Raw genomic sequence first — 57,671 nt, forward strand, 5'->3', positions numbered from 1 at the left:
AGCTATAAAACAATAACTTACACAAAATCGAGTTGAAATGAAAAAATAACGATCATTTTTGAAAGTAAAAATATAGCAGAATAGATATAGAATATTTTTAAAAACCAATTAATAGAGGTCCCCATAACATAATGATTAAGTTCCTGATAACGAAATTAAGGGAATTTTTTGTATGTTTACATGGTAAACACGTCCGTTTTCCCTTCCCCACAATTTATAGTAAGAATAAAGAAACAGTTATCATATTTTATGATATTGTTTTTTTGATAGTCTGTGCTATAACTTTTGTTTTTTTAGAATATAAATCATTTTAAATACATTCATTATGAAAAAAGTAATTTTTAGTGTAGCTATCTTATTTTGTGTAGCTACTGTGACAGCACAATCAAATACAAGTACTATAACTCAAAAGTCATTTACGAGTAGTATAGATGTTACCCAAATTGGTTCAGAGAATAATGCTGATATTGTTCAAAGTGGAATGTATGACAATCAGGCAGTTGTTGTTCAGGGAGGTGATGTAAATACATCTATAAATGGAAATATTACTCAAAATCAGTTTGGGAGTTATAGTGAAGTTTTTGCTCAGCAAGAACAAGAAGAAAATACTATATCCCAAAAACAGACAGGAGCTTTTGCAGTAGGGTTTGCGACTCAGAACTTACATAGCTCTGGAGGGAATAACGTTGCTATTCAAGTACAACATAGTGATATTGAATCTGGTGGCGCTTTAGCAGAATCGGTACAAAATGGATCAGACAATATAAGCCGTATCTTTCAATTTTCTACACGTCGTAGTACAGCAACTATAGAACAAACAGGAGAACGTAATTTATCAGAACAATTACAAAGAGCAGCAAATCTTGCAAATACCTCGCGAGGAGTGCAGTTTGGATCTGATAATGTATTGATGCAGACGCAGAATGATATATATAGCAGTTTATACGCTATACAAGGAAATTCACTTATAGGATCTAATGGTAATATGATTGTACAGGAACAAACAGGAACAAGTCATTCTGCAAGCGCAGAGCAACAAGGCGATGGCACTTCTAGTGTTCATGGGAACCTTACTATGCAAAAACAACAGGGAGATAGTAATCGAGCAGTTTCATACCAAACCGGAGTAGCAAACGTGATTGATATTTTTCAGGACGGATTTGATAATATAGCAGAAGTTACCCAGACAGCTACAAATAACTCTATTACAATACATCAAACAGGTTATTTTCATTCTACTGTAATTTCTCAGGGAAATGAATATAATATTGGTGGCAGTACAATTACGGTATATCAATCAGGAAGTTTATAATAATTTACCTGACATATAAATATTTATAAAATAAAATGCTATGAAAATCGTCTATTTCAGACCAGACACTGATTAGACGTTATACAATACATAAGAATAGCCATATTGTAAAAAATCAGTATGGCTTTTTTTGAACGCATTTTATAAATAAAATAGAAATGCTGCCAGAGGTTCCGTGGTTTATTTTTTGTTAATCAACTTAAAAAATACATTTGGATTAATTAGTAAGGTTTTTTATCAAGAGTAAAGATTTTGGTGAATAAATATATCTTATCAGAAATTTTGTACGTTTATAAAGTGGAAATATCCACTTTATTGATTCGCGTTTTGTAAGAAAAGAAAAAATTATTTAGAATGGTTAGTTTTTACAAAATGGGGTTTGATCGATTTTAACTCTTAAAATACATTAATCATTTTAAATATATTCATTATGAAAAAAGTAATTTTTAGCCTGGCTACTTTATTAAATGCAACTTTTATTATAGCACAATCAAATTCAAGTACGGTAATCCAGGAATCATCAAGTAGTAGCATCAATATTACGCAAGTAGGTTCTGGTAATAGTTCTGATAGTTTTCAGGTAGGTAGGAGTAATCAGGCGATAATTATCCAGGGAAGTGATACCCATTCATCTATAAATGGGACTGTTACACAAAGACAAGTTGATGTTATGAATGATGTTTTTGCGCAGCAAGAACAGCAAGGAAATACGATATCTCAAATCCAGGAAGGGCGTAATAATGTAGCATCAGTAACTCAGAATCTGGATAGTTCTGGTGGAAGTAATATTGCCATTCAGGAACAAGAGAGTTCTGAGTTTGGAGGTGCTTCTGCGATATCTATCCAGAACGGATCAGATAATATAAGTCGCAGTATACAATCTGATTCTCGCAGAAGTAAAGTAACTATTGAACAAGCAGGAGTCCGTAATTTATCAGAGCAATTGCAGGCAGGTACTGTAAATCTTGGTAATCAAGCTAAGGGCATTCAGTTTGGATCTGATAATGTATTGTTACAAACACAAGACGGACAATTTAATGATGCAATTTCTAATCAGGGAAATTCACTTTTAGGTATTAATGGCAGCACAGTTAGGCAGGAACAAATAGGAGAGTTTAATTCTGCAAGTGCAGAACAACTGAGTGATAATACTTCTGATATGGATACTAATATAATCGTACAGAAACAAAATGGATATGGTAATATGGCAGTTTCTATTCAGAACGGAACTGAGAACTCAATCGATATTATACAAGACGGGATGGATAATTCTGCCGAAGTGACACAGTTTGGAAGTAAAAGTTCAGCTACAATAAATCAAAAGGGAGATAATCATTCTAGTGTAATTCATCAGGAATTCGGGTTTAAAAGTACTGTCATCATAAATCAATCGGGAGGTTTTTAGTAATGAAGCAGTTTAAGCTTTTTTCAATTCGTTATAAAAACCCTCTTTTCAACTCAATTTTTGGCTTTTTCTTACTTCGTAGCGCCGCTATGAAAGGCAAAAAAACATTTCAATTGACCAAAGAATAGCTATTTTTCATCAGGATCAAAAAAGTTTAAACTTCTTTAAAAGAAAAGTTTTCTGTTATACTAAAAGAGCTATGTTTAATTTTTTATACGATAGCTCTTTTATTAGTTTATAGATATCCTTTAACACAAGTATTTTGTCACATAATCAGACTAAAATCGTTATTTTGGCAGAACATTTGATTATTGATGGATATGCGATTTATTATATATATACTATGGTTTGTTTTTTCTATTAAAAGTTTTGCCCAACAGATACATGAAGTAGATTTTTTAAAAGGAGAAGTAAATGTGTTTGTGGATTCAAAGTTTAAGAAAATTGAAGGAAAAGTTATGTATACTTTTAAGATTTTGAAATCTACAAAATCTTTGATTATAGATGCACAGAAGATGCAAATTATGGGCGTTTTACTAGATGAAAAAAAAACTGATATTGTTTATAATAATAAGAGTATAGAGATAGTATCAGATTTTATAGCAGGGTCAGCGCACACGATAGAAATTCAATATATTGCAGTTCCTGAGAAAGCATTATATTTTGTAAATGATTACAAGGGAAATGATCAAGTCTGGACACAGGGTCAAGGTAAATATACATCGAATTGGTTACCCAGTTTTGATGATATGAATGAAAAAATAGAGTTTGACCTCACTATTAATTATGATAGAGGATACGAAGTTATAGCCAATGGTGAACTTATAAAGAAAGAATTAGTAAATGATTCTATTCTGCGTTGGCAATATGATATGAAACAGCCTATGAGCAGTTATTTATTGGCATTGGCAATTGGAAAATATAAAAAAGTAACAGAAATTTCAGAAAGTGGAGTTCCATTAGAAATGTATTTTTATCCAGGAGATGAGAGTAAAGTAGAACCTACATATAGAAATACTAAGAAAATATTTGATTTTTTAGAGAAAGAAATAGGGTATACCTTTCCCTGGCAAAATTATAAGCAGATTCCTGTAAAGGATTTTTTATATGCAGGTATGGAAAATACGGGAACTACTATTTTTTCTGATGTTTTTGTAGTAGATTCTATAGCATATAAAGATCGCAATTATATAAATGTAAACGCCCATGAGTTGGCACATCAGTGGTTTGGAGATCTGGTAACCGAAACAGAGGGAAAGCATCATTGGTTGCAAGAGGGTTTTGCTACGTACTACGCTTTATTGGCAGAAAAAGAAGTTTTTGGGGAGGAGTATTTTTTGTATAAGTTATATGAGAGTGCCGAACAATTAACAGAGCAATCAAAAGCAAAAAAAACAACGTCTTTATTAGATGCAAAAGCAAGTTCTCTTACGTTTTACCAAAGAGGAGCTTGGGCAATACATGCGCTAAGAAAATTAATAGGAGATACTAATTTTAAAATTACAATTCATAATTATTTAGAAAAACATAAATTTAAGAATGCAAAAACATCTGATTTTATGAATATTGCCGCAGAAGTGTCGGGGATGGATTTATCTAAGTATCAAAAAACCTGGTTAGAGGCAGTGCCATTTCCTTCGCAGCAAGCATTAGACATATTAACAGAGACCGAATTTATAAAAACATATTTAGGTTTGGCGCAGGAGCGCACACAACCGTTAGCAGGAAAATGGGGAACGCTTGCAAATGCGTTGGATTTTCCTGTAAATGATTATATAGGTCAGGAGGTAATATATCAATTAGAAGGAGATACCTCTAAAGAATCAATAGCCCTACTGGATAAAGCATTTGAGACAAATAATATTTTTGTTAGACAAACAATTGCCAATACCCTGAATAAAATTCCTCCAGAATTAAAAGAACAATATGAATCTCTCTTACTAGATTCGTCGTATGCTACTATTGAGCCTGCATTGTACCATTTGTGGATTAATTTTCCGTCTAATAGGAAGAAATATTTGGATCAAACTAAAGATATAGTAGGGTTCAATGATAAAAATATACGGATACTTTGGTTAGTATTAGCCGTTAATACACCAAGCTATCAAACAGAAAAGCATCAGGATTTTTTTAATGAATTATCGGAGTATACCTCTTATAAAAATCATTTTAGTACTAGAGAGAATGCCTTTGCATATTTGGAAAGTTTACAATCATTTTCCGACCAATCTCTTATAGATCTCATTCAGGGGTCGTTACATTACAATTGGAGATTTAGAAAATATTGCCGTAAATTATTGGATAATCTATTGAAGGATTCTAAATATCAAAAGAAATATGTAGATTTAAAGGATGATTTGTCAAAGAGGCAACGAGAATTTTTAGAAAAAAAATTAACCCCATAAATATCATATGCGCGCATTAGTTATTTCCGGTGGAGGCAGTAAAGGAGCATTTGCTGGCGGTGTTGCGCAATTTTTAATACAAGATTTAGGAAAGCAATACGATCTCTTTGTAGGGACATCTACCGGTAGTTTATTGGTATCACATTTGGCATTATCCAAAATTGAAGAAATTAAAAAACTATATACTTCTGTAAATCAATCTTCTATATTTAGAAACTGCCCTTTTATTATTAAAAAGAAAAGAGGATACAATACCATAAATATTAATCACTTTAATGTATTAAAAAACCTAATTAAAGGAAGAAAATCTTTTGGGGATAGTAGGAATCTGAGAGATCTTATTAAAAAATCGTTTTCCAAAGAGTATTTTAAAAGACTCCAAAATGGAAATATAGATGTGGTTGTTACAGTAACTAATTTATCTGCTAACGAAGTAGAATATAAATCGATAAAAGAATGTATGTACGAAGATTTTCTGGATTGGATCTGGATTTCTTGTAATTATCCTCCCTTTATGAGTCTGGTAAGAAAAAATAACTGCGATTATGTAGATGGAGGTCTTGGATCTATGGTGCCTATAGAAGAGGCTATAAAAAGAGGAGCGACAGAGATTGATGTGATCATTCTTGAGACAGAGGTAAATTATATAAATCGCATGCCAACAAAGAATCCATTTTCCTTGATCACTAATATGGTTAATTTTATGATGGATCAAATAGAGAAACAAAATATCAGAATAGGTAAATTTAAAGCTTCACAAAAAGAGGTCACAATGGATTTATATTATACACCTACTATATTAACAACCAATTCTTTAATTTTTGACAATGAAAAAATGACAAAATGGTGGTCAAAAGGATACGAATTTGCTGAACAAAAACACACATCTAATCGATTATAGTATGAAGGCATTAGTAATTTCTGGAGGAGGAAGCAAAGGAGCATATGCAGGTGGTGTAGCTCAATATTTAATGCAGGAAGAAGGAAGAAAATATGATCTTTTTTTAGGAACATCAACAGGGAGTCTTTTGATACCACAATTAGCATTAGGTAATATTGATAAGGTATATGATATTTATACAAATGTGAATCAACATACTATTTTTAGTATCAATCCTTTTATTACCAGAAAAAAAGGAAATCGAGAATTTGTATCAATTAATTTTTTTAGTACCGTATTACAATTTTTAAAACGTAAAAGAACTTTTGGCGAAAGCAAAAATCTGAGGAAAAATATTCGTAGAAATTTTTCTGAAGCAGATTTTAATTTGGCAAAAAAAAGTGTGAAAGATGTAGTAGTGACGGTTTCTAATCTAACAAAAAATAGAACAGAGTATAAATCTATTAACGATTTCTCCTATGAAGATTTTTGTGATTGGATCTGGATATCCTGTAATTATGTACCTTTTATGAGTTTGGTTACCAAGAATGGGTGTGAATATGCTGATGGCGGTTTTGGATGTATGGTGCCTATAAGAGAAGCTATACGAAGAGGTGCTACAGAGGTTGATGCTATTATTCTGGAATCTGAAAATATGGAATACCAAAAGGTGTTAGGTAAAAATCCTTTTTCTTTAATGGTAAACTTATTTAGCTTTATGCTGGATCAGGTAGAAGGTCATGATACGCTGGCAGGAAAACTAGCGGCAATCAATAAAGATGTTCCGTTAAACTTATATTATACACCATCAAAACTTACAGAAAACTCTTTAGTGTTTAATAAAAAACTAATGCGTAATTGGTGGCAACAAGGATTTGAATATGCTGCTAAAAAATCTAAACTGGCTGAAGAAAACAAAATTAAAAATATCGATATGACTGGATAGATATCGTTTTTCTATTTTCAGTTTGTTTATATTTAATTCTTCAAATACTTGAGTGCGATTATTTTTAAGCCTATTTTTCTAGTTCCTATGAAATATATCTGGTTTTCTTATATATGAAGCGAATATGGTCGCCATAAGAATTAAAATTACAATTTCAACTGGTTTTCCTTTGTATATATGAATTAATACAATAAAAGCCATATACAGGACCAATATTGATGTTCCAATTAACATTGTTTTGTTGTATAAGAAAAGAGCTGTACCTGTTAAAATAAAAGCTCCGGCAGTAATCATTACTGCAGTACTTTCTACGACTTTTCCAGTTTGAGCATGATTCACTAATTTGTCTAAAGCGTTCGGAATATAGAACAGAATTATTGCTATTGAAGGCAACCATATCAATATTTTACTTAATATTTTTTTTATCCCTGATTGTTGTTCGGTCATAATTTATTTATTCAATATGCAGTTTGTTCTTAATGGTTGCCAACTTTGATGTATTGCCTACCATTTCTGATTTAAAATTAGCTCTTTTTTATTAATACTTCAAAATAAAATGCAGCTATAGCACTGTTATCTATGCGTTTTTTTCTTACCTGAATTAAAAATAATTTGATTCGGTTCACGATGATTTCATCTAAGAACTTGTTTAAAAACCTTACTTCGTGAAAACAACTATTTTAAGAACCGTGAGCTTACTTCAAATAATTAAAATATCTCAATATTCTCATCATTTGAAGTGTCCTCAGAACCTCAAACTATTGATTTTCAATTTGTATTTTTTTAAAACAGAATCGAATAATAGTTGAAAGTTGATGTTTATATCTGGATAGACCTCAAATTATACGATTTACGGGTGAGAATTTCGTAAAAATAATGGCAAGGATTTTTCGCTAGATTGATGAATCAAATTAAAGAATAGCCATAGCTATTGTTTCATTTTATGAAGAAAATATAGTAGAAAAAGAATGTCATTAGATGCGAAATTTTTATTCGTAAATCGTATTATAATTTTTTTACACAAAAAACCTAAAAAAAATGTACATACAACTTTGAATAATATTGAGGCTGTATGTACACATTTTATGTTTGATCAGTACGTTAAATAGTATCAGATAGAAATGATTTAAACTGATGTATTACTCTTTAAAAATTTTAAATACTGAAGTTGTCTGATCATTATTCGAACTAAGATGAGACTTTATCGCTATCATATAAAGACCACTATTTAGATCAGAGATATCGATAGACTGATTTTCATTTAAATTTTTATCAATAGTTTTAACAATGTTTCCTAAAACACCATACACAACAATGGAGTAAACTTTATAATCTTTCTGAAGTGTATCTATATACAAAATTCCATTAGTGGGATTTGGATATATAGAGAATGCTGAGGACTCATCAAAATTTCTGGTAATACTAACAGGGATTAATTTAAACTTTTGATTATTATTGTCTGTGTTAAAATTCCAAAGCTTTACATTACCATCAATTCCTCTACTTTTGTCCATAGCAAAATCTTCGCAATGTGATGGTCGTAAATAATGATTATCTCCAATTTTGGTGATTAACCATTGTTGGTGATTTCCTCCATTTAAGGTAGGCCAGGAATTAAGATTTGTGTTTCTTCCACATCCTCTTGCAAAAGATTCTAGATATCTACCTGTTTTTACATTCTTAATAGTATGTTTTCTATTACCTATGTGTTCAAAAACCCATTGTTGATCTTTTGCAGACAATTTGCGATACATTCTAACATTAAAATCTTCCCAATTAGGGGAAATTACATGCTGTCCAGTGTTTGCACTCTCTATGGTATAAGTGCCATTTACTATAATAGTATTAGAAGCGTTTACAGGAACAAGCTTGAATTTCTGATTTTTATTATTCTTATTATATTTCCATATTTTAACGTTACCATTACTTCCTATACTTTTATCCATGGCACGATCTGTACAATGTAATGGTCGCAAATAATGATTTTCACCAATTTTTGTAATATACCATTTATGATGATCGACATTTGCTGTAGTCCAGGTGTTTATGTTAGCATCATTAGCACATCTACCTCCTCCGACTTCTAGATATCTTTCGGTATTAATATTTTTTATTTTATGAATTCCATTACCCAAATGTATGAATTCCCAAACCTGATCTTCTGATTTAGAAGTATTAAGCATTGTCGCATTATGATTGTCAGATTGAGATGCAGTCATATTCTGGGCGGTATCGATATTCTGGATATTATAGAATCCGTTGACTATAATATTATTTTCTGAATTTCCTGATTCTTTTGCAACTTCCAGAAGTAAAACCTGCTCTGGTATCATGTCAAAATTATTATTCAATTTAGTACCTGTGAGCATATTTGTAATTGATACATTGGTATTGGTACCTAGTGATAATTCTATTTTGGTCTTATCTTTTCCAACATTTACTAATGAGATGATATTTTTGCCATTTTTTGTTCTCACTGATCTAGGAAACACTCCTTTAAATCCGGCAACAGAGTTTGTTTCCATAACTTTTACAGCAGGTTTGTAACCTCTTTGATCTAATAATGCCAGAACTTGAGCTTTTATATTTTTATTGCTAATATTTAGTAAAGTTCCTGATCCGGATGTCAATCTTGCACTACGATTTTTTCCATATTCATTTTTTCTTAAGCTTATTCCATCTATAAGGACTGTTCCTCCATTATCTAGATAATTTTGGATTGTTTTAAACTCATTATAGGTAGCATATTCAGTATTACTGACCACAATAAATTCCCAGTTCTTGGCATTTTGTTTTTTGATAATGTTTTCTGTGGCAAATCCTAATCTATATCCTTCAAAATAAAAATCTTCATACAACTCTTTTAGTTGTGTCATATGATTGGGTTTATTAATAGCAGAAGTTTCAGAATAAAAAAAGCGCATTGGGCTTTTGATATGTTGTAAATCAGAAATTTCTTTGCCATACGTATTGAGATCAATCATCGTAGCGTGCAGCTCATTGAGGATTCGGGGTTGTTGGGTGGTAGACGCAGCCAGTTTAAAATTAGATTTTAGAGACCCGTCAGCGTTTCTCAGCCAGGCCCAGTTGGTGGTTACATCACCTCCGTGAATAGTCGATATCCATTGAGATGCTCTGGCATAAGAAGGTCGCAAGAAAACATCCATGGAACTACCTAGTAAAGAATGTCCTTCAGAGTTATAATTAATTGCATTTGGTTTTATAGATTGAAAAAAATCATATGAAATTGCTAAATCTCTCCATTCTAAGATATATTTTTCTTGCCATGGGTTGTTTTTACCCCAACGCGTGGAGTGTTTCATTTCTGCATCGTGGCCTATTATTTCTGTAAGATTTGTCAACGCTTCAAAATCTAAACCATTATCTCTGGAACCATCATACCACTGTCCTGGAATTAATTTTATGTGGGTTTTGGCATCAGGATCTATTTTTTTTATTTCATCACGTAAAAATGTGAACCACTCAGTAACTCTATTTTGATTAAATCTCATAAAATCGTAATATTGAGGACTCCCTCTTAACGATTTGTTTACTGGTGTAACAAATGAATTAGCCGCTTGTCTAAAGTTAGAAAAGGAAGTACTCCATAGGTTATTTACTTCAGTAATAGTACCATGTTTCCTTTTTAACCAATCTACAAATTTAGATTTCGTATGTGCAGTAATTTCGACAACGTCCCAGGTTCCTGAGGTATTCCAATGAGGTTCATTGGATAGCATATATCCTAGTTTGCTCATATTCTTTCCTTTAAAAAAAGGGACATACTTTTCAAACAGTGTTTTGTGTAATTTTCTTGCTTGAGGGTGGTCAATGTCGAATCCCGTAAATGTGGATCCACCTTTTGTGAAATCAGGATACGCTTTTTTTATAAAATCGGGAACCAGACGCATTCCTAAAAATGGAGCTCCAAAATTTCCAGACTTTAAATTTCTTAGCCTAGCTTCTTGTCCGGGATTTATACCAATACTACCGTCTGCATTTTCCCGTAAAAATTGAATAGAGTAATAGTATCCTCCTAAACTGCCAAAAAATTCTCTGGTGTCAAACCCCATAGTAGAGCCTGGTTTGAAATTCCAGTCTAGTAAAAATACTGGAGTACCATTTTGTTTTATGTCAAAACCATCAATATCCAGGGATTCCCAATCCAACTCTAAAGTAGGTTTTCTTTTTTCCTGCCCAGCGATTAACTTGTTTAGTTTTGAGATCGCTTCATCGAGTAACAAAACTACTTCTTGTCTTTCATATTCAGGAAGTAAATTTGCGTATTCTTCGGGTGTTTTTTGCACTGCACTATTAGGAACTACTCTGCCAGCTTTTCTAAAATCAGCAGCAACTTCTCCTTTATGGTTTTGATCCCATTTAGCATATTCTAAAAAAATATCTGCAACTCGCAAAGACATTTTTTCTTTAGTTACATCAATGCCTTTATTTTTGGCATTTGTGATTAATTGATTTAATTGGTCAATTTTTTGTCGTGCCCGTTGTTCTGTGTTTTGTGTATAGCACGCAACGCTTATTAGTAATAAGATGATTAAGAGTTTTTTGGTTTTCATTACGTTAAGTTGTTTTTGGGGTTTTAATAAAAATATTTGTCTACAAAGTTAGTTTTGATCATTCATAAATTGTCTGAGTTTGTATAAACTGTCGATATTGAGATAGTATTCGTTCTACAATTTATAGAATATGTATGTCAGCAAATATGATCCACTAAAAAGATATGTAATAGCCCCTTAAATAAAACCGCTTTATTTACCAGTATAAATTTTCTTTTATAAAAACGATACAAGGTTCTAAAAGGATACCTCAAATCGGGGATATATGTTTTTTAAGATATTTTTAACATAAATTTATGTAATTCACCTTTTTTTTAATAGTAATACTAGGCAATAAGAAGTGTTTTATTAAAATCAGAATAAAAAAACCTTATTTTATATTCCTTTTATGCTTTTGAGATGTGAAATATTTCTCATATTCATAAAACGGATAGGTAGAATTAAATTTTAATTAAATATTGGGGAAAATTCTTTTATAAAATATTTCTTTTGTGCTTGTAAACAAATCCTCCCCAAGATTTAGTTTGCAATTAACCTAATTAAGAAAACCCATTTTTATTATGGGTTTTCTTATTTTATATACTGGCTTGTTACGACATTTTTTTTTGCACGATCTTGGTTTCAAATAAAAAGCATTGAAAGCGCTACTATCTATAAATTTTCATTCTCGTCTGATTTAAAAAATAATTTGATTGAGTTTATGTTGATGTCATCAAAGCCTTGTATAATTTTAAATCGGAAATAGTATTTAAGAATATCCAATAAATTGTAGTCGATAATCGGGATTTAAAATACTAGCCTTGAAATCGAATGTTTTTTTAATAAATCTCTAGTGTGGTTTCCAGAGGTATAATCTACTCGATAATAGAGATTTAAATGCTCCGAGGCTTGCCTCGAAATAAAAATGTTTTTTTCAATAAATGTCTAGTGAGGTTCACAGGGGTCTGATTTACTGGTAAAAAAATAGACAAATAACCTATATAAAATAGGCTATTTGTCCTTTCTGTATAGCTAATAAGTAGGGGGGACGATGGCTAACTAGTACGTTTTGATAAATTTCTTACTGGTTTTATTATTGAGAACTAAAAAATAGAGTCCTTCTGCAAGATTGCTCGTGTCTAATTCAGTAAAAGAATTATCATATGTTGAGATTACCTGACCTAATGTGTTTACTATTTTCAGGCTTTGTATCTTGTCTTTGATTCCATCTAAACCGTTTATATATAAAATTTCGTTAACGGGATTAGGGTAAATAATAATTGATTCTATTGGAGAAAGTACATCAGTTATTGACAAGGTGTCTATTACAATGTTTTCAGAAAAAGAGCTACACCCATCCTCATTAAAAGCTTCTAGTGTATAGGTTCCTTCCCTATCTGCAATAAGTGTAGCATTGGTTGCTCCATCAATAGGTTGATTATCCAAATACCATTGGTATGCAGTAAATTGTTGAGCTACCGTAATTTCATTTGTATTTGTATCCAGAGATATGGTAGGTGTTTCTGGCGCATCTGCTACCGTTACCGTTACTTCTGCACGCTCTGTTGTTTCACATTCTCCTAGTGTGGTAATTTCCCAATTGTATAGATAGTAATAATAAGTTTCAGGGTCATTTCCCGCCGTACTTCTTTTTATGCTAACAATATCTGATACTTCATATGGATAGTTTACATTTTTATCACTTCGAAATAAGTTAGCATTTTCTGTAAAACCTATTTCCATGTTAGTTCCTTTAGGAATAGTTATATTGATATCAACAGTATTTTCACCATCAGGAATATTAATTTCTTTAGAGATTAAGATATCTCCTGATGCGTTTTTAAGTTCCAGGGTTCTGTTTCCTGAGCCTTCTGCTGCGATAGTCGCTGTTTTAAGCAGTATAGGTTCTTCTGCATCAAAAAGAAGGCTAAACCCACCTTGATGGATTCTACCATCATTCGGGCTTATATTCTCAATACCTACTGCTGCGGTTGTAATAGGTTTGGTAGTACCTGAGACATAATATGTTGTTGTAGCTGTAAGTTCTGGTGTTACAAAACTACTACCTGTTGCAATTATAGTAGTATCATCAGGTTGTTCATACCAGAGATACCCATTACTTCCTGATACATTTATTGTAGTCGATGCTCCATTACAAGCGGTAGTTTCGAGACTCTGTGGTAAGGATGCTATTGCAATATCGATACTATTTTCTTTGGTATTGGCACCTATATCATTTGTAACAGTAAGGGATACAGTGTATGTTCCGTTTTGCGTATATACGTGATCTGGATTTTGTAAGGTAGAAGTGGTACCATCACCAAAATCCCATAAATAGGTATTCACGGCATTGATCGAAGTACTTGTAAAACTTACTTTATCGCATTCATTTGTAGATTCAAAATTAGCAACTGGTGGTTGGTTGTTATTTCCGGGAGCATATGAACCAGATATTGTATATGCACCAATGGATGAATAATCAGAATATCCTGTAGACAAATTACCTTCTCCAACTCCATCAATTTGTAAGAAGTAAGTTCCTCCCGCCACAGTAGCAGATATACTTGCACTAAGATCTCTAGTTGGGCTGGAGATTTCAATTTCCTCTCCTTGCGCGTTTATAATTTTAGCTTCTATATTCAGATTAGGATAAAAGGGATCTGGCTCAATATCAAATTTGATTTCACCACCAGAGGTGATAAAAGAAAAGACATCTTTATCTTCTCTTATAGATATTATACCAGCATTTTGTGTAGCATTTACTTCTCCTGTTGCGTTTACAACAATTTCACTAGCTTCGGTAAGTGTGTTACCGTGATCATCTTGCTTATATCCAAACCCATTACGGTCACTAGATATAATTGCTAAATCATCCTGATTGGTAGTAGCATTATTATATTCTCCTTTACTCCAATGACCAATAGGTTTGCTAACGCTCCATCCCATAATGGGACTCCAGTCTCCATGACCGGCATAATATTGATTACCAGGAACACCATCATGAGATAATCCGAGTGTATGCCCTACTTCATGAGAGCCAGTTTCTCCAGCTGATCTGGTAGAAGAATTATATGCCCAACATGGATCATCGTTTCTATTAGAAGAAAAAGAATTTAAAAAGGCTACACCGCCAGATCCGGGAGCAGCTGTGTCTGTAGACGTAAAAATACACATCATTCTACGATTAACAGGAGCCGCTTCAAAAATATCTCTATTGGTTGTTATGTTAATATTAAACGGTCTGAAATCCTCAGCCATAATTCTCCATATATTTGTGATTTTTTCATCACTAAATCCAGAAGGGACAGCATTTATAGTGGCTCCACCAGCCCATCTCGTTCCACTTACTACCTCTCCATCAAAATCAAGATACACGGTAGCTACGGCTCCAGGTAAACTTTGTAAGTCCGGAAGTCTCTTAGACATGATCGTTTTCTGGTCAGCTTCTTTATTGTCAACCTTCTTTAAATCAATACAAAGCACCTTATTAATGTCTGTTTCTTTTATCATTATCTCATTCGTATCATTAGAATAGTATTCAAAGGCTCTTTTCTGCTTATAAAGAACAATTTGTCCTTTTACAATTCCATTACTTTTAGAGATATTAAAAAATGCATTTTCCTCATTTTGTATACTTCCGGCAATACTATATGAATCCATAGTACCATCTTGTAGATTGACGACTCCTTGAAGCGCCTCACTTTCTGATATTTGAAGAGAAATACTGCTGGATTTTTTAGCCAATAAGTTATAACTGAATTCCTTTTCGTTTCCCAATTGATAGGGTACGTATTCTTGGGCTATTCCACTGTCAAAAACTAATAAAGTAAAAAGAAGTAGTGAGTAGGGAAGAAGGAGTACATTTTTTCTGGAGACTAATGCTCTGATTACATAATTTTTTAAAATGCATAAAGATTTCATAAGAGTTTGTTTATCAGTTTGTTAAGGTAAAATTTACAATTTCGATTTATTAAAGCATATTTATGTGTTACAGACATTTTATGTCTGTAACAATAATATACTTAACAAGCAAAAGAAGGAGGAGGGAGTAAGATCAACCAATTATAATTAAATTACTGTAATTTTAAAAAGACGTTTATAAAAAATCTTTTTGTGGTATTATTCTAATGCAAATTAAGGTAATTCTAAAATCTAATTTTAGAATTAAAAACAAAACTATAACTGAAAATAATCTTATTTATTATTTGTAAGATTGAAGCCTTAGCTTATAAAGTTTCGGAAAATATATGTTAAGAATCTTATTTTTTAGTCCTTAAGCAACTGCTGTATATGACTTTAGAAATAATTATGGGGCGTGTTGGCAAGATAAATGGTTGACTTAGGTAGGATTATATTTACAAGTAAAATTAATTTTTTAGACGACCTGTAAGCTGATATTTCTCATTGCGGCAAAAAAATTAAAAATTCTTTACTAGCCTATTTGTTATGGTTGCCCTCACTTCTTGTGAAAAAGGAGATACAATAGAGCAAGATCTTGATAGTATAAACAATATTGAAAATCTATCAACAAATGATTTTGATAAAGCGCCTCTAAAAAATTGTGAAATAGATCTTATTGACTATCCTAGTTTGAGAGTTATAGATGCTCAAGGAGCTTTTTTACTTGTAAGTGGTATGCGTGAAACAATTACCTGGTCAATTGATGGATTTGCAGTACCTTCAACTTCGCTAACACGATCTGTTATTTTTCCATATGTTAGTTATCTTACAGAGTGAGGAACGTATGAAATCTGTTTTGAAGCTGAATCTTCTTGTGGTACTTTGCAAGAATGTATTGAATTAGATTTTACTAAATAAATAGTTATACGATTTGTGATTAAAAAATTCGTATAAATTCATTGAATTATTTTTTCTTTATGCAAGGCAAAAAAATCAAGCATAGCTATAGCTACGGTTTATTTTTTAAACGAAGTAGAAAGGAAAAAGAAACGATGAATATGCGAAATTTTTAGTTATAAATCGTATTAAACCTGCTGTATGCATTGGAAAAATCCATTACAGCTTTCAGCTACTGCAAAATATAATGCTGCGCTACATTGTTAAGTTTAACCATAGCGGTGCTATGCTAAAACTTAGAAAATGCGATATTTTATTGCGCCTGAAAGCTTCATCGCAAAGTTCCAATACATAAAAACGGGTTAAATAAAGCAAAGTTATAGCTAAACAACTAATGACTATTAAATATAAAAATATCTCTTAATCGAGATATTCAAGGCAAGAAAGTTGCTTTAATTTAGGAATATATTTAATTTACCACTGTGTAAACAAGATTTCAGAGTGGTTATAAATTTGCTGTTGACTTTCAGTTATTTATAAGAAATGAATTCTATTTTAGAATAAATTCAATTTAATTATCCAGAATAAATTATTAAAGTAATACTTAGAAAATTTACTGAATGTGTAAGCTGACATTTGCCATAAATTATAAAAAAGCATACTTTTATTTTACAGTACATTCAGGTAAAAAATGGTGTAGATCCTTTTTTACGATACTTAAGAAGGATAACCTAAGCAAGTTACAGTTACCACAAATCTTCTACTTCTCTTTTTATAGCTGTTAATGCAGAATCACTTGGAGATCCCTTTTCTACAATCTCTGTAAGTATAGTTTGTCTCATTTTATCAACAGAATCTACTTCTTCTTTTAATATCGTTTTTCTGATAAGGGCAATTGTACCGTTTTTAGCTGATTTTACAATATTCCAGCATTCATCAGAGATATAGATTTGCTGTGTTAGATTATGATCAAACTCTTGCTCTATAGTATTTATTAATAATGATTCGTAGCTTTTTATATCATCATCCAATGGTGTAGTTCTTAGTAATAGCTTGCCAGGGGAAATACGTTCTAAAAAAAGAGCCATACGCTCATAAGCCTGGAGACGTAATGGTAAAGACTGTTTTTGATTGTCTTTGTGCATTAAATATCTACGTCTTTTTTCTTCATTATCTGTATGCAGTTTAAAATAGTATAATGCTAATAAGGTAAGGAATAAAGAAGGTATTAATGATATTAATAAAGGTAGAATTTCGAGTTTCATTGGTTTTGTGTATTCTTTTAATTGTCAATAAAATTATTTTAGCACTGTGTAAAAAATCTTTAACGACACCGTTAATCTTATAAGCTTTGGTTGGATTTTGCTTTAATTGGTAATAGACTGTTTATAATGGCCACCAAGATACGTACAATCTTTTAAATCCATGGCACAAGTGTAAGAAACAGGTGTTTTTGTGTATTGAAATGAATCTTCTAATGTTTTGGTTAATTCTCCATCATCTACATTCACATCTACATCTTTCATAGTAAACTGGCAAGGATGCTCATAACCTGCTGCGTGGGTAATTTCTATAAGTTCTTTTCTGAATGTTTTAAAATACTGAGCAAGTCGATCAGATTTTAAAGGTATATCAATTCCTTTTTGTAACCAAGTACTTTGTGTAGCTATTCCACTAGGACATCTATTGGTATGACATACTTGTGCTTGTATGCACCCGATACTCATCATTGCCTCTCGTGCTACATTGATACAATCTACTCCCATTGCAAAAGCCATAGCGGCTTTTGCAGGAAATCCCAGTTTACCACTGCCAATAAAAACAACTCTATCTGTAAGGTTATGTCTCTGAAATATCTTATAAATCGCAGTAAACCCATATATCCAGGGTAAGGAAACGTGATCTGCAAAGCTAGGAGGTGCCGCACCGGTACCTCCTTCACCACCATCAATAGTAATAAAATCAGGTCCTCTATTAGAAGAAACCATTAATTCTGCTAGTAGTTCCCACTGTTCTGTTTTTCCTATAGCAGCCTTGATGCCTACGGGTAAGCCTGTTTCATTTGCAATATCTTCTATGAATTGTAATAGCTCAGGGACATTTTTAAAAGCCTTATGAGATGATGGTGATAATACATCTTTACCAACTTCTACACCTCGTATTTTTGCAATTTGAGGAGTGATTTTTGCACCAGGTAAGACACCGCCTTTTCCTGGTTTTGCACCTTGCGAAAGCTTAATTTCTATGGCTCTGATAAAAGGGTTATTGGTTACCAATTCCTTCATTTTCTTCATAGAAAAGTTTCCATCTTCACTTCGGACACCAAAATAACCAGTTCCAAAATGAAAAATTACATCTCCACCATTACTATGATATGGAGAGAGACCTCCTTCTCCAGTATTATGATAAGCTCCTGCTTTTCTGATTCCTATATTCAATGACTCTACAGCTTTGGCAGATAAAGAACCAAAACTCATAGCAGAAACATTAATAACAGATGCAGGGCGATACGGTTTTTTACGCTTGTTATAAGCTCCTATAACTTTGGCACAAGGTAAAAAAGTCTTATCTTTTCTGTTAGGATGTTCTGCATCCATTTGATATGGGATCAGGCAATTTTTTATAAAAACGTGTTGATGTTCGTAGATATTGCAGTCAGTTCCAAAGCCTTCATAATTGTTTTCATTTTTTGAAGAAGCATATACCCAACTTCTTTCTATTCTATTAAAAGGTAGTTCTTCTCTATTATTAGCTACAAAATACTGTCTCATTTCTGGACCAATACTCTCTAATAAATATCTAAGATGTCCGATAAGAGGAAAATTATGACTTATTGTATGTTTTCTATTAAAAAAGATATCTCTAATAGTAATAATGCCTAATACTATCAAAACCCATACCCACCAGGGAACTGAACTTAAGAAATCTGTCATAACTTCCATAATATACTTATAATTATTGAGCGCTTAGATAATCTAACGCTAGTTGAGACATTACTTTAACACCTAATAACAATCCACTTTCGTCAATATAAAAATCGGGAGTATGGTGAGAAGTAACTTTTTTAGTTTCTGGCGATTTTCCTCCTAAAAAGAAATAAAAACCAGGAACGACCTCCTGAAAATACGAAAAATCCTCACCACCCGTGGTAGCTTTGGATAAAATCACATTGTCTTCTCCTGCAACTCCTTTGATTGTGGGTAACATTTTTTTAACCAACTCAGGATCATTGTAGGTGATAGATGTATTATTCTGAAATGTAATTACGGCTTCACCGCCATAAGCTTTTGCAATGGCAGGAACCATTTCATTCATTCTCTGGATAATCATTTTGCGCATTTCCGGGTCTAATGTTCTAACGGTTCCGATCATCTCTGCACTTTCTGGAATGATATTAAACCGAACTCCACTAGTGATTTTTCCAACCGTGATTACAGCGGCTTCATCAACCAATGGGGATTCTCTACTGATGATGGTTTGTAATCCATCGATAATTTTGGCCGAGATTAATATAGGATCAACTCCGGTCCAGGGTGCAGATCCATGAGTTTGTTTTCCTTTTACATCAATAACAAAACGTTCTACTGCTGCCATAGTACCTCCTGGTTTGTACCGAATCATTCCTACAGGAGTGCCAGAATTAATATGCAAACCAAAAATGGCATCAACATCCGGGTTTTTTAATACGCCTTCTTTGATCATAAGCTTTGCTCCACCATCTTCTCCTGGAGGAGGTCCTTCTTCAGCTGGTTGAAAAATAAATTTTACAGTTCCTTTTATTTTATCTTTATTTTTACTCAATACTTCTGCGACTCCCATAAGAATTGCAATATGGGTATCGTGACCACAGGCGTGACTTACACCTACCTCTGTATCCAGAAATGTTGTTTTGACGGTAGATTTAAATGCTATATCTGTACGCTCAGTAACAGGAAGGGCATCTATGTCTGCTCTAAGTGCTACAGTTTTTCCTTTGGTATTTCCTCTAAGAACGGCGACAACACCTGTTTTTGCAACTTTTTCTGTTACTTCAAAACCTAAACTCGTAAGATGTTTTGCTATTTTTTTTGCCGTTTCAAATTCACGATTAGAGAGTTCTGGGTTTTGATGAAAATCCCTTCGCCATGCTATAACTTTACTTTCAATATCTTCTGACATCTTTTTGATTTCGGGATCTATTTTTTGTGCTTGTATGCTAAAACAAAATAGGAGTAGTATGATAAGTGTATTATTTTTCATAAGCATTAGGGGTTAAAAATTAATGAGTTTATAGCCTTTATTTTGTAATTGTACCAGAGCGGTCATAGCTGATAATGCTATTTGTATATCTGGATGTACATTAGTTTTAGTAATATTTCTGTGCGCAGCTGTTTGTCCACATACTATAATCTGTACTCCTTTATCTGAAAGTGCAGATAGTAATGGAGTATTGGGATTATCGATAGTAAACCTAGTTTTATATTGTGTATTATTCAAAACATCATTGATTGCATTTCCATGAATTACCAAAGCCACTTTAAGGTTCTTCTCGGGGACATTCGCATTTAGATGCATATTTAGATATCTGGCGGCTGTATTTATAAGAGGATTTAGTTTGGTACTATCTCCAAAAGATCTTCCTACATCAAAAACTACTTTTAAATCATTGAGGATATCGGTTTTAAAATCGGGATTGTTCACTATATAAGTATTACCATATTTAGGGATGGTACCTTCTACTGTTTTTTCTTTTTGACAAAAGACTAATCCTGGCAATAAAACGAGAAAGCATAGAACTATGTGTTTCAATTGTTTTTTTGTTTCTAAAGATATTCAAAAATCTATTAAAGGAAAGTTAAAAAATATTTTAGGGTATAAAAAAACCCTCAACACTTTGATTAAAAGATGCTAAGGGTTTTTAACGCAATAAAACTTAAATCTTATCTAATGCTGATTATTCTTTCTAGCGGAATGATAGTAGCTTGTTTTAATATTACTTCTTTATCAGTGATTCCCCATATGGTGGTTTCTACTTTTTTAATCCCTGCACTATCTACAAAAACGATTCTTACTTTTTGTCGTTCCAGATTGCCTAATGATAAGGCGCGTTGAAGCTCAAGAATACGATCAATCTGATCTTTTCTTTTGGACAGCACATCTTGTTTAGGAAATGTCAGGAATTTGATTTGCTCTTTTTCTATTGTTTGTACATTCATAATCGGGGTCATAATGAAAGTTTTTGGGGTTATTGTATTTTCTTGGTATTTATAAAAATACGTATTTAATCTGTTTTATTTGATTTTAATCTGGTTTTTAACATTTTTATTTTTTGAAAAGTATGAAAAAACTTAATTTATAATCAGTAAGTGAATGAAATTGTCTGAAAAAAAATGATTTTTTAATGCACAACTTTGTTTTGTAATATCCATTTTATTCGGTTATAGGTTGTTTATAAGTAAATCTTCAGATACTTCCATAACCATTATTCTTTCCTTAAATTTCCATCTTTAAAATTAATGCAGATTTGGAAGAATATTTAGCAGGATTAAATGATGCGCAGCGGGCACCTGTATTACAAAAAGATGGCCCAATGATTGTGATTGCCGGAGCAGGTTCTGGAAAAACAAGGGTACTTACCTATAGGATTGCGTATCTTATGAATCAAGGTGTAGATTCATTTAATATATTGTCTTTAACCTTTACGAATAAGGCAGCACGTGAAATGAAGAAACGTATTGCTGATATAGTAGGTACTACTGAGGCAAAAAATCTATGGATGGGAACTTTTCATTCTATTTTTGCTAAAATCCTTAGAATTGAAGCAGATAAGTTAGGATACCCTTCTAATTTTACTATATACGATACACAAGATTCTCAACGATTAATTGCTTCTGTAATTAAGGAAATGGGCTTAGATAAGGATATTTATAAATATAAACAGGTACAATCTCGTATTTCTTCATATAAAAATAATCTGATTACTGTAAAAGCATATTTTCAAAATCCTGAACTGGTAGAAGCAGATGCAATGGCTAAGCGTCCAAGAATGGGGGAGATCTATGGACACTATGTAGAGCGTTGTTTTAAGGCAGGAGCGATGGATTTTGATGATTTACTCTTAAAAACTAACGAATTATTAAATCGTTTTCCAGAGGTATTAGCAAAATATCAAAATCGTTTTAGATATATTTTGGTAGACGAGTATCAGGATACAAATCACTCGCAATATCTTATTGTAAAGGCTTTATCGGATAAATTTCAGAATATTTGTGTAGTGGGAGATGATGCTCAAAGTATCTATGCTTTTCGTGGAGCAAATATTAATAATATCCTTAATTTTCAGAAAGATTATGCTAATGTACAGCAATATAGACTAGAGCAAAATTACCGATCTACAAAAAATATTGTTGAAGCTGCAAATTCCATTATTGATAAAAATAAAACAAAACTGGACAAGGTGGTGTGGACAGCAAATGATCCAGGGCCCAAAATTCTTGTAAATCGATTATTGACAGATGGGGATGAGGGACGTTTTGTTGCAAGTTCTATTTTTGAAAATCAAATGCAGCATCAGTTAACAAACGGTCAGTTTGCTATACTATATAGAACCAATGCACAGTCACGTGCAATGGAAGATGCACTGAGAAAGCGTGATATTAAGTATAGGATTTATGGAGGTTTATCCTTTTATCAACGAAAAGAGATAAAAGATGTATTGGCCTATTTGCGATTGATTATTAATCCTAAAGATGAAGAAGCGCTAAAACGTGTGATTAATTACCCTGCAAGAGGAATTGGTGGAACTACAGTGGATAAATTGGTGGTTGCTGCAAATCATTATGATCGTCCGATTTTTGAAATTATAGAAAATCTGGATCGTATTAATTTAAAAATCAATAGTGGAACCAAAACAAGGCTGGAAAACTTCATGAATATGATCAAAAGTTTTCAGGTCACTAATCAAACTTCTGATGCTTTTGTATTATCAGAAATGGTTGCTAAAAATACAGGTTTACTTCAGGAGCTTAAAAAAGATGGAACGCCAGAAGGTATTGCACGTATAGAAAATATTGAAGAGTTGTTAAATGGTATTCGTGATTTTGTAGAAGAACAAAAGGAACTGGCTGATGAAACAGGTTCGCTGGCAGAGTTTTTAGAAGATGTTGCACTGGCTACAGATCTTGATCAGGATACAGGAGATGATGATAGAGTTGCGCTTATGACAATACATCTGGCAAAAGGTTTAGAATTCCCATATGTATATATTGTAGGAATGGAAGAAGATCTATTCCCTTCTGGTATGAGCATGAATACCAGATCAGAATTAGAAGAAGAAAGAAGATTGTTTTATGTGGCACTCACAAGAGCAGAAAAACAAGCATATCTTACCTATACACAATCCAGATATCGATGGGGTAAACTTGTTGATGCAGAACCAAGTCGTTTTATAGAAGAAATAGATCCTGAGTATCTGGAATATATTACTCCAATTGATACGTATCGATATAAACCATTGATGAATACAGATATTTTTGGAGAAGTTGATAAGAGTAAATTAAGGCTTAAGAAACCAGTGTCTGGTTCTCCGCCGGTATCTCATAAGCCTTCAGAAGAACAATTGCGAAAGTTGAGAAAACTAAGACCCATGTCAAATGGAGAAGAGAACGGATCAAAAACAAACCTGTTTGATGGAGATCTTATACCAGGAATCATTGTCGAGCATATGCGTTTTGGGAAAGGGAAAATTATTCAAATTGAAGGTGTTGGGCAAGATAAGAAAGCTGAAATTAATTTTGAAAATGGTGGATTAAAGAAATTATTACTACGATTTGCCAAGCTTAAAATTATAGGATAGTTTTTTTGAATTTGTTCCCTAATGGTATTTGTTAACCATAGACCGTAAGGGGGTTATGGAGGTTATCTGTATTTAGTCTGAAATTAAATTATAATTCTTGTTATCGAGTACTTTAATTCTCCAACCAGATGGTAGAATAGTATGCTTTTTAAATAAGTCCAACTCAAAACTCTGTATCAGACTCTTACTTTATACAAGTTTTGTATTCGATTAAGATACAAGTAGTATACTTTAGGCTATTTTCCCTGGCATTATAGAAGCACTTACTTCTTCTTTATTTGCGTTTATTTTATCGAGCTTTTTTTTCGTATTGACGATATTTATTTTATACTATTCAGAGATATTTTTTTCATAAAAACAATTCCAACATTTTGGTAGTAAGCTATAAAAAGACAGCTAATCTACACCCGGAAAGGTTTGTGTAATAGTATAATTGCTTATTTAAAAAGTAGGCGAGTTTGAAAAAGATGATTACTTTAGCAAAAACATTAACTTATCAAAATCCAAAAATAACAAGAATTAAGTAGTTTTAATACTTAACTACCTATTTAGATACGTGCCTTTCTTGTAGGGGGAAAGACTGAGGTACTTCTTTTAGGTAGGGATGATAATTATATGGAATCAACCGTGAAATTGCATAAAAAAAATAAACAGGGATAAATGAAGGAATTGTTTGATGAAGTATCATTTAAGTGTAGTAAAATTGCTACACAAAATTATAGCACTTCGTTTTCAATGGGTATTAGATTGTTTGATAAATCAATAAGAGACAGTATCTTTAGTATTTATGGTTTTGTGCGTTTTGCTGATGAGATTGTTGATACATTTCACGATTATGACAAGGTTACTTTGTTTTCGAATTTTGAAGAGGACTATTACCGAGCCTATAATCAAGGTATAAGTCTTAATCCAATACTCAATTCGTTTCAGATAACTGTTCGTAAGTACAATATTAATGATGAACTGATACAGGCTTTCTTAAAAAGCATGCGTAGTGATTTATCAAAGAAAGAGTTTAATGATGAGGAGATTAAAGCGTACATATACGGATCGGCTGATGTAGTGGGTCTGATGTGTCTTAAGGTTTTTGTTAATGGAGATGAAGAACGCTATCAGGCTTTAAAACCGGCAGCTATGCGTTTGGGCTCTGCTTTTCAGAAAGTAAATTTCTTACGGGATATCAATGACGACATAAATCAGTTGCACCGTATCTATTTTCCAATCTTAAGGGATAACGAGTTATCTGAAAATATCAAGAAAAAAATTATCGAATATATTTACGAAGATTTCAGAATTGCTTTAGAGGGAATTAAAGAACTGCCTGACAATTCAAAAAACGGAGTATATGCCGCCTATCTTTATTATTCTAAACTTACAACCAAGATAGAGAGCACTCCTGTAGAGAAATTGCTGAATCAACGAATTCGAATACCTAATAGATCCAAAATATGGACATTAGCCTCTATTTATATAAGTAATAAACTTAAATTGACATAGAGCACAATAAAATTAAGAACTATGTCACTCTACCTAATTATACTTATTATTTCTCTTGCCGGGCCTCTAGCTTTGAGTTTTGAGAAAAATCTCAGACTCTATAAGCGCTGGAAGTATCTAATTCCTGCAATCTTAATAACGATGCTTGTTTTTGTCACTTGGGATATCATCTTTACCCATATGGGATGCTGGTTTTTTAACCCAACTTATAATTCAGGCATTTATATAAATAAACTTCCTTTAGAAGAATATCTGTTTTTTATAGCCATTCCATACGCTTGTTCGTTCTCATTTTACGCTGTTCAATTTCATTTTCCAAAATTCAAGTTAAATGAGCAATGGACAAAAGTTTTAACTTTTCTAATTGTGGTCTTATCTCTTATGATTTCATTGTTACATCGAGATCTCACCTATACTTTTGTTAATTTCCTCGTTTTGCCAGCGATACTTTTACTAAGTTATTATTTTACCAGAGAAGTAGTGCAGTACTATTTAGCAATATACCCGATTTTGCTAATTCCATTTTTTATTATAAACGGAATCTTAACAGGTACAGGAATTGAACAAGCTGTTTTTGATTATAACCCTCAGGAAATGCTTGGAATTCGTATTCTTTCAATTCCGTTTGAAGATATGTTTTATAATTTCTCATTGCTTTTATCACCATTGGCGCTGACTCATATTTTTGAAATGAGATCTAAAAAAACTAAAAACGGATGAAGGTTGTGGTGGTTGGTTCCGGAATTGATGGTTTGGCTACAACTTGCAGGTTTGCGGGCAAAGCATATGACGCTCCTGTATTTGAAAGAAATGTGTCTCCTGGGGCAATACCAATTGCAAAAATTATTGCTAATGAAACACCCGCTTAGCAGATGAATCGGATAATTAAATATAGTGTTAACGAAGGACTGCCAATAACTTTTATAGTTTTTTACTGTGTGGGACTGGTTTTATATTTTATGCCTTTCACCTATAATTTATTTATACTAATTACACCTTATACGCTGATTTTAGTTTCGATGGCTGTCTTTTTACATCATAAAGGATGGAATATAAAAGCGATTTCTGTTTTGACAAGTATTTTTATACTAAGTATTATAGCCGAAATTATTGGCGTAGCAACCGGTGAACTATTTGGGGAGTATACATATGGTAGAGGGCTGGGGATCAAAATAGTTGATGTACCTGTTATCATTGGTCTTAATTGGGTTTTCTTAACGTATGCTTCCAACGGTATTATCTCTAGATATACATCAAAAAATATTCTGATTATTGTAGGTGCAGCATCTCTAATGGTACTATACGATATCTTACTCGAAAAGGCAGCTCCCTTAATGGACTTATGGGTATTTTCAAAAAACGATCCGCCTATAAATAACTATGCAGTCTGGTTTCTATTAGCTTTAATTTTTAATTGGGCGATTCAGAAATTTAAGGTAAATACACATAATAGACCTGCGCGGTGGTTGTTTTTTGTGCAATTCTGTTTTTTTGTAGTTTTAGTTATTCACCATATTTATACTAAAAAATGATACGAGCAAATCATAATAAATTCTGGGTGATTTTTTCTAATTATTATACAAAAATACTGATTGGCTTTTTTTTTAGCAGTGTTAAGTATAGAGGTCAGTATGAAGAAAAAGGACTTCCTATTCTTATGATCAGTAATCACTTTTCGTTTTATGACGGCTTTATTCAAATTTTACTAAATCTCAAAATTTTTAAACGAAGATTTAATTTCATGATGTTAGAAAAGGAACTGAGTAAAAACATGATATTAACCAAAATTGGAGCCAGTTCAATTAGCAAAGGTAAGCGCTCAAGTATTGCCAGCCTTGATTATGCTGTTGAAATGTTACGGGATACAGAGAACCTGTTTTTGTTTTTTCCACAAGGAAAGATTAGCAGCATATATACACAAGAGTTTACTTTTGAAAAAGGCCTGCTTTCTCATGTTTTGGAAAATACAAAAAATGATTTCCAATTAGTCTATAATGTTAACCTTATTAATTATGGAACTAAACTAAGGCCTGATATGTGTGTGTATTATGAAACACATACTGTAAATATAAGTACAAATACAAAAGCTGAGGATGTAGAACGAGAATTTAATCGTTTTGCAAAAACATGCTTTATAAAACAAGGTGTAAGATGATTTATTTTTGTTATTTTTTAATAACCTTGCTTGTTATCAGATTGCTGGTCGCATTTATTAATTATCTTTCGTTTGCTTATTTACCAAAAGTGACTCCATTAATGTTGGAGTCCCATGTTTCGATTTTAATACCCGCTCGCAATGAGGAAGAAAACATAGGAACTTTATTAGAACAATTATCTACATTTGAGCATAGTAAGCTCGAAATTATTGTTTACAACGACCACTCTACAGATAAAACGGAAAGCATTATCAGGGATTGGGCGGCACGTACATCTAATATTACACTAGTAAATGGAGATGTACTTCCGCAAGGTTGGTTAGGTAAGAATCATGCCTGTCACCAATTAGCACAAGCTGCTACTGGTGATATATTACTCTTTTTAGATGCAGATGTAAGCGTAAAAAAAGACGTAATCAAGCGCAGTATTAGCTATCTTCAGAAATACGAACTTCATTTGTTATCTATATTTCCAAAACAGATAGTAAAATCTTTTGGAGAAAGAGTTTCGGTACCTCTAATGAACTGGGTTTTGTTGAGTATACTGCCTATTTACCTAATTCGCAAGTCAAAGAACAAAATTTTTTCGGCTGCTAATGGGCAATTCATGATGTTTAGAGCAACTACTTATAAGGCGATCTGGCCTCATGAAAAATATAAATCAAACAAAGTAGAAGACATCGCTATTATAAGATTATTTAAAGAAAAAGGTCTTGCCAGTGATACGCGTTTAGGAGATAACGATATTTCTTGCCGAATGTACGTTGGATTAGATGATGCTATTGAAGGATTTATAAAAAACATATTTCAATTTTTTGGGAATAGTGTATTAATAACTATTTCTTTTGGAATTTTAACGACCATTGCTCCATTTGTGGTGTATTTATATATGGGCTTGTGGTGGTTAATTGCATATCTTGGAGGTATTGTATGTATTCGATTTTTTGTAATGTTAGCAAGTCAACAATCGATCCTCCAAAACTTACTTTTGGTCCTACCTCAGCACATTGTATTTCTTTTAATAATAATTAAAGGACTCATAAATAACAAACAGAAGAAACTAATATGGAAAGACAGAAATATATTACAAGATTTGTAATTGTAATCAGCATTTTGTTGTTTTCAGTACAATTGGGCTTTTCTCAAAGTCCCTATCGCGATCAGATTTATAAAGCCTATTCACGAGGTAAAATGGATAAGTGGTATGAATTAATGCATTCGTGTGAAAAAAATGTAAATTCGAACAGTCTAGAGGAACAGTTGGAGCTTATTAGTTATTACTACGGTTATACAGCTTGGTTAATTGGAGCAGAAAAATACGACACTGCTGAGGAGTATATAGATAAATCAGAGAAAATTATTGATAAGTTATTAGATGAATCACCCGAAAACGCAACCTTACTGGCATATAAAGGAGCTTACATTGCTTTTACGATTGGTATCTCAAATTTTAAGGCTGTTTATTTAGGTAGGAGAAGTATGAGGTATATAGACAAATCTATCGAACTGGATCCAGAGAATATTCAAGGGAATATTGAAAAAGGAAACTCAATGTATTATCGACCATCAGTTTTTGGCGGTGATAAGACCAAAGCTATTAAATACTACATAAAAGCAGTTAAAAGCTTTGAAAAACAAGGGCTAGTTGTTAGTAATTGGATGTATATCAACACAATGACTGCTTTGGGGCAAGCATATGAGGCTACTGATCAAATACAACTAGCCAAATTATGTTATGAAAAAATAATTCGCATATTCCCTAACTTTATGTGGGTTGAGGATGAACTCTATCCCGATATGCTAAAGCGTAATAATCTATAATATTTATCACCAGATACCATGAAGTTTGTCATGTACAAAACAATATTAAGTAACATAAAATTCTTTATACTTTTAGGTTTTGTTGTTAATCCTATAATAATACGTGCTCAACATATGCAGGATGATGGTGTAGATCTAGGAAAGACTCCTCGTCGTATTATTAGAGCTTGTTGTGCTTTTGGTTATGATTTAAAAATATGGGGTGTGCCATTTGTTTCTATTGATCAGGTGATTAGTGTTGATGATTTAGGTGAACATCACTATTTGGGTGATAAGGGTGAAGGCACTGGAACTATTTATACAAACAAAGGTGGGTTTATTGATATTGGCCACTTACGAGATCAAATTGACTGGACGCGCTATATATACAATACCATTCTAAAATGTAGAGGAAAAGGTGCAGTAGCTATACCTTTGCGTAACGAAGCAGGACGTAAGACTTTATACTTGGATGTGCCGGTGCAGCTTGGAAATAGTGATTGCATTCTATTAGCAGGAAAAATAACGTATGACCTTTCCCTGTGGCACGAGATTTCTACTTGGTATGGTGCATCAACCGTTCCTTTTATATCAGAAAAATTTTCTAGTTTTTCGGTTGAGGATGTATATTCAAACTTACTCGGAATACACGTAGGTATGAAAACGTTACATTCTAAACACCATTTTAATAAGGCAGCAACTATGAATATCAAATCAACATTAGATAGTTTGGGTGCTGTAAAGACGGCAAAAGAAACTTATGAGGCCTATGACGCTGTTAATAATAAATGGTACACGAATAAAAAACGAATACCTAGTAAGAATATTACGCTGAAGCGTGATCCTGATGTTCTTAATTCAAGTCATCCCTGGATAATTCCTAATCAGATAAATAACATTGATAATTCAATTGTTTTAGATGTTCCGCTAATAAGTACCGAGGGAGCGTTGTTGACCAGTTTTTATCAATTTACTATTGATCTTAATTACAGGTTTCCTGTAGAAGAGATTTTTCCAGATCGCGAGAGTAGCCTCATCAATCAAGATGATTTTGGTATATTGCTCAATAGAATTACCCATGAGTTACAAATCATGGAACAAAGTACATTGACAGAAAAGAAGCTAAGTGTTCAGAAGGAGGTATCTCTGCAAATTAATCCTGATTAGTGTTCGTTTGTTGTTTTGATATTCAATTATTTGTATTTCTATATAATGATTATCATTTACATCTTTTTTACAGACGCTACCCTTAGTTATTCTTTGCATGTCTTGTAATGTAAAAAATCAGATGGATAACCATAAATACAAGTATTTAAAGATAAAAACATCGTATAATACCGTATCTTTATACAACGAAGAAGTATGGCAGAACTTATAAAACTATATAATGAGAACCCTAATCCGAGAGGAGTGCAACAAGTAGTTGACTGCCTACGTAATGGGGGAGTGGTTATTTATCCTACAGATACGGTATATGGTTTGGGGTGTGATATTACTAATAATAGGGCTTTAGAGCGTATTGCAAAAATTAAAGGAGTAAAATTGGCAAAAGCTAACTTTTCTTTTATATGCAGTGATTTAAGTAATTTATCAGATTATGTTAAACAGATTGATAATAGTACTTTTAAATTATTAAAAAGAACACTACCAGGTCCCTATACTTTTATTTTACCCGGAAGTAATAATTTACCTACAGTGTTTAAGAAGAAAAAAACCGTAGGGATTAGAGTGCCTGATAATAATATTTGTAAAACTATAGTAGAAAATCTGGGGAATCCGGTAGTTTCTACATCTATTTATGACGAGGATGAAGTAATAGAATATACAACAGATCCTGAGTTAATACTCGAAAAGTGGAACAATTCAGTAGATATCGTTATTGATGGCGGGTATGGTGATAATATTGCTTCTACAGTAATTGACCTAACTGGAGGAGAACCCGTTTTAATACGAGAAGGGAAAGGCGCAATAGATATTATTTAAGAAGAAACCACATACTTTAATTCATTTCTATACGTACTGGGGGTTTTTCCGGTGGTTTGTTTAAAGAGTTTATTAAAATGAGAAAAATTACTAAAACCACTTTCATAACAAATATCTGTAATACTTGTTTGTTTTTCGTGTAATAATTTTGCAGCGTGTACAAGTCTGTATTCATTAACAAATTGAATGAAAGTTTTTCCTGTGATTTTTTTGAAATATCTGCAAAATCCCGGAACACTCATGCTAACTTTATCTGCAATTTCATCAAGTGTAATTTGTCTTGTAAACTCTTTCTGAACAAAATTAAAAACTAAGTTGATACGATTATTATCCTGTAATGCTGTTTCTATAATAAAACCTTCTGCATTAAGTATAGAATAATCCTGAGTTTGCTCCATCTCTTTTAAAATCTTAAAAATTCCAAGTAATCTGTCAAAAGGGTCTAACATCTCTAAAGATTCTATCCGGGCTCCAATCCGTCTTTTGGTATCTCCATGAAAGGCAATTCCCTTCTTAGCCTGTTCCATTAATGTATTGATACCACTCATTTCGGGAATGTCAAAAAATGAATTACCTAGAAAATTGGGTAGCATCTGGATAATCGTTTCACTTTTATTTCCGGTAAGGCTATCTGTAAAACCACAATGAGGAAGATTTGTGCCGATAAGCATCAGGGTTCCATTTCTGTAATAAGACATATGACTCCCGATCTGTCGTTTTCCTGTACCACCGTTTACATATACGATCTCAATTTCTGGATGATAATGCCAAATAGGAGCTTTATTCTTTTTTTCATTAGTGAAATTTTCATAAAAAAATGAGCTACCAAATTCTGGTACAATTTTCTCTAAAGATGGTTTGATGCTTTTCATATGTCAATTATATAACTAAACATTGTTTTTTATGTTAATAAAATGTAAAATAAAATAAATAGTATGTTAAATTGACTTTTGTGCGGTTTTAAAGTAAACAAAGTGGTTAAAATAGCACATACATATGCAAATATAGATGTATTTAAAGAAATACCTCCAACATATATTTGCAGTGTAAAAATTAACAACAACAAAACCTAAAAGTTATGAAGAGAGTAATTAACCTATGTCTGTTAGCAATGGTAATTGCATTCAGTAATTTTGCAAATGCTGCAGGAAAAGTTTCTGTAGAGATCACTAATTCCTTAATGATTAATGTATCACTAAAGGAAGTTTCAAAAGGTGAGAAATTATATCTTAAAGATTATTATGGAGAAGTATTGTTTAATATTACTTTAAAAGAAATGCCATCCTACCAGAAATATTTTAATTTAAATAATGTTCCTGACGGTATATATTTTGTTGAAACAGAGAATGAATTTGATGTAAAAGTTACACCAGTACTAAAAAATAAAAAAGGAGTGTCCTTAATTGATAACTCTTCGGTTATTATTTTTAAACCACAGGTACTTATAGATAATAATATTGTAAAAGTATTGTATAATAATACAAAAAAGAGACCAGTTACCATTACAATGTTTGACACCAAATGGAATGTATTGGATGAAGTTATTGATAATATTGATGATGTTTTTACACATACATATGATTTTTCTAAAATGCCTAAAGGGGATTACCAAATTCACTTTACATTACAAGATAGAGTATTTATTAAGAAAATAAGTATCTAATTACTTCACCAACCAAAATTCTAAAAAAGACAGCACTACCAAGCTGTCTTTTTTGTTTTCTGGAATATTTGCTATGAAACTTTTAATGTTACCCGTTGATTTTTTGTCATTGGTTTAATCACTTCTTAGTGAAAACTTAGTTTTTAGTGTGGCTATTTTGTAGAAACCTCTACCTCCTTTTGATACAACAGGGGGTGATAAGAATTATGATTGGATTATTTTATTAGCATCTATATTACAATTTTCTATCCAAAATTATAAATCAAGATTTTTACATGTTTGACTTTAGAAAAAAGAAACCTGAAATTATTTCTTTTTTTAATCGTTTATGCAATTCATATCTTTTTATATAAGGGTTTTAGATAAAATTATGATTTTGTTCTATTTTACTCGATAATCGAGATTTAAATGCTCCGATGCTTCCCCTGAGGTAGTTTACTAAACAACCATTCATTTTATTAATGACGATTCTAAGTTATTTTATTTATTAAAAATGTCAGGAGCGTAAGTGAATATTTTATATCTAAAAATGTTTTTGAAATTTTTAAAAAGAATAAGTTACTGTAAATCAATATTCTTTTCAATTCCTGTCTTTTATCAAAAAACAGGTATGTCCAATTCTAACTAAAAAATATTTTATTAGAAAGAATTGCCAAATCCTGATATATCTTTTTTCAGAAAATAGATTTTCACTTTTTTACACACTAATTTCTTAAACAGCCACTATTTTATTGTTAATAAAATCGGAAATAAACAGAATAATAGTATAAATTAACTTTCGAAAGGTTTAATATAGCTTCATTTGGTTAATATAACATATATATATGCAAATATCGATGTATTTTGGGAAGTGCTTACAGCATATATTTGCAGTGTAAACAAATAAAAACACTTAGAAGTTATGAAGAGAGTAATTAACCTATGTCTGTTAGCAATGGTAATTGCATTCAGTAATTTTGCAAACGCTGCAGGAAAAGTTTCAGTTGAGATCACAAATTCTTTGATGGTCAATGTATCATTAAAAGAAGTTGCACAAGGTGATAAATTATATCTTAAAGATTATTATGGAGAAATGCTATTCAATATTACATTAGATGAGATGCCTTCATATCAGAAGTATTTTAATTTTAATAATGTTCCTGATGGGATATATTTTGTAGAAACGGAGAATGTATTTGATGTTAAAGTAACACCTGTGTTAAAAAATAAAAAAGGAGTATCATTGATTGAAAACTCTTCTATAATAGTATTCAAACCTCAGGTAAATACAGAAAAAAATATTGTAAAAGTAATGTATAACAATATTAAAAAATTACCAATGAATATGGCTATTTATGATAGCAAATGGAATTTACTAGAAGAGGTTGTAAATAATACTGATGAGGTTTTTAAAAATACCTATGATTTTTCTAAAATGCCAAAAGGAGCATATCAAATTCACTTTACTCTAAAGGATAGAATATTTATAAAGAAAGTAAGTATTTAATTGGTTTATTAATTATACTGTTAACCCAAATTGTACTCGAGACAACACTTCATTGTGTTGTCTTTTTTTGTTTTTAAGCTATATTGTTTCAATTGCTATATCAAATATGGTTTTTGTTAAACTTTTCAACTATTATTATGTGTATTCAGACTAGAACGGTTTATCTGTTTTCAAAATTGAAAACACAGTGCGATACACGTCATTTTTTTGTATTGATGTAGAGTTTTTTTATGTTAAAAATTGAAGTGTTTTTTTATATGATGCTTACTTTTTCTGCTATGTAATACGATTTACGAATAAAAATTTCGCATCTAATGACATTCTTTTTCTACTATATTTTCTTCATAAAATGAAACAATAGCTATGGCTATTCTTTAATTTGATTCATCAATCTAGCGAAAAATCCTTGCCATTATTTTTACGAAATTCTCATCCGTAAATCGTATAATAATTTTTATAGTTCAATTTTATTATATGCTAAACAACCAAAGAGTGTATTAAATTGATTTAATTATGGTTTTAAAGTATATTTATAAGTTAAAATAACATATATATAGGCAAATATATATGTGTTTCATCAGAGATACTCAACATATATTTGTAGTGTAAAACAATAATAACCATAAAACTAAATGTTATGAAGAGAGTAAGTAACCTATGTCTGTTAGCAATGGTAGTTGTATTCAGTAATTTTGCAAGTGCAGCAGGAAAAGTTTCAGTTGAGATCACAAATTCTTTAATGGTTAATGTATCACTAAAAGAGGTTACTCAGGGTGAACGATTATTTCTTAAGGATTATTATGGAGAAGTATTATTTGATACTACATTGAAGGCAATGCCTGCATATCAGAAATACTTTGATTTTAATAATGTGCCGGATGGTGTATATTTTGTAGAAACAGAGAATGATTTTGAGATTAAAACTACTCCAATATTGAAAAATAAAAAAGGAGTTTCTTTGATCCAAAATTCTGCTGTAACCGCATTTAAACCTCAGGTACACGTAGAAAATAAAATGGTAAAAGTAATGTATAACAATGTTAAGAATTTACCTTTTGCAGTAACAATATATGATGCTAAATGGACTGTATTAGAAGAGGTGTTTAATACAGATGATTTATTTACAAATACCTATGATTTTTCTAAAATGCCCTCTGGTAATTATCAAATTATTTTTACGCTAAAAGATAAAATGTTTATAAAAAAAGTCAGTATATAATTATTCTTTTATTTTTATTAACCTAACCACGAATAAAAGCAGCACGTATTAGTGCTGCTTTTTGTTTATAATATATTGCTACCTTTTTCTGATGTCTGATTTGCTCATTTCTCGATTATACTTCAGAATCAAAAAAAATAAATCACTTCATAGTATAGATTTACCCTAACTTTTATTTTTGATCAGAACTTTGTTGTGAAACTAACAAAGTTTTTTATAAAAAGGAAGCAATAGTTTTATAGATGACAAGTCATGAAAAGCGATATGTTTTAGCTGCTTTTGAGGAAATAGAAAAAGTAGTTTATTTACTCGATAATTGAGATTTAATACTCGGCAGGCTCTTCTCTCTAAATTGTTTTTTCCAATATATACCTCGTGGGCTTATTTAAGGTTAGTTTTATTCGGCTTCGATTTCTTCAAGATCTCCTTCAATTTCCTCCAGCTCATTTTCAATTTCTTTGAGCTCTTTTATCGCTTCTTCTTTACTGTTTTCTTCCTTTTGTTGAAATTCTTTATCCTCTGCAATTTCATCTTTTACCCATAATGATTTAGAACCACTGGAAATCATAACCAGGACTCCAATAACTAGAAATAATACTGATAATTTTTGAGGTTTTTGCTGTTTTTTGGATAAAAAATAAGCTCCTAACCCAGTAATTAGTGCTATTACACCAGGAAGTATTCCGATAGTTCCAAATGGTAATATTGCCATTATAATTCCTAAAACCGCTGCAATAGCAGCAATAGATATCAAAACAATTCTCATATAATTTAATTTTTTAGGCCCGAAGCTTGCGTTAATGATAACTGTCCCGTTCCTGCAGGGATGCTAAACTTAATTAATACTGGCACCTTGTTCAGATCTGCTGTAAGATATATAATATTTTTATTAGTTCCTTTTAGTGCATCATTATTGATTGCAATTTTATAACATTCCTTACTTCCCATTGTTTTGGTATTGATAGTCTCTTTGCCTAATAATTTTAGATAAACAATCTGTGGTTTTCTATCAAATAGGATAGTAACTTTTTGATTAGTACCTACAGGGGCTTTGTCAATGTCCATATTCCTGATATGATAAAGTGTAGATACCACATCAAAAGTATTTGCACTCATTTTTATGGTTTTTGTATTTGGCTCTTTTTTCTTTTGCATCGTAGCCTTAATAGTCTTTTTTTTATGGCTATAAACATATTTTTCTTTTTTTATATATCCACCTTCATTAATATCTCTTTTATATAGATATGGTTTTAAAGAAGATGGATTTACGTATGCTTCATATACATCCCTGATTTTAAAAAAAGAATCCCATTTAGAGTAGGTTGCTGCATTACATTTAAGACGAAGATAATTACTTTTACCAGTATTTACTCTGGTAGTTTGCATGGTTACCTGCGCGAGATTTGTTAATAATCCAGACATATTATAAGATACAGTATACACAAGTTTTTCATTTTCGCCAATAGAAGTATTTGATGTTTTTTGAGCTTTTATCGTACTTACAGCGATTAGAAAGAGTAGGGTGCAAATTTTTTTCATTGTGATTGTAATGATTATTATTCTTTAGCTTCAAAGATTTCTTTGATTAGTTTTCAATCTTCATACCAAAGTTAATATAATACAAGTTCTTGGTTAAATTTACGTACGGCAAAATTAAAGAATTTTATTATTTATAATGAACTCATCTTGCGTAGTGGTTTTCAACCGAAACGTTTGGCTTTTGTACTATAATGAAGTAGTTTTTTTTCAGCATAGCCATTGCCTACGGTTAAAAAAACAAAATCAGCGTGCAACATGTAAATTTTGTAGGTCAAAGCATTGCTTAAGATGAGTTCAATAATTGATTTTCTTTTGAAGCTTCTTTTGTTTATAGATTCAAAATTACTCATCAAAATTTGCTCTTTTCGTTGGTTTTCAAAAGAAAAAGAGGGTTAATATAATAGATTAACCCTCTTTTTTATACGTTAAGATCTTTTTAATTGCCTCCTTCTGAGGCTTTTTTCATTCCATCTTCGATCATATTATAGAATTGATCTAGTTTAGGAAGTACTACAATTCTAGTACGTCTATTTTTTGCCTTATTCGCAGCGCTATTATTATCAGCCACAGGTACATAATAACTTCTTCCAGCCGCTGTCATACGTTTTGGATCAACTTTAAAATCTTTTTGTAAAACTCTAACTACTGATGTAGCTCTTTTTACACTTAAATCCCAGTTATCCAGTAAAATTTTATTTTTAATCGGCACATTATCTGTATGCCCTTCTACTAAGAATTCAATATCAGGCTTGTCATTAACTACTTTTGCTACTTTTCCTAATACCTCTCTAGCTCGAGTTGATACATTATAGCTACCGCTCTTAAATAATAATTTGTCAGAGATTGATACATAAACTACACCTTTTTCAACATTTACTTGTATATCTTCATCGGCAAGGTTTCCTAATGCCCCTTTAAGGCTTGTAACCAATGCTAAGGTTACAGAATCTTTTTTGTTCAGTGCATCATTCATCGTTTTAATCTGTAAATCCTTTTCTTTTATACTTTCTAAAGATCTTTCTAGATTCTCAGCTTCTTTGGTAGATAAAGTAGCTAGATTACCTACATTATTTAATAAAGCAGAATTCTGGTTTTTAAGATTTGATACCTGATCTCTAAGAATTTTTAATTGAGAACTTTCGCTCGCTTTCTCTTCTAGACAGCTATTTAGCTTAACAGTAGCAGTATTTAATAAATCTTGAGTTTCTTTGTGTTTAGCTTCCAAATCTGTGAATTTCTTTTGTGATACACAAGAAGAAAGTAAAACAGCCATAGAAGCCCCAATAATCATTGCTTTTTTCATTAGAAAATTTATTTTAGTCGTATTCTGGTTATATAACTCAAAATTATTAAAAATGTGGCGTATAGACACTGCATTAACAATAATTTATTAGAATATAAATTTATAATTGGTGAAATTGTTTTTTATTCGATATATAATACTGCCATACAACGGAAGAAATTGTATAATATTTCTTCTGCATGCGATGTTTTTTTCGTTTTTTAATAAAAGTGGGTAAATAGCCATAAAAGCTCAAATGTGCTTTTATAATTGCAATAAAATGCTTAGGCTTTCCTTCTATAAGATATTTAAAGCCTGCAATGCCATCCAGGATCATTCTCAGGAGTATGATATACCAAACGGTAGCTCCAGGAATATTTTTTACCATCATTAATAAATTGTTTCTGAAATTAAGAAAGGTTTTTCTTGGATTTATACTGTCCAAGGTAGCACCACCTAAATGATAAATAACGGAGTCACTGACATTCAGAATAATATAGCCTTTATTTTGTATTCGCCAGCATAGATCTATTTCTTCCTGATGTGCAAAGAAATCCTCGTCTAATTTTCCTATTTCTTCAAAAACTGGTTTTCTTATAAACAAACAAGCCCCACTTGCCCAAAAAATTTGGTCAGTATCATACTGCCCCTTATCTTCTTCTAATGTATCAAAAATTCTTCCGCGGCAATAAGGATAACCTAATTTGTCTATAAAACCACCAGCAGCTCCGGCATATTCAAAAAAATTCTTTTTTTTATAGTCAAGTATCTTTGGTTGGATAGCAGCAACTTGTTCAGAATCTTGAAACGCTTTTATAACAGGAGTCAACCAATTTTCAGAAACTTCTACATCATTATTCAATAAACAGTAGATATCCGAATCAATTTTTGCTAAGGCATCATTATATCCTTTGGCATAACCACCATTCACCTTATTCTGAATAATTTTTACTTCCGGAAAGGATGTTTTTAGATACTCTATCGAAGTATCTGTCGATGCATTATCCGCAACATATATCATTGCATCTCTAGAATATTTTATGACAGATGGTAAGAATTGTTCTAATAAAGAACATCCATTCCAATTAAGTATGACTACTGCTATTTTCACAACTGCAAATTAATGAGTTTATTCTGAAAATAACAGTAGTCAAACAGTAATAATTTTTAATTTGTGACAGGTACAATATTCTTAGAGTAAATTGAAACGTATGATATCACTATGCTATGCATTTTTACATTTTTTAATTGACATCCATCTCTTTGATTTCTATGACCGTAGGAAGAAGCTTGCTCAGAATAGGATTTGAGATTTAAAAATCTATTCTTGTTACAATTTTTCTTCGTTTTATCATAAAAACCAATGAAATTGATGTTTTTTTCTAATTATACCAGTAAATTCAAATGGTATTATACGATTTGTGATTAAAAAATTCGTATAAATTCATTGAATTATTTTTTCTTTATGCAAGGCAAAAAAATCAAGCATAGCTATAGCTACGGTTTATTTTTTAAACGAAGTAGAAAGGAAAAAGAAACGATGAATATGCGAAATTTTTAGTTATAAATCGTATTAGTCTTAAAGTGTACAACAAGTTATATCAATTATACTATTTTATTATTATAGATTTAGATTGTAAATGGCTTTTATTATTTTGGTACGTAGCCAGCTATCCCTGCATATCTATATCCGGCAGCATTATTACCTTCGTTTCTATTGGTGGTGTAGAAGTGATTTACTCTGCTGCTATTATAATATCTATATAATGGTATTCTGTTTGCCCCACTAGAAGGATATACATAGCCAGCAATCCCACCATATCTATATCCGGCAGCATTATTGCCTTCATTTCTATTTCTGGTATAAAAATGATTTACGGCTCCAGCATTATAAAATCTATAAAGTGCAATAGTTCCAGAAACTTTTGTTCGGTATATTTTACAAGCAATTCCCTCATATCTATATCCGACAGCATTATTACCTTCATTTCTATTAGCGGTATAGAAATGATTAACGCGGCTGCTATTATAGAATCGATAAAACGAAACAGCTGCAGGTGTACCTTTGCGATATAAATTTTGTAGAGCAGTTTTATCACTGGCAATAAAAGGCCTGTTTACATTTCGTCCGATACAGGCTAACATCCAGGAATTAGCTACAGCATGAGTTGTTGGAGTACCGGGAATATGTATAGCACCTACTCCTGCAGGTCCTTCATTTCCGCCACTACCACAACTAAAACCTCTGTTGGCATAATCTGTATGTCTAAACCCAATACAATGACCTATTTCATGAGCAATAACAGAAGCAGTATTTCCTAATCTATTTGTTCCTCCATAAAATGAGGTGTTCATCCGTATTAGGTTATGGGGTCTTCCGTTTCTAGGAAACCCTGCAATAGCAAAACTTCCGCTCAGAGCTGCATTACTAGCAGGAACAATACGAATATCATTACTAGTTGCACTAGATGTTCTTCTAAGGGTAAGGCGCAGGTTAAGAGCATTGTATCGGCGTATAGCTTCGTCCAGAGCTCCCCTTACAAAAGAACCTAATGCCGGATCAACATATACCTTGACTGTTCTTGTTCCGGATACCAGATTGCTGGTTCGGTAGTGTTTTGCTTGAGAAGTATTTTCCTTGGCAAGTTCATCAATTTCTTCTTCAGAAAGAAAGATGTCATTTTCTACTACATATCCATCGTCAATACCATACAAACCTACATTTGTATAAAAGCCAGCTTTCTCTAATTTTTGAATAATATGTTTAGGGATGGTTTGCTGTTCGATTGAATTTTCATCCAACGGATCTAAATTTTCTTTTTCTTCACACGAAAAAAAAATGATTGCACAAAATGCGACAATAACAGATAAAATTTGTGTTTTTTTCATTTTATAAAATATTTAATGGTTTATAATTACCATTAAAGCTATATAATGAAATTATGTTATAAATTAATTTGGGGAAGTTTTACCTTTTTTTGTGGATTAATATAGATTTCTTTGCGGACTTATTAATAGTTGGGGCAATTAGTTCGTGTTTTTAGTTTATAAAATAAAGCTACTCATTAGAGTAGCTTTATTTTTATACGGTTTTAATCGAGCATTCGGATGATGAGATCTAAACACTATTATTGTATTTAATTTTAACTCGATAATCGAGGTTTAAATGCTCCGAGGCTTGCCTCGAAATCAAAATGTTTTTTTCAATAAATGCCTCTTGAGCTTTGCCCCGAGGTAGTTTACTAAAAATTTCTTCTACTGGCGGCCATTCTAAATGCTCTTTTATCTTCTTCTGTAAAATTCGCAAAATTAGAAAAACAAGCTTTCATAATTGAATTTTGTAAAAAACCTGTTCCATCTGTAGTAGGGATCGGCTCAAATCCAACACCAAATGGTATTTCCGATTCTCCCCCTACTGTTCCACGGCAGGACCCTGAGTTTTTCCAGTCAGAATGTCTAAATCCTATTGAATGCCCTATTTCATGAATCATAACTGTTACCTGTTGCTCAAAAGGTAAAGCAGTATGGCTTGAGTTGAAATTCATTTGAATAGAAGGTCTTTTTCCTCTTTGTAGAATAGCAGCACCAAAAATTGTAGGATTATCGTTAAGAACAGCTTGACCAGTAGTGACTAGCACTGTAAAGGTTTTATCTGGCAAGGCTCTAAAAGCATTAGCTGTAGTTTCAAAACCTATTAATTCTAATCCTTCTAATCCTAGAGCATTTATTCTTCTGAGAGCCTCATAAAAAGCATTTATTTGTCTTCTGTTTAATGGTCTTATCGGGTCACTGGACACTAGACCATAATATATCCGTCTTTTAAAATTTCTTGGTATTTCTATGCGGTTGGTATTGTTAGAAATAAAAATTTTTGAATCAATTGGTGCTGTTGCGGCATCAGAATTTTCAGAATTATTTTGTGATTCGATTTCCTGCATGACACTTTCAGAGATCGCCGTATCACCAAAATTATAAAATGTTTCCATTTCTCCCTCAACATTTAAGCTTTCAGTAATATCTACATTTTCAATATCAGCATTGATCCCTATAGATAGTAATGCTTTTTTTTGATGAGAGGATAGTACATTGTTTGAAGTAATTTCTAGATCATCATTCTCTTTACTACAAGAGAAAAAAAATAAAGCAAGTGTTAAGGTAATAAAAATTAACTTTTTCATTCGTGTTTTTTTTATGTGTTTGTATGTATATATAACAGCTCAACAATTATTATCCCTAAATACAATCCAAAACATGTTATAATTACTTAGTTCTTTTTTTTAGTAGTAAAAACTGTTAAATCTCTGACTTTTATGCTTTTATGGAATTGTGATTGATGAAGTAGGTTTCTTACTGTTTAATAAAAAAAAAGTATTTAGTTAGTTGTTTTTTAGTTGTTTAGTGTAAAAAATGTTATTTTTTTACTGATTTTGTAAAATTATTCATTTTTTATGTCAAACAATTACTGAATTTTAATTGAATAGATTGGTTAATACACTCTTTTAATCTTGTTATGATGTTTTTATTAAGGTAGTGAGTAGTAGTGGAAAATCTAATTTTTTAATATTATAAGAAAATCTACTTATCTATATAAAAAGTAGATGTTTTTTTGTTTTGGGTCTGTAATGATTAGATAACAAGTAAGATGTTTTATTTAACCCTTATGTTCATAATCAGGGATATCTTTTAAGAATGTATACCGTTGCTCCTCATAGTCCATCTGGCAATAGTAATGATCCAACCCATTGGTAATCATAAGATATTCTGCCTGTAAAGAGAGATTATATCGGGCAATCTGATCAAAAACTTTTTGTGTAATGCGAACAGCATGCGATTTGCATTCTACGATAAGATAAATACTACCGTCAGGATTAAAGATGATGATGTCATAACGTTTATTGAGATCATTTACTTTTATAAGCTTTTCTACATTGATAAGGGTCTGAGGATATTTTTTTTCTTCTATTAAGTAATGAATAGTATGTTGTCTTACCCATTCTTCTGGAGTAAGAAAGATAAATTTTTTGCGAATCAGGTCAAAAATAGAAACTTTATTTTCGCTACTTTTGAATCTAAATTGATATGCTGGAAAGTTAAGCTTTTGCATAACACAAATTTGATGATTTTTTCTGAATGGATGAAGTAAAACAGATTGTAAACGATATAAGAAATGGAAATATAAAACCTATCTATTTTTTGATGGGGGAAGAGTCATATTATATTGATAAAATTTCAGAATATATCGATAAGAATATTTTGGCAGAAGAAGAGAAAGGATTTAATCAGATAATTTTATATGGCCGAGATGTTACCATAGAAGATATTGTATCTAATGCCAAACGTTACCCAATGATGGCAGAACGTCAGGTAGTTATTGTAAAGGAGGCTCAGGAATTATCCAGGACTATAGAGAAGTTGGCAACATATGCAGAGAATCCACAGCCTACTACAGTTTTAGTAATTTGCTATAAATATAAAAAGATTGATAAGCGTAAAAAATTGTATAAAATAGTAGCGAAGAATGGTGTTATTTATGAAAGCAAAAAGTTATACGAAAATCAGGTTTCTGATTGGATCAAACGCGTATTAGGTGGTGCAAAATATAGTATAGAACCAAAAGCTGCGCAGATGCTTGTAGAATTTCTGGGAACAGATTTAAGTAAGATTAATAATGAATTAGAGAAGCTTAAATTAATTATACCCAAAGGAGAACAAATTACAGCAGAGAAGATAGAAGAAAATATAGGTATCAGTAAAGAGTTTAATAATTTTGAACTTAGAAAAGCAATTGGTGTAAAAGATGTGATAAAAGCACATAGAATTATTAATTATTTTGCTCAGAACCCAAAAGATAATCCATTAGTAGTAACCATTTCATTATTATATAGTTTCTTTTCTCAAGTATTACAATATCATGGATTATCTGATAAATCACAACGCAGTGTGGCAAGTGCATTAAAGATCAATCCCTATTTTGTAAGTGATTACTCTGATGCTGCCAGAAACTACCCCATGAAAAAAGTGAGTCAGATTATTGCATTGTTGAGAGAGGCAGATGTAAAAAGTAAAGGTGTAGGAGCTGCCGGTCTGCCACCAGGAGATATTCTTAAAGAGTTACTGGTTAAGGTGATTGGATAATTGTTTTATTCGTATGATTTCTCAAAAAAACTGTAGGATTAGTATCGAAAACTAAAAATAGAGATGACTTTGTTAAAGCTTTTTTTTAGGAATAGGTAAGAATGAAAAGTCTTTTACTTCTGTCATTACAAATGAACTTTGCACTTTAGAAATATTGTCTAATGAAGCTAGTTTATTAGAAAGAAAGTATTGATAATGTTCCATGTCTTCTGCGTAAATTTTAACCAGGTAGTCAAACATTCCTGCTACATGATAGCATTCTGTAACTTCAGGAAATTGCTGAATGTCCTTTTCGAATTTTTTAAGATAATCTGTTTGGTGTAAATTTAAAGTGACATTACAAAACGCCATTAGTTGTAATCCCGCTTTTTTTCTATCTACAATTGCCTTGTAAGATTTAATAATACCTTCCCGCTCTAGTTTTTTTACGCGTTCAAAGATTGGAGTTGTGGTTAGGTTCAATCGTTCAGCAATCTCTTTGATGGTAATTTTACCATCTTTTTGTAATAAATTGAGAATAGATCGATCAGTTTTATCCATAATAATTTTCTGTATTGAATATGTTTGATAGCTAAAAATAGAATAAAATTCTTTTTAAAATTAATATTTTTAGTTTTTATTCTTAAATAGATACTTGCTATGGATTTAATTTCTTTTTTGTATAGCTTTATAGCATATATGAGAGCTATTAAATTATGATTTTTAAAAATTAATCGAATTATAGTTTTGGTAGTTTTTGTAGTCAGAAAATTAATCAAAATGTAGAAGAAATAATAACGCTATTTCTGATTTAAAATTACCCATTAAAATTTGCTCTTTTCCGTTGATATCTCAATATAAAAAGAAATGGTAGTCATGCTTCAATTTTCTTTTTTGTCTAAACAAGAAATAGCTGCTTTTACTTGAGTGTTTTTAAAACAGAAGTCGGTATAATATAATTGACTTATGAAAAATTATAATTTTAATCCAGAAAGTTTAATGATGACTTATGGTTACAAGCCTGAGTTGTCAGAAGGGGCAATAAAATGCCCGATTTTCCAAACATCAACATTTGTTTTTAAAACAGCAGAAGAGGGGAAAGCTTTTTTTGAGCTGGCATATGGACTACGTGAAAAATCTCCAAAAGAAGAACTGGGATTGATTTATAGCAGAATCAATAATCCAAATTTAGAAATACTAGAAAACAGGTTGTGCTTATGGGATAAAGCGGATGATTGCGCAGTATTTGAAAGTGGTATGTCTGCAATTAGTACCGTTTTACTAGAATTCCTTAAGCCTGGAGACCTTTTGGTGTATAGTAATCCATTATATGGAGGGACGGATCATTTTATTCATCATTTTTTAGATAAAATAGGAGTACATACAATAGGAGTAATGCCGGATGATAGTGTGGCTAAGATAGAAGCTATGATTATAGCTTCGGGAAAGGCAGACCAATTGTCCATGATATATCTGGAAACTCCTGCAAATCCAACAAATGATATTGTAGATATTGAAAAGTTCAGTGAATTAGCAGCTAAATATAGTACACCGGATAAAAAAGCACTGGTTGCAGTTGATAATACATATATGGGACCATTATGGCAACACCCATTGCAGTCTGGTGCTGATTTAGTTTTGTATTCTGCTACCAAGTATATCGGGGGGCATAGTGATCTGATAGCTGGAGCTGTTCTGGGGGCTTCAGCATTGATGCAACGTGTAAAAACATTACGTACTTTTTTAGGAAATATGGTGAGCCCTCATACTGCCTGGTTGCTATTACGTAGTCTGGAGACTTTAAAAGTAAGGATGGATCAACAGACCTTAAACGCACAGATGATAGCAGACTACTTAGCTAATCATCCCAAGGTCGAAAAAGTATATTATTTGGGATTACTACAAAAAGGAACAGAAACTTATAAAACTTATAAAAAACAATGTTCTGCTCCCGGAGCAATGGTGTCTTTTGATATCATTGGTGGAGAAAATGAAGCTTTTACATTTCTAAATAGTTTAAAACTAATGAAGCTTGCCGTAAGTTTAGGGAGTACAGAGAGTCTGGCAGAGCACCCTAAAACAATGACTCACGCAGGGGTAGATGATGTGCAAAGAAAAGAAATGAACATTACGGATCAACTAGTTAGATTGTCGATAGGAGTGGAGTATGCCAAAGATTTAATTTGGGATCTCGAACAAGCATTAGAAAAAGTAGAAGTCACTGCGACCATAGAAGTCGAAACCATATAAGATAATGAAGCTGTAGTGCTTACTAGAGAAATTGTATCCGTTTATAGTTTGTATAAAAGCAGTTTTACAATATCAGTTTTTTAGTTATTGGTAATTGATTATTGAATAAATAAATTGTTTAGGGGGGATAACTCTTTGAAAAATAGGTGATTTCCCCCATTGCAATGTATGTATTCTCATAGTATATTTGTATCAGTTAATAAAAACAATATATGAATCACTTTTACACAAAAAACATTATGAATATACTGGGCATCAATTTTCGTTTTATTTTTGAATTTATAAAAGAACTTCCTAAGGCTTGCAGTCATGCAATCCATAGATAAAAGATATTAACAATTAGAGTGAGTAAAGACCAGTATGAGGATTTATGGGAGAATTCTTATACGAGTCAGTCAGGGAAATTAATAGATCCGCATTTTTTATAAAATGCGGATTTTATTTTTCTTCAATAGATAGTATTACTTAAGAGCTCCCACCATGTCTTCTGGTTTTACCCATTCATCAAATTCTTGTTCTGTAACATATCCTAATGAGACAGCTTCTTGTTTTAGTGTTGTTCCGTTTTTATGGGCTGTATTTGCTATTTCTGCTGCTTTGTAATATCCTATTTTAGTGTTAAGTGCAGTGACCAGCATTAAAGAATTATTAAGCAATTCTGTAATACGTGTTTGATTGGGTTCAATACCTTGTGCACAATGTTCATCAAAAGAAACAGAGGCATCTCCAATTAATTGAGCACTCTGTAATAAATTAGCCGCCATTACCGGTTTAAAAACATTGAGTTCAAAATGTCCCTGCATCCCTCCAACATTAATGGCTACATCATTTCCTAAGACTTGCGCGCATACCATAGTTAATGCTTCACATTGCGTAGGGTTTACTTTTCCGGGCATGATAGAGCTTCCAGGCTCATTGGCAGGTATAATCAATTCTCCGATTCCACTTCTGGGACCAGAGGCTAGCATTCGGATATCATTTCCTATTTTATTAAGAGAAACAGCAAGTTGTTTTAGTGCTCCATGGGATTCTACAAAGGCATCATGAGCAGCCAGTGCTTCAAATTTGTTTTCTGCGGTAATAAAAGGTAAACTAGTGAATTGAGCAATAAATTCTGATACTCTTTTTGCATATCCTTTTGGTGTATTTAATCCAGTCCCTACAGCGGTGCCACCAAGTGCCAATTCTGCCATATGTGGTAATGTGTTTTCTAAAGCTTTAATGCCATGATCCAATTGAGATACATATCCTGATAATTCCTGACCAATGGTTAATGGAGTAGCATCCATAAAATGAGTACGTCCAATTTTTACAACATTCTTAAATTCATCAGATTTTTTCTTTAAGGTATTCCTGAGTTGAATAACTCCTGGAATCGTAACTTCAACTATTTTTTTATAAGCAGCAATATGCATTCCGGTAGGAAAGGTATCATTAGAAGATTGCGATTTGTTTACATCATCATTAGGTTGTAATGTTTTTTCTCCTTCGCCTATAATATAACCAGCTAATTGATGCGCTCGATTAGCAATAACTTCATTTACGTTCATATTGCTTTGAGTACCAGAGCCGGTTTGCCAGATTACCAAAGGAAACTGATCATCATGAGTGCCTTCAAGAATTTCATCACATACCTGACCGATCAGATCCCTTTTTTCTATAGGTAATACTCCAAGTTCGCAATTCGTATAAGCAGCAGCTTTTTTTAGATACGCAAAGCCATAAACTATTTCTAAAGGCATAGATGCTGGAGCTCCAATTTTGAAATTGTTTCTGGATCTCTCAGTTTGTGCTCCCCAGAGTTTATCAGCAGGCACCTTTACTTCGCCCATTGTATCTTTTTCTATTCTATATTCTATAGCCATGATGATTTGTTTTTCGAAAGCGCAAATTTAAGGATTTGTATAGCTATTTCTGAATAAAGAATATACTTTTTAGGGTACAAAATTTGTTTGATAATCAATTTTAAAATAAATCATATTTATACTATGAGATAAAAAGAAGAGTTATTATCTTTGGCAAAAATTGAAATTAGATTACTATTATGTTCGAATTTGATCAATACCTTGGTTTTTTAGCATTCTTAACAATCCTTACTATAGGATTTTGGTTAATGATATTTTTATTGACTTTTGTGGTTCCTTACTGGATTTTTGGAGCTACAATTGAGAATTTTAAATTAAAAATGGAAGCTAAACGAAAGGCAAGAGAAGAAGCTTAATACAGTATTTATATAGTAAAAAGGGAGTCAATTGACTCTCTTTTTTTGTTTCTGTATATTTTTATTTCAAATAACTTCATTTCCAATAGGGATCAAAACCAATTGTTTTGTTTCTATAAACCCAACCTCAATTTGCTCAATAAAACCAAATCTTTTTTTACCTGATCCCTCAGAATAAAAGATGATCTTGGCTATGTCTAGTGTAATTTTTTGTTTTTGCATTATACCAGTTTTTAGATAAAATTACCCTAAACTGAATCAAATTATTTTGAAGTGTGAAATAAAAAGAAATGATTTAAGAAGGTGATTTTATTTGAAAATGGATTATGTTTTCTTATGAATACTTTCAGCTCAGAATTAATATAAGACTTCTCTTTCTTCCTGTATAATATAACATTCGTCCACAAAATTGAAGCATACATCCCAGATAGAAATAAATACTTAGTATAATTCGCTTAATTAGTTTCTGAAAACTTTGATGAAAGAGAATAAATAAGTATTTAAATTATCATTAAAAAGTGGTTAGTACTGTTTTGATTCTGGCAAAAATTGAGTCTAAAAAAGCATTTTTATTGCGAATTGAAAAAAGTTTAAACCATTTCAAAGTATACAATATTATTTTTTCACTATCCATCGATTTTATAATTGAACTTATCTTGAGTAGTGGTTTTTAACCGAAAAGTTTGGCTTTTGTACTATAAGGAAGTAGTTTTTTTTAAGTATGGCCATAGCTACGGTTAAAAAAACCAACAAAATTAGCGTGCAAAATGTAAATTTTGTAGGTCAAGCAATACTCAAGATGAGTTCATTATATTAATCACAAATCAAATCATTAAAATAATTATTGATCTGCAAAACAAAATCTATGAAAAAAATTCACACATACTATTATGGGCTTGTTTTATTTATAATTTCGATAGCTTGTACAAAAGAGATTACTGATGATTTAACACAATCATTTTCTTTAAAATTTACAGAAACTACTCTGGACTCATTTTTGAATACTGCTAAACCTACAGAATTTAGTATAGAAGGTGTCAGATCTACTGGAACCGGAGATTACCAATTTAAATATTCAATACAGGAAGGAGCAGGCTTTTTTACTATAAACTCTCAAAGAATAGCACCTAATGAATTTGTCGATTTACCCGAAGGAGCATTATTTACAATTGAATATACAGGTACTGCTATTGATATAAATAGAGTTGATATAACTGTTAAAGATCGATTTGACAGAGAAGATGCGATGGCTTTGGTTTATGATGTAAAAGATACTGCTTTTGATATAGAAGTGACGCCAATACCAACTTCTGCATATATTGGAGGTATAAGTGATCTTAATTTTAAGATTATTAATCAGATAAGTTCTGCAGACTATTTAATATCTTATAAGTTTGTGGATTCAAATTCTAATACCGGTACAGGTATTATTTTCATAGGGGAAGACGTTTTGGATCAGGAGGAATTTATAGATATTGATCAGGGAGGAGAGTTCGTTTGGCAATTAGAAAGTACAACCGTGGGAGATTTAGCTATTGCGTTTGTTGTAAGAAGTAGTTTAAATGTTACGGTTGAAAAAATCGTTACCATTCCTGTAACGGAAACTCCGGATTTTACGTTTACAGCAGTAACTACCGATTTAGAACTTCCTACAAATACGGGAGCATCTGTTGATTTTGAAATTGTAGAAACAACAGGAAGCTCCGAGTATACAATGATTTATACTAGTACTGGTATAGCTGTTTTTGGATATAATGGAGAAGAGTATCAGCCAGGAGATGAAATTCCTATAGAAATAGGTGTGTCTTCTGGAACTTATACAGGTACCGAAATGGGAAATCACGAAGTAGATTTTAAGGTAGTAAATTCGAATTCTACCCGTATAGAAAAGACAAGTGCTGTTACTATTACATATACAGATCCGGATATTGAAGCTCCGGTAATTGTATTAAACGGAGCTCCAGAAATTACTATAAAAGTAGGAGAAGAATTTACTGATCCTGGGGCAACAGCAACAGATAATATAGATGCATCTACGTTATTAGAAATTTTGATAACAGGGAGTGTGGATATTAGTAAACCGGGTGAATATATAGTAACATATTCAGTTACAGATTCTTCGTCTAATACAGCTTCAATTACAAGAAAAGTAACTGTAATAGATGATCAAGCACCAATTTTAGAACTTATTGGCGATAATCCAATGATAGTATTTGTAGGAGACGTGTATACTGATCCCGGAGTTAATGTTACTGATAATGTAGATGCTCCTTCTTCTTTGATTATTGAAACTACAGGGAGTGTAGATACTAATATCGTAAATGATTATACCATTACATATGTAGTTACAGATTCATCTGATAATACCGCATCATTGGATAGAATAGTGAAAGTAATAAATGATGCTCCGCCGGTAATTACATTGATAGGACCAAACCCATTAGAGGTAAATGCATCATTTCAATTTAATGATCCTGGAGCTACAGCAGTAGATGTAGTAGATGGAGATCTTACTGATGCGATAGAGGTAGTAAGTACAGTTGTTGGGGAAATGCCTGGAAATTATACAATTACGTATAGTATTTCGGATTCGGTGGGTAATAGGGCTATGCTGGTTCGGGATGTAAAAATAATAGATACTGAGGCTCCTGTCATTATACTAAATGGTTTGTCAGAAATTACATTGAATTTGGGAAGTTCTTATATGGAAAAAGGAGCACTGGTCTCTGATAATGTAGAGACGATTGATAGTGACGATGTAGTTATTACTGGTGCAGTAAATACAGCGTTGCCAGGGGTGTATATAATACGATATAATGTTGTTGACACAGCAGGGAATCCTGCTCTGGAAGTGACTAGAAAAGTAACTGTTATTGATCATATTATTCCGGTAATTACAATAAATGGAGGAGCGAATATTTCTGTAGATGCTGGAGATCCTTTTGTAGATTCTGGAGCAACAGCTAATGATAATCTCGATGGTAACATCACTTCTTCTATACAAAAAGGAGGGACTTTTAGAAATACTCTTGTGCCTGGTAACTATACGATTACGTATAATGTGAGAGATGCCGCTGGAAATGCCGCTATACAAAAGGTGAAAACAGTAGTTGTGAGAAGTGTTACTCCAAGTTATAATAATAATTTAGGAAACAGACTTCTTAGAGCCAACCCAGGAGCTATAGTTACGTATTCTATTGGAGGTGGAGGTCCTCCAGGTGCAGTTTTTGATGCGTATGTTCAAATGCGGAGGGATGAAATAGGGGGGGCGGCAATTACATCAAAAATAAGAATCAATCAAAATAATCCAAATATTACAGGGCGTACATTTGTGATGCCTGATAGTGGCAGAGCTTTTGTTAGAACTTCAATTACTGGAGATGCAGATGCTAGTGCGGGAGGAACATTATCAGTATCAGGAAAACAATTTACATATACAGTAACCAGAGCTAGATAATAATATAGTACTCTGCGATCTATTTAGGTTTTTATTATTATCATAAACTTACGTATATTGATTAAAGAAGAGTGAATTTTATAATTATTATTTTAAAAAAAATATAAATTCATTTTTATCTTCATTTCATTATGAAAGAATATTCAACTCAGTATATTAGTATTATTTTTTGAATAGATAGCCAATATAATTATCATAGAATAGAAATATATCTATGTTAGAGACAAATTAATCAGATGAGTAAGGTTGAAGAATCACTCAGGAAATTTGTCAGTTTAGGTTATGATTGTATTCTAAATAACTGATAAAAACTAGCTTTTGAGTGGTATTTTGTCGGTATATTTGGAACTTAGAAGAATCTTTATAAATAAAAACAATATTTATTTACATATGACGTTAGGTCTTGCTAAATTTGAATCCTTATTTTGTGAAACAAAGGGGAAGTCTAACTCACATAATACCAGATTTATGAAAAAAAGTTTAATTAATAAGTTATTATTGATTGTTGTTATTTTATTTACTTCATTATCACTTCACGCACAAAGTCATAAAATTGCGGCATCCTTTACAGGAGGTTATGTACAAGGAGGTTTTGGCGGTATGGCTACTTTAGATTATAAAGTTAATGAATTTGACTATGTACAATTGAATATTCAAGCTGGTTTTGCCAAATTAGAATATCAGGATATAAAAATACCTGTGAATTTATATGGATTTAATGCTGGATATTTTTTTGATATTTTAAGAAATAATAAGAGAACCTTCGCACTTTCAATAGGAGCAGGAGGGACAGTTGGATATGAGACTATAAATAATGGTGATGAAGAGTTAGAGAATTCTCAAATCTTAGATATTGATACGGGCAAAGTTGTATTCGGTGCCTATGCCGGTATAGATGCAGATATATTTTTAATTCCTACGATTGCAATTAATATAAAAGCAAATGAGGTATATCATGCAAATAGTGATATAGGAGAGTTTACACCATATTTGGGATTAGGGATTAAATTAATTTTGAAGTAACGATTGGTGTAAATGGAAAAAATGTATAAGTATTTATTTGGAGGTGTTGTTTTATTAGTATTGGTTATTTCCTGTACTAAAGAGATTAATGATGATGTAATTTTATTTTTTAAAGTTGAGTTTGCTGAAACTTCTTTAGATGCATTTTTAGAAATACCAAAGGAAACCAATTTTGAAATATCAAAAGGAGATCAGTCTGTTAACTCTGGAGATTATCAGATAAAATATAATATAACAGAAGGCTCGGGTGTTTATTTATTAAATTCTATTGCAATAGAAGAAAATGAATATGTTGATCTACCTGCAGGACCACAATTTACAATTGAATACGTAGCATCAGTTATCGGGCTTAATAATATAACAATTACCATAAAGGATCGTGAAAAAAATACTGAAGAAGAAATTGATCTTGTATATAATGTAACGGATACTGCTTTTACTTTTGATGTAGTGCCATCATCGCCTACTACACTAGGAGGGGGTGTTTTGGATTTGGATATTAGTATAGAAGAAATGAGTCCTGCAGCGTATGACGTGAAATATATCTTTTTACGAAAAGATGAGAATGATATGGATTTTTTCGGCAGTGGTCGCATTTTAATCGATGGAGATGTTGCAGAGCCTGATACAGTCAGAGTTTTACAAGCAGGAGATGTATCCTGGCAATTTGAAGGAATTTCTGCAGGACCTGTAGGGATTCTATTTACTGCAACGAGTAGTCTTGGTATTACAATAGAAAAAACAATAAAATTAGGAATAGGTCCTGGTCCTATTATTACCTTTACTTCAACTCCTGCTGTCTTGTCAGAAGAAGTAAATACACCTGTGAATATAAATTTTGAGCTTACCGAGGTATTAAGTAGGTTCTCTTATACCATGATGTATACCGCTTCTAATGAAGGTGTATTTATGTATAATGGAGTTGAATACCAGGCAGGAGACGAGATTCCAATTGAATTAGGAGCTTCTGTAGGTGAGTATACAGGTACTCAAGAAGGAGAACATAGTTTAGAATTTACCGTTACCAACAGTAGCGATAATTCTACGATACCTCTAGTTAGTGTTGTTTCAGAATTAACCATCATGTATGAAGGAGATACTATTGCTCCAGTTATAGAATTGAATGGTGCGGATGAGATTACTATAAATGTAGGAGATGTTTATATTGATCCTGGAGCAATTGCAACTGATAATGTAGATGGAGATATTACTTCGCAGATTATAGTTGATGGTTCAGTTGATGTGAATGTTGAAGGATCTTATGTTCTGACATACACAGTTAGTGATTCATCAAATAATATAGCTTCTGCAACCAGAACTGTAAATGTAGTTAATGATAGTTCACCTATTATAACATTGATAGGAGATAATCCTCTGGTTGTAGAATTTGGAGTTGAATTTGTTGATCCGGGAGCAACAGCTAATGATGATATGGATGGTGATATTTCTTCTCAGATACAAGTTACAGGAATAGTTGACGTAAATACGTTAGGTGAATATACCCTTACATATGCCGTAACTGACTCATCAGGTAATGAAACGCAAGTTACCAGAACTGTTAGAGTAGATGATAGTATAGCACCTGTTATTACATTGGTAGGAACTAACCCTTTTATGGTAGATATTGGTAGTGCTTTTGTAGACCCGGGTGCAACAGCTACTGATAATGTAAATGGTGATTTAACTAATGATATCCAAGTTTCTGGAACAGTCGATATTAATACGTTAGGTGATTATATTATTACTTATGCTGTTACAGATGCGTCAGGTAATACAGCCTCAGTAACTAGAACTGTTATAGTTCAGGATACTATAGCCCCGATAATTTCCTTGTTAGGGTCGTCTACAATTACCATTTCTATAGGAGAAACTTTCACAGATCCTGGAGCAACTGCTTTGGATAATGTAGATGGAGACTTGACTAATTCGATTGTATTTAGTGGAAGTGTAAATATAAATGTTCAAGGCACATACACAGTGTTTTATGATGTTACAGATGCTGCGGGAAATGCCGCGGTGCAAGTAAGTCGAACTATCTTTGTTGTATCTTCGGTTAGTTTTAATAGAGCTACAGGTGTATTATCAGCACCTTCTGGATCATTAGTAGTAGTAACTATGAATAGTGGAGGTTCTGGATCAGGTAATGCAATTATATCTGTACAGAACGCAACGGGAGATATTTTAGGGACAGGGTTTACTTGTTTTGGAAGTCCAGATCAATGTCTATCAAATCCTGGTGGAGGCAGTTCTAACGATTCGGACGATTTCTCATTTACTATGCCTGCTAATGGAATGGTAAACTTTACAGGTACTCATTCAGGAGGAGGTTCGAGTGGCACTTCATTTACCATTACTGTTGGTGGAGAAACATTTAGTAATTCAATGAATAGTAGTAATCCTATTCCTCAATGATGAGTGATGTATGATTTAAATTTTATTTATAAAAAGTAAGGTTAAATTAATTTTAAAGTAAGTAGTATAAATGAAAAAAAATTATAAGTATTCATTAGTAGGGGTTCTTTTACTGTCATTAGTTATTTCCTGTACTAAAGAGATTAATGATGATGTAATTTCATTTTTTAAGGTTGAGTTTACAGAAACTTCTTTAGATGCATTTTTAGAAATACCAAAAGAAACCAATTTTGAAATATCAAAAGGAGAGCAGTCTGTTAATTCTGGAGATTATCAGATAAAATATAATATAACAGAAGGCTCAGGTATTTATTTGTTGAATTCTATTGCAATAGAAGAAGATGAGTATGTTGATCTAACAGGAGGACCACAGTTTACAATTGAATACGTAGCATCAGTTATCGGACTTAATAATGTAACAATTACTATAAAAGATAGAAAAAAAAATACAGAAGAAGAAATAGATCTTGTGTATGATGTAACGGATACTGCTTTTACTTTTGATGTCGTTCCATCATCGTTATCTACATTTATTGGTGGTGTAGTAGATATAGATATTAGTATTACAGAGATAAGCTCTTCAGATTATGATGTAAAGTTAGAATTTCTTTCGGCTCCACCTTCAAGTATTACTGGTGCTGGAGATATAATTATTGATGGAGAAGTTGTGGATACTGATTTGGTAAATGTTTTACAATCTGGTGATGTGTCCTGGCAATTTAGAGGTACATCTATTGGAGTTGTAAATATATTATTTACTGTAACAAATAACTTTGAGGTGATGACAGAAAAAACTATAAGAATTGGAGTGGGGCCACCTCCTCTCTTTAATTTAAATATATCCTTAGAGACTCCTGATGTTAATATGGAGATTAATAATCCTGCAAATATTAATTTTTCTATTGATGAAAATTTTGGTAGAGATACAACTTATACTATGGAATATACAACATCCAATGAAGGAACTCTTACCATTGGAGGAACGGAATATGCACAAGGAGATATTATTTCAATAATGAGAGGTGATACTTCAGGTCAATATGTAGGTACTCAAGAAGGAGTACACGAATTAGTTTTTACTGTAACTAATTCAAATATAGTGCCTGTAGTAAGAATGGCGACTGTGTCTATAACATATGAGGAAGATACTGTTGCGCCAGTAATAACACTAACAGGAGACAACCCTCAAATAATACAATTAGGAGATAGTTATGCAGAATTAGGTGCTACTGTCGATGATGGTTCGCCTTTGGATATAGATACGTCAGATGTTGATACTGATACTGTAGGGGAATATACTGTTAGGTATAGTGCGACGGACGCTTCTGGTAATACTGGACAAAATACAAGAACGGTAACTGTTGTAGATAACACTGTTATTAGTTTTGATAGAACTACAGGAAAGCTTATAGGACCTTCGGGTGCCACGGTGACAAT

45 protein-coding genes (1 of these 45 running past the window's edge) are annotated in these 57,671 nt (G+C 32.1%); 26 read left to right on the top strand and 19 right to left on the bottom strand.

The annotated features are described in order from the left end of the window. Positions 1 to 325: 325 nt before the first annotated feature. From F0000_RS08895 to F0000_RS08915, 5 genes are all read left to right on the top strand, one after another. The gene (locus tag F0000_RS08895; RefSeq protein WP_149624369.1) at positions 326 to 1,312 is read left to right on the top strand and encodes a hypothetical protein; all 987 of its coding nucleotides are present in this window, start codon (positions 326 to 328) and stop codon (positions 1,310 to 1,312) included. Positions 1,313 to 1,742: 430 nt separating this feature from the next. Continuing rightward, complete coding sequence (locus F0000_RS08900; RefSeq protein WP_149624370.1) at positions 1,743 to 2,717, top strand: curlin repeat-containing protein; 975 nt, start codon at positions 1,743 to 1,745, stop codon at positions 2,715 to 2,717. A 320-nt stretch (positions 2,718 to 3,037) separates the two neighbouring features. Then, the gene (locus F0000_RS08905) at positions 3,038 to 5,122 is read left to right on the top strand and encodes a M1 family metallopeptidase (protein WP_149624371.1); all 2,085 of its coding nucleotides are present in this window, start codon (positions 3,038 to 3,040) and stop codon (positions 5,120 to 5,122) included. 7 nt (positions 5,123 to 5,129) lie between these two features. After that, positions 5,130 to 6,023: a patatin family protein gene (locus tag F0000_RS08910; RefSeq protein ID WP_149624372.1), complete on the top strand. Its 894-nt coding sequence runs from the start codon at positions 5,130 to 5,132 to the stop codon at positions 6,021 to 6,023. 1 nt (position 6,024) lies between these two features. After that, complete coding sequence (locus tag F0000_RS08915; RefSeq protein WP_149624373.1) at positions 6,025 to 6,948, top strand: patatin family protein; 924 nt, start codon at positions 6,025 to 6,027, stop codon at positions 6,946 to 6,948. 78 nt (positions 6,949 to 7,026) lie between these two features. Here F0000_RS08915 and F0000_RS08920 read toward each other — a convergent pair whose 3' ends face one another. From F0000_RS08920 to F0000_RS08930, 3 genes are all read right to left on the bottom strand, one after another. Then, positions 7,027 to 7,395, bottom strand: a complete 369-nt coding sequence (locus F0000_RS08920; protein WP_255452682.1) for a hypothetical protein — start codon at positions 7,393 to 7,395, stop codon at positions 7,027 to 7,029. A 692-nt stretch (positions 7,396 to 8,087) separates the two neighbouring features. Next, positions 8,088 to 11,522, bottom strand: coding sequence for an RICIN domain-containing protein (locus F0000_RS08925; RefSeq protein WP_149624374.1), 3,435 nt, complete (start codon positions 11,520 to 11,522; stop codon positions 8,088 to 8,090). A 1,038-nt stretch (positions 11,523 to 12,560) separates the two neighbouring features. After that, a complete protein-coding gene (locus F0000_RS08930) occupies positions 12,561 to 15,422 on the bottom strand; it encodes a PKD domain-containing protein (protein WP_149624375.1) in 2,862 nt (953 codons plus the stop codon). Positions 15,423 to 15,947: 525 nt separating this feature from the next. On the opposite strand from F0000_RS08930, the gene F0000_RS08935 reads away from it, so the two are divergent. Continuing rightward, entirely contained in the window at positions 15,948 to 16,238 is a 291-nt protein-coding gene (locus tag F0000_RS08935) for a hypothetical protein (RefSeq protein ID WP_149624376.1), read from the top strand. Positions 16,239 to 17,044: 806 nt separating this feature from the next. Here the strand turns inward: F0000_RS08935 and F0000_RS08940 are convergent. The 5 genes from F0000_RS08940 to F0000_RS08960 all read right to left on the bottom strand — a co-directional run bounded on the left by F0000_RS08940 (position 17,045) and on the right by F0000_RS08960 (position 21,505). Continuing rightward, on the bottom strand, positions 17,045 to 17,563 hold the full coding sequence (locus F0000_RS08940) for a hypothetical protein (RefSeq protein WP_149624377.1): 519 nt from the start codon (positions 17,561 to 17,563) through the stop codon (positions 17,045 to 17,047). 102 nt (positions 17,564 to 17,665) lie between these two features. Then, positions 17,666 to 19,240, bottom strand: a complete 1,575-nt coding sequence (locus F0000_RS08945) for an FMN-binding glutamate synthase family protein (RefSeq protein ID WP_149624378.1) — start codon at positions 19,238 to 19,240, stop codon at positions 17,666 to 17,668. Between the two features lie 13 nt (positions 19,241 to 19,253). Beyond that, entirely contained in the window at positions 19,254 to 20,537 is a 1,284-nt protein-coding gene (locus F0000_RS08950) for an amidohydrolase (RefSeq protein ID WP_149624379.1), read from the bottom strand. Between the two features lie 12 nt (positions 20,538 to 20,549). Beyond that, positions 20,550 to 21,086, bottom strand: a complete 537-nt coding sequence (locus F0000_RS08955) for a DsrE family protein (protein ID WP_188112063.1) — start codon at positions 21,084 to 21,086, stop codon at positions 20,550 to 20,552. A gap of 131 nt (positions 21,087 to 21,217) precedes the next feature. Beyond that, positions 21,218 to 21,505: a hypothetical protein gene (locus F0000_RS08960; RefSeq protein WP_255452683.1), complete on the bottom strand. Its 288-nt coding sequence runs from the start codon at positions 21,503 to 21,505 to the stop codon at positions 21,218 to 21,220. Between the two features lie 296 nt (positions 21,506 to 21,801). Here F0000_RS08960 and F0000_RS08965 point away from each other — a divergent pair, with 296 nt between their 5' ends. From F0000_RS08965 to F0000_RS09005, 10 genes are all read left to right on the top strand, one after another. After that, positions 21,802 to 24,132 (top strand): ATP-dependent helicase, encoded by a 2,331-nt coding sequence (locus F0000_RS08965; protein WP_149624381.1) that lies wholly within the window; start codon positions 21,802 to 21,804, stop codon positions 24,130 to 24,132. Between the two features lie 660 nt (positions 24,133 to 24,792). Then, entirely contained in the window at positions 24,793 to 25,629 is an 837-nt protein-coding gene (locus F0000_RS08970) for a phytoene/squalene synthase family protein (protein WP_149624382.1), read from the top strand. Positions 25,630 to 25,650: 21 nt separating this feature from the next. After that, positions 25,651 to 26,349 carry a lycopene cyclase domain-containing protein gene (locus F0000_RS08975; RefSeq protein WP_149624383.1) on the top strand — a complete coding sequence of 233 codons (699 nt, stop codon included), beginning with the start codon at positions 25,651 to 25,653 and terminating at the stop codon, positions 26,347 to 26,349. Next, positions 26,346 to 26,498, top strand: coding sequence for a hypothetical protein (locus F0000_RS27675; RefSeq protein WP_188112064.1), 153 nt, complete (start codon positions 26,346 to 26,348; stop codon positions 26,496 to 26,498). Before F0000_RS08975 ends, F0000_RS27675 begins: the two co-directional genes overlap by 4 nt. A gap of 3 nt (positions 26,499 to 26,501) precedes the next feature. Beyond that, on the top strand, positions 26,502 to 27,161 hold the full coding sequence (locus F0000_RS08980) for a carotenoid biosynthesis protein (protein WP_149624384.1): 660 nt from the start codon (positions 26,502 to 26,504) through the stop codon (positions 27,159 to 27,161). Then, positions 27,158 to 27,784: a 1-acyl-sn-glycerol-3-phosphate acyltransferase gene (locus F0000_RS08985; RefSeq protein WP_149624385.1), complete on the top strand. Its 627-nt coding sequence runs from the start codon at positions 27,158 to 27,160 to the stop codon at positions 27,782 to 27,784. The genes F0000_RS08980 and F0000_RS08985 overlap by 4 nt, the downstream gene beginning before the upstream one ends. After that, a complete protein-coding gene (locus F0000_RS08990) occupies positions 27,781 to 28,884 on the top strand; it encodes a glycosyltransferase family 2 protein (RefSeq protein ID WP_188112065.1) in 1,104 nt (367 codons plus the stop codon). Before F0000_RS08985 ends, F0000_RS08990 begins: the two co-directional genes overlap by 4 nt. Continuing rightward, positions 28,851 to 29,606, top strand: coding sequence for a M48 family metallopeptidase (locus F0000_RS08995; RefSeq protein WP_149624387.1), 756 nt, complete (start codon positions 28,851 to 28,853; stop codon positions 29,604 to 29,606). The genes F0000_RS08990 and F0000_RS08995 overlap by 34 nt, the downstream gene beginning before the upstream one ends. A gap of 30 nt (positions 29,607 to 29,636) precedes the next feature. After that, a complete protein-coding gene (locus tag F0000_RS09000) occupies positions 29,637 to 30,752 on the top strand; it encodes a DUF4056 domain-containing protein (RefSeq protein WP_188112066.1) in 1,116 nt (371 codons plus the stop codon). A gap of 195 nt (positions 30,753 to 30,947) precedes the next feature. Continuing rightward, positions 30,948 to 31,568 (top strand): L-threonylcarbamoyladenylate synthase, encoded by a 621-nt coding sequence (locus F0000_RS09005; RefSeq protein WP_149624389.1) that lies wholly within the window; start codon positions 30,948 to 30,950, stop codon positions 31,566 to 31,568. Here F0000_RS09005 and F0000_RS09010 read toward each other — a convergent pair. Beyond that, positions 31,565 to 32,440, bottom strand: coding sequence for an AraC family transcriptional regulator (locus tag F0000_RS09010; RefSeq protein ID WP_149624390.1), 876 nt, complete (start codon positions 32,438 to 32,440; stop codon positions 31,565 to 31,567). The two genes, F0000_RS09005 and F0000_RS09010, sit on opposite strands and share 4 nt — an antisense overlap. Before the next feature lie 206 nt (positions 32,441 to 32,646). Here F0000_RS09010 and F0000_RS09015 point away from each other — a divergent pair, with 206 nt between their 5' ends. The 3 genes from F0000_RS09015 to F0000_RS09025 all read left to right on the top strand — a co-directional run bounded on the left by F0000_RS09015 (position 32,647) and on the right by F0000_RS09025 (position 35,936). Continuing rightward, complete coding sequence (locus F0000_RS09015; RefSeq protein WP_149624391.1) at positions 32,647 to 33,231, top strand: hypothetical protein; 585 nt, start codon at positions 32,647 to 32,649, stop codon at positions 33,229 to 33,231. 901 nt (positions 33,232 to 34,132) lie between these two features. Continuing rightward, the gene (locus F0000_RS09020; protein WP_149624392.1) at positions 34,133 to 34,717 is read left to right on the top strand and encodes a hypothetical protein; all 585 of its coding nucleotides are present in this window, start codon (positions 34,133 to 34,135) and stop codon (positions 34,715 to 34,717) included. 637 nt (positions 34,718 to 35,354) lie between these two features. Then, on the top strand, positions 35,355 to 35,936 hold the full coding sequence (locus tag F0000_RS09025) for a hypothetical protein (RefSeq protein WP_149624393.1): 582 nt from the start codon (positions 35,355 to 35,357) through the stop codon (positions 35,934 to 35,936). Between the two features lie 397 nt (positions 35,937 to 36,333). On the opposite strand, the gene F0000_RS09030 is transcribed toward F0000_RS09025, so the two are convergent. The 7 genes from F0000_RS09030 to F0000_RS09060 all read right to left on the bottom strand — a co-directional run bounded on the left by F0000_RS09030 (position 36,334) and on the right by F0000_RS09060 (position 43,861). Then, on the bottom strand, positions 36,334 to 36,702 hold the full coding sequence (locus F0000_RS09030; RefSeq protein ID WP_149624394.1) for a hypothetical protein: 369 nt from the start codon (positions 36,700 to 36,702) through the stop codon (positions 36,334 to 36,336). A 5-nt stretch (positions 36,703 to 36,707) separates the two neighbouring features. Then, positions 36,708 to 37,475: a DUF3108 domain-containing protein gene (locus tag F0000_RS09035; RefSeq protein WP_149624395.1), complete on the bottom strand. Its 768-nt coding sequence runs from the start codon at positions 37,473 to 37,475 to the stop codon at positions 36,708 to 36,710. A 436-nt stretch (positions 37,476 to 37,911) separates the two neighbouring features. Then, positions 37,912 to 38,778 (bottom strand): OmpA family protein, encoded by an 867-nt coding sequence (locus F0000_RS09040; RefSeq protein WP_149624396.1) that lies wholly within the window; start codon positions 38,776 to 38,778, stop codon positions 37,912 to 37,914. 100 nt (positions 38,779 to 38,878) lie between these two features. After that, on the bottom strand, positions 38,879 to 39,868 hold the full coding sequence (locus F0000_RS09045; RefSeq protein ID WP_149624397.1) for a glycosyltransferase family 2 protein: 990 nt from the start codon (positions 39,866 to 39,868) through the stop codon (positions 38,879 to 38,881). A gap of 539 nt (positions 39,869 to 40,407) precedes the next feature. Continuing rightward, the gene (locus tag F0000_RS09050; protein ID WP_149624398.1) at positions 40,408 to 41,646 is read right to left on the bottom strand and encodes a M57 family metalloprotease; all 1,239 of its coding nucleotides are present in this window, start codon (positions 41,644 to 41,646) and stop codon (positions 40,408 to 40,410) included. Between the two features lie 353 nt (positions 41,647 to 41,999). Continuing rightward, positions 42,000 to 42,935, bottom strand: coding sequence for a M57 family metalloprotease (locus F0000_RS09055; RefSeq protein ID WP_149624399.1), 936 nt, complete (start codon positions 42,933 to 42,935; stop codon positions 42,000 to 42,002). A gap of 473 nt (positions 42,936 to 43,408) precedes the next feature. Next, entirely contained in the window at positions 43,409 to 43,861 is a 453-nt protein-coding gene (locus F0000_RS09060; RefSeq protein ID WP_149624400.1) for a type I restriction enzyme HsdR N-terminal domain-containing protein, read from the bottom strand. 26 nt (positions 43,862 to 43,887) lie between these two features. Here F0000_RS09060 and holA point away from each other — a divergent pair, with 26 nt between their 5' ends. Next, positions 43,888 to 44,892: a DNA polymerase III subunit delta gene (holA, locus tag F0000_RS09065; RefSeq protein WP_149624401.1), complete on the top strand. Its 1,005-nt coding sequence runs from the start codon at positions 43,888 to 43,890 to the stop codon at positions 44,890 to 44,892. Between the two features lie 72 nt (positions 44,893 to 44,964). Here the strand turns inward: holA and F0000_RS09070 are convergent, their stop codons facing one another. Further along, positions 44,965 to 45,432, bottom strand: a complete 468-nt coding sequence (locus tag F0000_RS09070) for an Lrp/AsnC family transcriptional regulator (protein ID WP_149624402.1) — start codon at positions 45,430 to 45,432, stop codon at positions 44,965 to 44,967. 405 nt (positions 45,433 to 45,837) lie between these two features. Here F0000_RS09070 and F0000_RS09075 point away from each other — a divergent pair, with 405 nt between their 5' ends. Continuing rightward, on the top strand, positions 45,838 to 47,121 hold the full coding sequence (locus tag F0000_RS09075; protein WP_149624403.1) for a cystathionine gamma-synthase family protein: 1,284 nt from the start codon (positions 45,838 to 45,840) through the stop codon (positions 47,119 to 47,121). A gap of 461 nt (positions 47,122 to 47,582) precedes the next feature. Here the strand turns inward: F0000_RS09075 and fumC are convergent, their stop codons facing one another. Next, positions 47,583 to 48,980: a class II fumarate hydratase gene (fumC, locus tag F0000_RS09080; RefSeq protein ID WP_149624442.1), complete on the bottom strand. Its 1,398-nt coding sequence runs from the start codon at positions 48,978 to 48,980 to the stop codon at positions 47,583 to 47,585. 185 nt (positions 48,981 to 49,165) lie between these two features. On the opposite strand from fumC, the gene F0000_RS27680 reads away from it, so the two are divergent. Beyond that, positions 49,166 to 49,342: a hypothetical protein gene (locus tag F0000_RS27680; RefSeq protein WP_188112067.1), complete on the top strand. Its 177-nt coding sequence runs from the start codon at positions 49,166 to 49,168 to the stop codon at positions 49,340 to 49,342. Between the two features lie 66 nt (positions 49,343 to 49,408). Here F0000_RS27680 and F0000_RS27685 read toward each other — a convergent pair whose 3' ends face one another. Then, on the bottom strand, positions 49,409 to 49,564 hold the full coding sequence (locus tag F0000_RS27685; protein ID WP_188112068.1) for a hypothetical protein: 156 nt from the start codon (positions 49,562 to 49,564) through the stop codon (positions 49,409 to 49,411). A 643-nt stretch (positions 49,565 to 50,207) separates the two neighbouring features. Here F0000_RS27685 and F0000_RS09085 point away from each other — a divergent pair. The 4 genes from F0000_RS09085 to F0000_RS09100 all read left to right on the top strand — a co-directional run. Next, positions 50,208 to 52,799 (top strand): DUF5011 domain-containing protein, encoded by a 2,592-nt coding sequence (locus tag F0000_RS09085; RefSeq protein ID WP_149624404.1) that lies wholly within the window; start codon positions 50,208 to 50,210, stop codon positions 52,797 to 52,799. Positions 52,800 to 53,267: 468 nt separating this feature from the next. Next, entirely contained in the window at positions 53,268 to 53,822 is a 555-nt protein-coding gene (locus F0000_RS09090; protein ID WP_188112069.1) for a conjugal transfer protein TraO, read from the top strand. Between the two features lie 21 nt (positions 53,823 to 53,843). Continuing rightward, positions 53,844 to 56,234: a DUF5011 domain-containing protein gene (locus tag F0000_RS09095; protein ID WP_188112070.1), complete on the top strand. Its 2,391-nt coding sequence runs from the start codon at positions 53,844 to 53,846 to the stop codon at positions 56,232 to 56,234. A 70-nt stretch (positions 56,235 to 56,304) separates the two neighbouring features. After that, a protein-coding gene (locus tag F0000_RS09100; RefSeq protein WP_149624407.1) for an immunoglobulin-like domain-containing protein crosses the window boundary here: on the top strand, positions 56,305 to 57,671 show its 5' portion. The gene runs 307 nt beyond the window's last position; 1,367 of the gene's 1,674 nt are visible here — the first part of the coding sequence; its start codon is at positions 56,305 to 56,307; the stop codon falls past the right edge of the window.

The organism is Aquimarina sp. RZ0 (assembly GCF_008370685.1).
GTDB lineage: Bacteria > Bacteroidota > Bacteroidia > Flavobacteriales > Flavobacteriaceae > Aquimarina.

Bases quoted from the DNA above. Each gene is read 5' to 3' on its own strand.
- F0000_RS08895 (WP_149624369.1), top strand. From the start codon at position 326: ATGAAAAAAGTAATTTTTAGTGTAGCTATCTTATTTTGTGTAGCTACT.
- F0000_RS08900 (WP_149624370.1), top strand. From the start codon at position 1,743: ATGAAAAAAGTAATTTTTAGCCTGGCTACTTTATTAAATGCAACTTTT.
- F0000_RS08905 (WP_149624371.1), top strand. From the start codon at position 3,038: ATGCGATTTATTATATATATACTATGGTTTGTTTTTTCTATTAAAAGT.
- F0000_RS08910 (WP_149624372.1), top strand. From the start codon at position 5,130: ATGCGCGCATTAGTTATTTCCGGTGGAGGCAGTAAAGGAGCATTTGCT.
- F0000_RS08915 (WP_149624373.1), top strand. From the start codon at position 6,025: ATGAAGGCATTAGTAATTTCTGGAGGAGGAAGCAAAGGAGCATATGCA.
- F0000_RS08920 (WP_255452682.1), bottom strand. From the start codon at position 7,395: ATGACCGAACAACAATCAGGGATAAAAAAAATATTAAGTAAAATATTG.
- F0000_RS08925 (WP_149624374.1), bottom strand. From the start codon at position 11,522: ATGAAAACCAAAAAACTCTTAATCATCTTATTACTAATAAGCGTTGCG.
- F0000_RS08930 (WP_149624375.1), bottom strand. From the start codon at position 15,422: ATGAAATCTTTATGCATTTTAAAAAATTATGTAATCAGAGCATTAGTC.
- F0000_RS08935 (WP_149624376.1), top strand. From the start codon at position 15,948: ATGGTTGCCCTCACTTCTTGTGAAAAAGGAGATACAATAGAGCAAGAT.
- F0000_RS08940 (WP_149624377.1), bottom strand. From the start codon at position 17,563: ATGAAACTCGAAATTCTACCTTTATTAATATCATTAATACCTTCTTTA.
- F0000_RS08945 (WP_149624378.1), bottom strand. From the start codon at position 19,240: ATGGAAGTTATGACAGATTTCTTAAGTTCAGTTCCCTGGTGGGTATGG.
- F0000_RS08950 (WP_149624379.1), bottom strand. From the start codon at position 20,537: ATGAAAAATAATACACTTATCATACTACTCCTATTTTGTTTTAGCATA.
- F0000_RS08960 (WP_255452683.1), bottom strand. From the start codon at position 21,505: ATGACCCCGATTATGAATGTACAAACAATAGAAAAAGAGCAAATCAAA.
- F0000_RS08970 (WP_149624382.1), top strand. From the start codon at position 24,793: ATGAAGGAATTGTTTGATGAAGTATCATTTAAGTGTAGTAAAATTGCT.
- F0000_RS08975 (WP_149624383.1), top strand. From the start codon at position 25,651: ATGTCACTCTACCTAATTATACTTATTATTTCTCTTGCCGGGCCTCTA.
- F0000_RS27675 (WP_188112064.1), top strand. From the start codon at position 26,346: ATGAAGGTTGTGGTGGTTGGTTCCGGAATTGATGGTTTGGCTACAACT.
- F0000_RS08980 (WP_149624384.1), top strand. From the start codon at position 26,502: ATGAATCGGATAATTAAATATAGTGTTAACGAAGGACTGCCAATAACT.
- F0000_RS08985 (WP_149624385.1), top strand. From the start codon at position 27,158: ATGATACGAGCAAATCATAATAAATTCTGGGTGATTTTTTCTAATTAT.
- F0000_RS08990 (WP_188112065.1), top strand. From the start codon at position 27,781: ATGATTTATTTTTGTTATTTTTTAATAACCTTGCTTGTTATCAGATTG.
- F0000_RS08995 (WP_149624387.1), top strand. From the start codon at position 28,851: ATGGAAAGACAGAAATATATTACAAGATTTGTAATTGTAATCAGCATT.
- F0000_RS09000 (WP_188112066.1), top strand. From the start codon at position 29,637: ATGTACAAAACAATATTAAGTAACATAAAATTCTTTATACTTTTAGGT.
- F0000_RS09005 (WP_149624389.1), top strand. From the start codon at position 30,948: ATGGCAGAACTTATAAAACTATATAATGAGAACCCTAATCCGAGAGGA.
- F0000_RS09010 (WP_149624390.1), bottom strand. From the start codon at position 32,440: ATGAAAAGCATCAAACCATCTTTAGAGAAAATTGTACCAGAATTTGGT.
- F0000_RS09015 (WP_149624391.1), top strand. From the start codon at position 32,647: ATGAAGAGAGTAATTAACCTATGTCTGTTAGCAATGGTAATTGCATTC.
- F0000_RS09020 (WP_149624392.1), top strand. From the start codon at position 34,133: ATGAAGAGAGTAATTAACCTATGTCTGTTAGCAATGGTAATTGCATTC.
- F0000_RS09025 (WP_149624393.1), top strand. From the start codon at position 35,355: ATGAAGAGAGTAAGTAACCTATGTCTGTTAGCAATGGTAGTTGTATTC.
- F0000_RS09030 (WP_149624394.1), bottom strand. From the start codon at position 36,702: ATGAGAATTGTTTTGATATCTATTGCTGCTATTGCAGCGGTTTTAGGA.
- F0000_RS09035 (WP_149624395.1), bottom strand. From the start codon at position 37,475: ATGAAAAAAATTTGCACCCTACTCTTTCTAATCGCTGTAAGTACGATA.
- F0000_RS09040 (WP_149624396.1), bottom strand. From the start codon at position 38,778: ATGAAAAAAGCAATGATTATTGGGGCTTCTATGGCTGTTTTACTTTCT.
- F0000_RS09050 (WP_149624398.1), bottom strand. From the start codon at position 41,646: ATGAAAAAAACACAAATTTTATCTGTTATTGTCGCATTTTGTGCAATC.
- F0000_RS09055 (WP_149624399.1), bottom strand. From the start codon at position 42,935: ATGAAAAAGTTAATTTTTATTACCTTAACACTTGCTTTATTTTTTTTC.
- F0000_RS09060 (WP_149624400.1), bottom strand. From the start codon at position 43,861: ATGCAAAAGCTTAACTTTCCAGCATATCAATTTAGATTCAAAAGTAGC.
- holA (WP_149624401.1), top strand. From the start codon at position 43,888: ATGGATGAAGTAAAACAGATTGTAAACGATATAAGAAATGGAAATATA.
- F0000_RS09070 (WP_149624402.1), bottom strand. From the start codon at position 45,432: ATGGATAAAACTGATCGATCTATTCTCAATTTATTACAAAAAGATGGT.
- F0000_RS09075 (WP_149624403.1), top strand. From the start codon at position 45,838: ATGAAAAATTATAATTTTAATCCAGAAAGTTTAATGATGACTTATGGT.
- F0000_RS27680 (WP_188112067.1), top strand. From the start codon at position 49,166: ATGTTCGAATTTGATCAATACCTTGGTTTTTTAGCATTCTTAACAATC.
- F0000_RS27685 (WP_188112068.1), bottom strand. From the start codon at position 49,564: ATGCAAAAACAAAAAATTACACTAGACATAGCCAAGATCATCTTTTAT.
- F0000_RS09085 (WP_149624404.1), top strand. From the start codon at position 50,208: ATGAAAAAAATTCACACATACTATTATGGGCTTGTTTTATTTATAATT.
- F0000_RS09090 (WP_188112069.1), top strand. From the start codon at position 53,268: ATGAAAAAAAGTTTAATTAATAAGTTATTATTGATTGTTGTTATTTTA.
- F0000_RS09095 (WP_188112070.1), top strand. From the start codon at position 53,844: ATGTATAAGTATTTATTTGGAGGTGTTGTTTTATTAGTATTGGTTATT.